The sequence below is a fragment of the Mesorhizobium sp. P2_E10 genome (genome assembly GCF_056404235.1).
Map to the genome: position 1 here is coordinate 276030 of NZ_JBFUEK010000005.1, position 57671 is coordinate 333700.

Annotated in this window: 48 protein-coding genes and 1 pseudogene (2 of these 49 cut by a window edge); 30 read left to right on the forward strand and 19 right to left on the reverse strand. The window is 63.3% G+C overall.

The features are described from left to right. Positions 1-547, reverse strand: partial view of a CoA pyrophosphatase gene (locus AC1D0N_RS16160; protein ID WP_477245525.1) — the 5' portion only. The gene continues 83 nt to the left of window position 1, outside the view; the window shows 547 of its 630 coding nt (coding positions 1-547); its start codon is at positions 545-547; its stop codon lies off the left edge, out of view. Continuing rightward, positions 547-1176 carry a DUF1285 domain-containing protein gene (locus tag AC1D0N_RS16165; protein ID WP_477245905.1) on the reverse strand — a complete coding sequence of 210 codons (630 nt, stop codon included), beginning with the start codon at positions 1174-1176 and terminating at the stop codon, positions 547-549. Before AC1D0N_RS16165 ends, AC1D0N_RS16160 begins: the two co-directional genes overlap by 1 nt. A gap of 146 nt (positions 1177-1322) precedes the next feature. Between AC1D0N_RS16165 and AC1D0N_RS16170 the strand changes: the two genes are divergently transcribed. The 4 genes from AC1D0N_RS16170 to AC1D0N_RS16185 all read left to right on the forward strand — a co-directional run bounded on the left by AC1D0N_RS16170 (position 1323) and on the right by AC1D0N_RS16185 (position 8289). Continuing rightward, on the forward strand, positions 1323-2327 hold the full coding sequence (locus AC1D0N_RS16170; RefSeq protein WP_477245527.1) for an AAA family ATPase: 1005 nt from the start codon (positions 1323-1325) through the stop codon (positions 2325-2327). Further along, on the forward strand, positions 2327-3319 hold the full coding sequence (locus tag AC1D0N_RS16175; protein WP_477245529.1) for a DUF58 domain-containing protein: 993 nt from the start codon (positions 2327-2329) through the stop codon (positions 3317-3319). The genes AC1D0N_RS16170 and AC1D0N_RS16175 overlap by 1 nt, the downstream gene beginning before the upstream one ends. After that, positions 3316-6138: a DUF4159 domain-containing protein gene (locus tag AC1D0N_RS16180; protein ID WP_477245531.1), complete on the forward strand. Its 2823-nt coding sequence runs from the start codon at positions 3316-3318 to the stop codon at positions 6136-6138. Before AC1D0N_RS16175 ends, AC1D0N_RS16180 begins: the two co-directional genes overlap by 4 nt. A gap of 63 nt (positions 6139-6201) precedes the next feature. Beyond that, positions 6202-8289, forward strand: coding sequence for a hypothetical protein (locus AC1D0N_RS16185; protein ID WP_477245533.1), 2088 nt, complete (start codon positions 6202-6204; stop codon positions 8287-8289). A gap of 189 nt (positions 8290-8478) precedes the next feature. Here the strand turns inward: AC1D0N_RS16185 and clpS are convergent, their stop codons facing one another. The 4 genes from clpS to AC1D0N_RS16205 form a co-directional block, all read right to left on the reverse strand. Then, on the reverse strand, positions 8479-8784 hold the full coding sequence (clpS, locus tag AC1D0N_RS16190) for an ATP-dependent Clp protease adapter ClpS (protein WP_477245534.1): 306 nt from the start codon (positions 8782-8784) through the stop codon (positions 8479-8481). A gap of 140 nt (positions 8785-8924) precedes the next feature. Next, positions 8925-9260, reverse strand: coding sequence for a hypothetical protein (locus tag AC1D0N_RS16195; protein WP_477245536.1), 336 nt, complete (start codon positions 9258-9260; stop codon positions 8925-8927). 163 nt (positions 9261-9423) lie between these two features. Beyond that, positions 9424-9681: a hypothetical protein gene (locus AC1D0N_RS16200; RefSeq protein WP_477245538.1), complete on the reverse strand. Its 258-nt coding sequence runs from the start codon at positions 9679-9681 to the stop codon at positions 9424-9426. Between the two features lie 38 nt (positions 9682-9719). Next, positions 9720-10019: a hypothetical protein gene (locus AC1D0N_RS16205; protein WP_477245907.1), complete on the reverse strand. Its 300-nt coding sequence runs from the start codon at positions 10017-10019 to the stop codon at positions 9720-9722. A gap of 237 nt (positions 10020-10256) precedes the next feature. Between AC1D0N_RS16205 and AC1D0N_RS16210 the strand changes: the two genes are divergently transcribed. The 3 genes from AC1D0N_RS16210 (at position 10257) to AC1D0N_RS16220 (ending at position 12898) form a co-directional block, all read left to right on the forward strand. Continuing rightward, positions 10257-10973, forward strand: a complete 717-nt coding sequence (locus AC1D0N_RS16210) for a response regulator (protein WP_477245540.1) — start codon at positions 10257-10259, stop codon at positions 10971-10973. Continuing rightward, entirely contained in the window at positions 10970-12379 is a 1410-nt protein-coding gene (locus tag AC1D0N_RS16215; RefSeq protein WP_477245541.1) for an ATP-binding protein, read from the forward strand. Before AC1D0N_RS16210 ends, AC1D0N_RS16215 begins: the two co-directional genes overlap by 4 nt. Positions 12380-12472: 93 nt before the next feature. After that, positions 12473-12898 carry a YciI family protein gene (locus AC1D0N_RS16220; RefSeq protein WP_477245542.1) on the forward strand — a complete coding sequence of 142 codons (426 nt, stop codon included), beginning with the start codon at positions 12473-12475 and terminating at the stop codon, positions 12896-12898. Between the two features lie 24 nt (positions 12899-12922). On the opposite strand, the gene AC1D0N_RS16225 is transcribed toward AC1D0N_RS16220, so the two are convergent. Both AC1D0N_RS16225 and AC1D0N_RS16230 read right to left on the reverse strand, forming a co-directional pair. After that, entirely contained in the window at positions 12923-14404 is a 1482-nt protein-coding gene (locus tag AC1D0N_RS16225) for a pyridoxal phosphate-dependent decarboxylase family protein (RefSeq protein WP_477245544.1), read from the reverse strand. A gap of 25 nt (positions 14405-14429) precedes the next feature. Beyond that, positions 14430-15515 carry a PLP-dependent cysteine synthase family protein gene (locus AC1D0N_RS16230; RefSeq protein ID WP_477245546.1) on the reverse strand — a complete coding sequence of 362 codons (1086 nt, stop codon included), beginning with the start codon at positions 15513-15515 and terminating at the stop codon, positions 14430-14432. A gap of 211 nt (positions 15516-15726) precedes the next feature. Between AC1D0N_RS16230 and AC1D0N_RS16235 the strand changes: the two are divergent. Then, positions 15727-17758 (forward strand): annotated as a pseudogene (locus tag AC1D0N_RS16235) (transcriptional regulator). A 21-nt stretch (positions 17759-17779) separates the two neighbouring features. Here the strand turns inward: AC1D0N_RS16235 and AC1D0N_RS16240 are convergent. From AC1D0N_RS16240 to choX, 4 genes are all read right to left on the reverse strand, one after another. After that, entirely contained in the window at positions 17780-18817 is a 1038-nt protein-coding gene (locus tag AC1D0N_RS16240) for an MBL fold metallo-hydrolase (protein WP_477245548.1), read from the reverse strand. A gap of 126 nt (positions 18818-18943) precedes the next feature. Further along, a complete protein-coding gene (gene choV / locus AC1D0N_RS16245; RefSeq protein ID WP_477245549.1) occupies positions 18944-20125 on the reverse strand; it encodes a choline ABC transporter ATP-binding protein in 1182 nt (393 codons plus the stop codon). Then, a complete protein-coding gene (choW, locus tag AC1D0N_RS16250) occupies positions 20122-20976 on the reverse strand; it encodes a choline ABC transporter permease subunit (RefSeq protein ID WP_477245551.1) in 855 nt (284 codons plus the stop codon). Before choW ends, choV begins: the two co-directional genes overlap by 4 nt. A 122-nt stretch (positions 20977-21098) precedes the next feature. Further along, positions 21099-22034, reverse strand: coding sequence for a choline ABC transporter substrate-binding protein (gene choX, locus AC1D0N_RS16255; protein ID WP_477245553.1), 936 nt, complete (start codon positions 22032-22034; stop codon positions 21099-21101). A 379-nt stretch (positions 22035-22413) separates the two neighbouring features. Between choX and AC1D0N_RS16260 the strand changes: the two genes are divergently transcribed. The 9 genes from AC1D0N_RS16260 to AC1D0N_RS16300 all read left to right on the forward strand — a co-directional run bounded on the left by AC1D0N_RS16260 (position 22414) and on the right by AC1D0N_RS16300 (position 34212). Then, positions 22414-23025, forward strand: a complete 612-nt coding sequence (locus tag AC1D0N_RS16260) for a thymidine kinase (RefSeq protein ID WP_477245554.1) — start codon at positions 22414-22416, stop codon at positions 23023-23025. A 121-nt stretch (positions 23026-23146) separates the two neighbouring features. Then, positions 23147-23536: a c-type cytochrome gene (locus AC1D0N_RS16265; RefSeq protein WP_477245555.1), complete on the forward strand. Its 390-nt coding sequence runs from the start codon at positions 23147-23149 to the stop codon at positions 23534-23536. Positions 23537-23638: 102 nt separating this feature from the next. Then, positions 23639-24976: a Mur ligase family protein gene (locus tag AC1D0N_RS16270; RefSeq protein WP_477245557.1), complete on the forward strand. Its 1338-nt coding sequence runs from the start codon at positions 23639-23641 to the stop codon at positions 24974-24976. A gap of 267 nt (positions 24977-25243) precedes the next feature. Then, the gene (locus AC1D0N_RS16275) at positions 25244-26332 is read left to right on the forward strand and encodes a hypothetical protein (protein ID WP_477245559.1); all 1089 of its coding nucleotides are present in this window, start codon (positions 25244-25246) and stop codon (positions 26330-26332) included. A 46-nt stretch (positions 26333-26378) separates the two neighbouring features. Continuing rightward, the gene (locus AC1D0N_RS16280; protein ID WP_477245561.1) at positions 26379-27524 is read left to right on the forward strand and encodes a hypothetical protein; all 1146 of its coding nucleotides are present in this window, start codon (positions 26379-26381) and stop codon (positions 27522-27524) included. A gap of 24 nt (positions 27525-27548) precedes the next feature. Then, positions 27549-29459: an AAA family ATPase gene (locus AC1D0N_RS16285; RefSeq protein ID WP_477245563.1), complete on the forward strand. Its 1911-nt coding sequence runs from the start codon at positions 27549-27551 to the stop codon at positions 29457-29459. Between the two features lie 219 nt (positions 29460-29678). After that, the gene (locus AC1D0N_RS16290; protein ID WP_477245565.1) at positions 29679-30986 is read left to right on the forward strand and encodes a DUF6638 family protein; all 1308 of its coding nucleotides are present in this window, start codon (positions 29679-29681) and stop codon (positions 30984-30986) included. A 16-nt stretch (positions 30987-31002) separates the two neighbouring features. Beyond that, positions 31003-32127, forward strand: a complete 1125-nt coding sequence (locus AC1D0N_RS16295; protein ID WP_477245567.1) for a DUF2333 family protein — start codon at positions 31003-31005, stop codon at positions 32125-32127. Between the two features lie 405 nt (positions 32128-32532). Further along, a complete protein-coding gene (locus AC1D0N_RS16300) occupies positions 32533-34212 on the forward strand; it encodes a formate--tetrahydrofolate ligase (protein WP_477245568.1) in 1680 nt (559 codons plus the stop codon). A 69-nt stretch (positions 34213-34281) separates the two neighbouring features. Here AC1D0N_RS16300 and AC1D0N_RS16305 read toward each other — a convergent pair whose 3' ends face one another. After that, positions 34282-35598, reverse strand: coding sequence for a hypothetical protein (locus tag AC1D0N_RS16305; protein WP_477245570.1), 1317 nt, complete (start codon positions 35596-35598; stop codon positions 34282-34284). 529 nt (positions 35599-36127) lie between these two features. Beyond that, entirely contained in the window at positions 36128-36772 is a 645-nt protein-coding gene (locus AC1D0N_RS16310) for a cysteine hydrolase family protein (protein ID WP_477245572.1), read from the reverse strand. 126 nt (positions 36773-36898) lie between these two features. Between AC1D0N_RS16310 and AC1D0N_RS16315 the strand changes: the two genes are divergently transcribed. Further along, the gene (locus tag AC1D0N_RS16315; protein ID WP_477245574.1) at positions 36899-37885 is read left to right on the forward strand and encodes a helix-turn-helix domain-containing protein; all 987 of its coding nucleotides are present in this window, start codon (positions 36899-36901) and stop codon (positions 37883-37885) included. A 13-nt stretch (positions 37886-37898) separates the two neighbouring features. Here the strand turns inward: AC1D0N_RS16315 and AC1D0N_RS16320 are convergent, their stop codons facing one another. After that, positions 37899-38456 (reverse strand): sugar O-acetyltransferase, encoded by a 558-nt coding sequence (locus AC1D0N_RS16320; RefSeq protein ID WP_477245576.1) that lies wholly within the window; start codon positions 38454-38456, stop codon positions 37899-37901. Positions 38457-38611: 155 nt separating this feature from the next. Between AC1D0N_RS16320 and AC1D0N_RS16325 the strand changes: the two genes are divergently transcribed. The 4 genes from AC1D0N_RS16325 to AC1D0N_RS16340 all read left to right on the forward strand — a co-directional run bounded on the left by AC1D0N_RS16325 (position 38612) and on the right by AC1D0N_RS16340 (position 42938). Further along, a complete protein-coding gene (locus AC1D0N_RS16325; protein WP_477245578.1) occupies positions 38612-39073 on the forward strand; it encodes a DUF4126 domain-containing protein in 462 nt (153 codons plus the stop codon). Beyond that, entirely contained in the window at positions 39070-40461 is a 1392-nt protein-coding gene (locus AC1D0N_RS16330) for an FAD-containing oxidoreductase (protein ID WP_477245580.1), read from the forward strand. The genes AC1D0N_RS16325 and AC1D0N_RS16330 overlap by 4 nt, the downstream gene beginning before the upstream one ends. A 157-nt stretch (positions 40462-40618) precedes the next feature. After that, positions 40619-41797: an MFS transporter gene (locus AC1D0N_RS16335; RefSeq protein ID WP_477245582.1), complete on the forward strand. Its 1179-nt coding sequence runs from the start codon at positions 40619-40621 to the stop codon at positions 41795-41797. Positions 41798-41882: 85 nt separating this feature from the next. Then, positions 41883-42938 carry a succinylglutamate desuccinylase/aspartoacylase family protein gene (locus tag AC1D0N_RS16340; RefSeq protein WP_477245584.1) on the forward strand — a complete coding sequence of 352 codons (1056 nt, stop codon included), beginning with the start codon at positions 41883-41885 and terminating at the stop codon, positions 42936-42938. Between the two features lie 267 nt (positions 42939-43205). On the opposite strand, the gene AC1D0N_RS16345 is transcribed toward AC1D0N_RS16340, so the two are convergent. Further along, entirely contained in the window at positions 43206-43976 is a 771-nt protein-coding gene (locus AC1D0N_RS16345) for an isocitrate lyase/PEP mutase family protein (RefSeq protein ID WP_477245586.1), read from the reverse strand. 323 nt (positions 43977-44299) lie between these two features. Between AC1D0N_RS16345 and AC1D0N_RS16350 the strand changes: the two genes are divergently transcribed. Next, on the forward strand, positions 44300-46489 hold the full coding sequence (locus tag AC1D0N_RS16350; RefSeq protein ID WP_477245588.1) for an anthranilate synthase: 2190 nt from the start codon (positions 44300-44302) through the stop codon (positions 46487-46489). Positions 46490-46495: 6 nt separating this feature from the next. Further along, complete coding sequence (locus AC1D0N_RS16355; RefSeq protein WP_477245590.1) at positions 46496-47443, forward strand: cation diffusion facilitator family transporter; 948 nt, start codon at positions 46496-46498, stop codon at positions 47441-47443. A gap of 113 nt (positions 47444-47556) precedes the next feature. Here the strand turns inward: AC1D0N_RS16355 and AC1D0N_RS16360 are convergent, their stop codons facing one another. Beyond that, complete coding sequence (locus AC1D0N_RS16360) at positions 47557-48654, reverse strand: hypothetical protein (protein ID WP_477245592.1); 1098 nt, start codon at positions 48652-48654, stop codon at positions 47557-47559. Between the two features lie 102 nt (positions 48655-48756). On the opposite strand from AC1D0N_RS16360, the gene AC1D0N_RS16365 reads away from it, so the two are divergent. The 4 genes from AC1D0N_RS16365 to AC1D0N_RS16380 all read left to right on the forward strand — a co-directional run bounded on the left by AC1D0N_RS16365 (position 48757) and on the right by AC1D0N_RS16380 (position 51566). Then, positions 48757-49191 (forward strand): DsrE family protein, encoded by a 435-nt coding sequence (locus tag AC1D0N_RS16365; RefSeq protein WP_477245594.1) that lies wholly within the window; start codon positions 48757-48759, stop codon positions 49189-49191. A 62-nt stretch (positions 49192-49253) separates the two neighbouring features. Then, positions 49254-50039, forward strand: a complete 786-nt coding sequence (locus tag AC1D0N_RS16370) for an SDR family NAD(P)-dependent oxidoreductase (protein WP_477245596.1) — start codon at positions 49254-49256, stop codon at positions 50037-50039. 46 nt (positions 50040-50085) lie between these two features. Next, the gene (locus AC1D0N_RS16375; protein ID WP_477245598.1) at positions 50086-50394 is read left to right on the forward strand and encodes a putative quinol monooxygenase; all 309 of its coding nucleotides are present in this window, start codon (positions 50086-50088) and stop codon (positions 50392-50394) included. Between the two features lie 83 nt (positions 50395-50477). Then, a complete protein-coding gene (locus AC1D0N_RS16380; protein WP_477245600.1) occupies positions 50478-51566 on the forward strand; it encodes an AbrB family transcriptional regulator in 1089 nt (362 codons plus the stop codon). Positions 51567-51652: 86 nt separating this feature from the next. On the opposite strand, the gene AC1D0N_RS16385 is transcribed toward AC1D0N_RS16380, so the two are convergent. Together AC1D0N_RS16385 and AC1D0N_RS16390 are read right to left on the reverse strand one after the other, a co-directional pair. Further along, the gene (locus tag AC1D0N_RS16385; RefSeq protein WP_477245602.1) at positions 51653-52429 is read right to left on the reverse strand and encodes an esterase family protein; all 777 of its coding nucleotides are present in this window, start codon (positions 52427-52429) and stop codon (positions 51653-51655) included. A 3-nt stretch (positions 52430-52432) separates the two neighbouring features. Continuing rightward, positions 52433-53599, reverse strand: coding sequence for an ATP-grasp domain-containing protein (locus AC1D0N_RS16390; RefSeq protein ID WP_477245604.1), 1167 nt, complete (start codon positions 53597-53599; stop codon positions 52433-52435). Between the two features lie 405 nt (positions 53600-54004). Here AC1D0N_RS16390 and leuA point away from each other — a divergent pair, with 405 nt between their 5' ends. After that, positions 54005-55765 carry a 2-isopropylmalate synthase gene (gene leuA, locus AC1D0N_RS16395; RefSeq protein ID WP_477245606.1) on the forward strand — a complete coding sequence of 587 codons (1761 nt, stop codon included), beginning with the start codon at positions 54005-54007 and terminating at the stop codon, positions 55763-55765. Positions 55766-56066: 301 nt separating this feature from the next. After that, positions 56067-57671, forward strand: partial view of a tetratricopeptide repeat protein gene (locus AC1D0N_RS16400; protein WP_477245608.1) — the 5' portion only. 171 nt of this gene lie beyond the right edge of the window; only the first 1605 of its 1776 coding nucleotides appear in the window; it begins with the start codon at positions 56067-56069; its stop codon lies beyond the right edge, outside the window.

The following is a 57671-nucleotide window of genomic DNA, read 5'->3' on the forward strand; positions in this document are numbered from 1 at the left end:
AGAAGAACCATTCGAGGTCGTTCCACATCCGGCTGTCCCTGGTGTGGTTGGCCGGGTCCATCAGGAAACGCAAAGGCACTTCGAAGGCGGCATCGACCTCCTCGGAGTTCAACGTCAAGGAAAAACCCGGCTGAACGATTGCGAGCACCGGCGCAATGCGATAGCCGCTGCCGGCGACATAATCGGGCATGCGGCCGATGATCTCGATGTGATCCTGCCCGAGCCCGATCTCCTCGAAGGTTTCGCGCAGCGCCGCGGCCTCCGGGCTCGGATCGGTCGGGTCGATCGTGCCACCCGGGAAGGCCACCTGCCCCGAATGGCTGCGCAGCTTTTCCGCCCGCTTGGTCAAGAGAACCGTCGCTTCGCGCCCGTGATCGACGACCGGAATCAGCACCGCAGCGTCGCGCAGCGGCTTGGCTTGCGTCAGGCGCGGATGGCCGGGGTTGAAGCGATGGTCGCCAAAATCGTCGCCCTCATGCGCATCCGGCTGGGCCGCGACACGTGTGCGAAAATCCTCGGCGGAAAACGGCGGCGTCACTTGATCCATCACGCGCTCAGCCGCTGCAGTTTTTCGGCCGGCATGATCGGATAGACCTCGCCCTTCGAGCGCACGGCAAACATCTTTCTGCCGCCGACGTCGATCTCCTCGCCATGCGCGACCAGTTCATACATCACCGGCCGCGCCACCAGCGCTTCCAGCCGCCCGCGCACCAGCACATAGGGTTTCAAGCCGCCGGTCTCGTCCTCGTCGACGAAGCGCAGCGGATTGCCCGGCCCGGCCTCGACCACATCGCCGACATTGGTGCGGAAAGTGATGACCTGATCATCGCCGCTGCCGGAAACATCCATCTCGACGGCGATGAACGGCGCATCGACGATTCGGATGCCTACCTTTTCCACCGGCGTCACCAGATAGGTCTTGCCATCGGCGTCCTTGCGCAGCACGGTCGAAAACAGCTGCACCAGCGGCATGCGGCCGATCGGCGTGCCCAGATAAAACCAGGTACCGTCCTGTTTGATCTCCATGTCGAGATCGCCGCAAAAGTCGGGATTCCAGCGCTCTACCGGCGCCGCGCCCTTGCCGGCGCGCGTCGCCCGCGAGATCAGCGCCTCGAGGCCCCGCGCTTCGGTGGCGCTCGTAAGGCTTTGTTCGTGATGTTCGGAGCGTTCCGTCATGGTCACGAAATAGTCACTGTTGTTCCGCTTGTCAGCCTAAGTCTGTGATTTAAGTTCAAATGCAGGCGCCAGGCGAGGCCGAATCGCGGCATTCTGCGGCACTGAGGGTGCAAGCCGGTATTTCCAACCACAAGGATCGATACGACATGAGCGTGATGATCAAGGAAAGCCCGATCAGCGAAAAGGACATGATCGCCCAGGCCGAGAAGGCGCTGGCCGATATTTCCAGGGTCCGCGACGGCGTCGGCCGTGTCATTTTCGGTCAGGAAAGCGTCGTCGAGCGCACGCTGGTGGCGCTGCTGGCCGGCGGCCATGCGCTGCTGGTCGGTGTGCCGGGCTTGGCCAAGACCAAGCTGGTCGAGACGCTGGGCATCGTTCTCGGCCTCGATTCCCGTCGCATCCAGTTCACCCCCGACCTGATGCCATCCGACATTCTCGGTTCCGAGGTGATGGAACAGGACGAATTCGGCAAGCGCTCCTTCCGCTTCATCTCGGGGCCTATCTTTGCGCAATTGCTGATGGCCGACGAGATCAACCGCGCCTCGCCGCGCACCCAGTCAGCACTGCTGCAGGCGATGCAGGAGTATCACGTCACAATTGCCGGCGCCCGCCACGACCTGCCGGCGCCCTTCCATGTGCTGGCCACGCAGAACCCGCTGGAGCAGGAAGGCACCTATCCGCTGCCCGAGGCGCAGCTCGACCGCTTCCTGATGCAGGTCGACATCCTCTACCCGGAAATCGAGGCGGAGCGCCGCATCCTTTTGGAAACCACCGGTATAGAGGACGCCAAGGCCGAAAACATACTGCAGCCAGCGCGGCTGAAGGAGATCCAGACCCTGATCCGCCGCATGCCGGTGCCGGAAAGCGTCGTCGAGGCGATCCTCAAGCTGGTGCGCTCGGCGCGCCCCGGCCAGGGCAATGCCGAAACCGACAAGCACGTCGCTTGGGGACCGGGCCCGCGCGCCAGCCAGGCGCTGACGCTCTGCGCCCGCGCCCGTGCGCTTTATGACGGACGGCTGGCGCCGTCTGTCGACGACATCCGTGCGCTGGCCGAGCCGGTGCTGCAGCATCGCATGGCGCTGACCTTCGCCGCCCGCGCCGAGGGCACGAGCGTGCGTGACGTGGTGGCGAAACTGGCAAAAGGCATCTGATGGCTCGTATCGGCGAAGTCCAGACACCGGCAGCGACGCGCGATGCGCTCGCCCGTGGCCGGTTGCGGGCCTCGCTGGTGCCGGACCTGCTGGTCGAGGCACGCCGCCTCGTCAACACTGTGATCGCCGGCTGGCATGGCCGCCGCAAGCGCGGCATCGGCGAGAATTTCTGGCAGTTCCGGCCCTATGTCGAAGGCGATTCCTCGCGCATCGACTGGCGCCGCTCGGCCCGCGACGACCACACCTATGTCCGTGACCGCGAGTGGGAGGCCGCCCATACGGTGTGGCTGTGGGCCGACCCCTCGCCTTCCATGCTCTACAAATCGACCGGCGCCACGGTTTCGAAGGAATCGCGCGCGCTGGTGCTGGCGCTGGCCATGGCCGAGCTTCTGTCGCGCAGCGGCGAGCGCATCGCCTGGCCGGGCCTGACCGATCCGTTCACCGCGCGCAACGGCGCCGAGCGCATCGCGGCCCAACTCACCCACGCTGGCGATCTTCCGGCCAAGCCAGACCTGACCGCCATCCGCCGCTTCTGTGACATCGTCATCGTCAGCGATTTTCTCGACCCGGTCGAAGACACCATGGCCTGGCTCGATGTGCTCGCCCGCCACGGCGTGCGCGCGCATCTGATCGAGGTCGCCGATCCGGCCGAGGAAAGCTTCCCCTATGCCGGCCGCACCGAATTCACCGATCCCGAGACCGGCGACAAGCTGACCGCCGGCCGCGCCGAAATGCTGGGCGATGAGTACCGCCTGCTTTACACTGCCCGCCGCCAGGAACTGGCCGGCTGGTGCAAGCGGCTCGGCTGGAGCTTTACCGTCAATCACACCGACCGCCTCGCCTCCGAGGCGCTGGTGCGCCTGCACATGGCGATGACCGCCGATGGCGGATATGCCGGGCTGACCGCGGGTAGCGGTCATGCCGGCATGGCCGCCGGTAACGGTCAGCCCGGGCCGACCGCTAGCGATCGTGCCGGAAAGGTCAGCGCATGAGCTGGCTGCCGCTTTCCTTCGGTGCGCCCATGGTGCTTTGGGGCCTGCTGGCGCTGCCGGTGATCTGGTGGCTGCTACGGTTGACCCCGCCCAAGCCGCAATCCGAGGTCTTCCCGCCGCTGAAAATCCTGGCTCGCGTGCTGAAGCGCGAGGAGACGCCGCAGCAGAGCCCATGGTGGCTGACGCTGGTCAGGCTGTTGATGGCAGCCCTCATCGTCGCCGCTTTGGCCGAACCTGTCTTCAACCCGCGCGAAAAGCTGCCGGCCGAGGGCGCAGCGCTGGCGCTGGTCGTCGACAATGACTGGGCAAGTGCCGCCGACTGGGGCAAACGCGTCGCCACCGCCCAGCGGCTGATCGCCGATGCCGGCTCGAACGGCGTGCCCGTCATCATCGCCTTCACTGCTGAAAAACCCAATGCCGAGATCGGTCCTTTCGATGCAGCGGCGGCACTTGACCGGCTGCGCGCCGCCAAGCCGCGGCCGATCCCGACCGACCGGCCTGCGGTGTACGCCCGCGTCGCGGCAGCCTTGGACGCCTTGCCCGGCGCCAGCGTCGCCGTCCTTGCCGACGGACTGGCCGCGCAAGGCGACGAAACCGCCTTCAACACGCTGCTGTCGAAGAACGCGGCTCGCGTCGTCTGGGCCGTTTCCGACCGGCTTACGCTGACCGGCTTGACCAGCGCCGACAACCAGGTCGACGGCTTCGCGCTGACCGCCATCCGGGCGCCGGGCGATCCGGCCCCGGCGCAAGTCACCGCCGGCGCCTTCGACGACAAGGGCCGCCGCATCGCCGACGCGACGCTGACCTTCACCCCGGGCGAAGCCACCGCCACCGGCACGATGGCGGTGCCGTTCGAACTGCGCAACGACTTCGCCTCGATCGCCCTCGATGGCGAGCGGCAGGCAGGGGCCGTCCGCGTCCTCGACGAGAGCTCCAAGCGCCGCCGGGTCGGGCTGCTGTCGCAGTCCGAGGCCGACCAGGCGCAGCCGCTGCTGTCGCCGCTCTACTATATCAGGCGCGCGCTGCAGCCCTTCGCCGATCTGGTCGAACCGTCGAGCGCTGACCTCGCCGACGCCATTCCGCAACTCCTCGACCAGAAGCCGGCAATGATCGTCATGGCCGATGTCGGCACCATTCCCGAACAGGTCAGGCAAAGACTGGTCGACTGGGTCGACAAGGGCGGCACGCTGGTGCGCTTTGCTGGATCACGGCTGGCCGCCGCCGGCAATGACGACGACCTGCTGCCGGTCCGCCTGCGCACCGGCGAGCGCTCGCTCGGCGGCGCGCTGTCATGGACGACGCCGCAGCCGGTCACCGAATTTCCCAAGAACGGCCCCTTTGCCGACCTCGCTCCGCCCGCCGAAGTCACCGTCACAAGGCAGGTACTGGCCGAGCCGACGCCCGATATCGTCGAGCGCACCTGGGCCACGCTTGCCGATGGCACGCCGTTGGTGACCGGGCTGAAGAAGGGCAAGGGCACGCTGGTGCTGTTCCATGTCACGCCCGAAGCGACGTGGTCGAACCTGCCGATCTCAGGCAGTTTCGTCGAGATGCTGCGCCGCATCGTGCAGCTGTCACGCAACCAGGGTGCTGCAGTCGCCAACGCCGAAGCCGCCGCCACCTCGCTGGCACCCTATCGGATGATCGCCGCCGACGGTACTTTGGTGCCGCCGACGCCGGATGCTAGGCCGCTGGTGCCCGGCTCCGGCCCGCTGCCGGTAACCTTCGAGAACCCGCCCGGCCTCTACGGCTCCGAGGCCGGCGTCTTCGCCCACAATCTGCTCGATGCCGGCAGCACTTTTGCGCCGTTGGTGCGCCCGCAATTTACGGTGCCGGTCACCACCATCCCGTACGCCTTCGACGAGTCGCGCAATCTGAAGGGCCCGCTGGTCACCGCGGCCCTGGTGCTGATGGTGCTCGACACTCTGGCAGTGTTCTGGATGGGCGGCCTGTTGTCGCGCCGGCCCCGCCGCGCCCGCGCGGCTGCGACCGCGGCCGCCCTTCTGATTGCGATCGGCGCACTATTCGGCCATGCCGACATCGCCCGCGCCGACGATGCCAAGCCCGGCGATGCCGCCGCGATCGATGACATTTCCAAGACCCGCATCGCCTATGTGCTGACCGGCGAGCCCGGTGTCGATTCGATCAGCCGCGCCGGCCTCGAAGGCCTGACCCGCTTCCTCATCGAGAAGACCGCGCTTGAACCGGGAGCGCCCGCCGGAGTCGATATCTCCAAGGACGAACTGTCCTTCTACCCGCTGATCTACTGGCCGATAGACCCCACGGCCCCGATGCCGACCGAAGCGGCCATCGCCCGCATCGACGCCTATATGCAGCAAGGCGGCACGGTTCTGTTCGATACACGCGACCAGTTCGCCAATGGCATCGGCGCCGATTCGACCAGCCCGGCGACGGAGCGGCTGCGCGACATCCTAGGCAATCTCAACGTGCCGCCGCTGGAGCCGGTGCCGTCCGACCACGTGCTGACCAAATCCTTCTTCATCCTGCCGGAATTTCCCGGCCGCTTCAGCGGCAGCCCACTCTGGGTCGAGGCGTCGCTCGAGGCCAGCAACACCGAAAACCGCCCGGTGCGCGTCGGTGACGGCGTCTCGCCGATCATGATCACCGCCAATGATTTCGCCGGCGCCTGGGCGGTCGACGAGAATGGCGACCCGCTGCTGCCGACGGTGCCGTCGGATCCGATGCAGCGCATCTACGCGCTTCGCGCCGGCGTCAACATCATGATGTACATGCTGACCGGCAACTACAAATCCGACCAGGTGCACGTTCCGGTTCTGCTCGAACGGCTGGGGCAGTGAGATGATGCTCTTTATTGCCCACCCGACGCGGACCAATCCTCCCCGCAAGAGGGAGGATCGGGGATGAACTGGTCGCTCTCCTTCGAACCGCTCATCTCCTGGCCGCTGCTCGCCATTGTGCTGGTGCCGTTGATATTGCTGGTGCTGGTCGGCCTGTGGTTTCGCCAGCGCGGCGCTATCTTCCGCTTCGCCGCTCTGCTGGCGTTGGGGGCCGCGTTGCTCAACCCGGTGTTCCTCAGTGAGGAGCGCGAGGCGCTGAAGAGCGTTGTCGCCGTCATCGTCGACCGCAGCCAGAGCCAGGACATTGGCGAGCGCACCAAGCAGACCGACGATGCCCTTGCCGGACTTGTGCAGCGTCTTGGCCGCTTCAAGCAGTTCGACGTCCGCGTCGTCGAGGCCGGCAAGTCCGAAGCCGCCGAGGAGCGCACCGACACCCGGCTTTTCGGCGCCCTCGAAAATGCTTTCCGCGACGTGCCGCCATCGCGCATCGGCGGCGCCATCATGATCACCGATGGCGAGGTGCATGACGCTCCGGCAGGCAGCCCCGATTTCAATGCCCCGCTGCACGCGCTGATCACCGGCAACGACCACGAAAAGGATCGCCGCATACGTTTCGAGAACGCGCCGCGCTTCGGCCTGGTCGGCAAGCCGCTCGATATGACCTACCGCGTCATTGCCACCGACAACGAAACCGGTCCGGTCGATGTCCGCGTCTCGGTCAATGGCGAGCAGGTCGCGGTCGAAGAGGCGACCATAGGCCAGGCGATGCCGTTGCAGGTGACCATTCCGGGCGCCGGCCGCAACATCGTCGAGCTCTCCATCGACCGCGAGCCAGGTGAACTGACCGATGCCAACAACCGCGCCATCGCGCTGATCGACGGCATCCGCGAGAATTTGCGCGTGCTGCTGGTCTCCGGCGAACCGCATGCCGGCGAGCGCACCTGGCGCAACCTGCTGAAATCCGACGCCTCGGTCGATCTTGTCCATTTCACCATTTTGCGGCCGCCGGAAAAGCAGGACGGCACGCCGATCAACGAATTGTCGCTGATCGCCTTCCCGACGCGCGAACTGTTCGTCGAGAAGATCAAGGATTTCGACCTGATCATCTTCGACCGCTACCAGCACCGCGACGTGCTGCCGATCCTCTACTACGACTACATCTCCGAATATGTCGAAAAGGGCGGCGCGCTGCTGATTGCGGCCGGCCCCGAATATGCCGGCGAGAGTTCGATCGCCCGCACGCCGCTGATGTCGGCGCTGCCGGCGATGCCGACCGGTGAAGTCATCGACAAGGCCTTCTACCCGCGCCTCACCGATCTTGGCCAGCGCCATCCGGTGACGCGCGGGCTCGACGGCTCGGCGACCGAACCGCCGCACTGGAGCCGCTGGTTCCGCACCATCGGCGTGCAGAATCCCGAGGGCGAGGTGGTGATGAAGGGCGCCGACAATCGGCCGCTGCTGCTGCTCGACCACAAGGGCGAAGGCCGTGTCGGCATGCTGTTGTCCGACCAGGGTTGGCTGTGGGCGCGCGGTTTCGAGGGTGGCGGCCCGCACGTCCAGCTCTACCGGCGCATCGCCCACTGGCTGATGAAGGAGCCCGAGCTCGAGGAAGAGCGGTTGACCGCCGAAGGCCGCGGCATGGTGTTGGAAGTCCGCCGCCAGACAATGAGCGACGACCCCGGCCCGGCGCAGGTCATCACGCCGTCGGGCAAGGCGCTGATCGTCAGGCTCGAAAAATCCGAACCCGGCGTTTTCCTCGGCAGCATCCAGACCAGCGAGATCGGCCTCTACCAGATCGGCAATGGCGACCTGACCGCGCTTGCCCATGTCGGTCCGGTCAACGCCCCGGAGTTCTCCGATGTCATCTCCACGGAAGGCCGGCTGAAAGCACCGGCCGAGGCCACCGGTGGCAGTGTACGCCGGCTGGCTCAATCCTCCGCTCTTGGCGGCTTTGCCAACGATGTGGCGTTGCCCTCGATCGTGCCGGTTCGCTCCTCGGGTGCTGCCACCGGCAGCGACTGGATCGGGCTGCGCACCACCGACGACAGCGTGCTGAAGGCCGTCTCGCGCGTGCCGCTGTTCGGCGGCTTCCTCGGCCTCGGCCTGCTGCTTCTGGCGATGGGCTCGATGTGGTACCGCGAGGGAAGGTAGCTCCCTTCTCCCCGTCACTATACGGGGAGAAGGTGCCGGCAGGCGGATGAGGGGCAGCGCTGAATTGACGTGATTAGCAATGCTCTACGCATACCCATCCGAACTATTGTCACCCTCCGGCGCCGCCCCTCATTGTCCTGCCGGACATTTCTCTCCGTATAGTGACGGGGAGAAAGACGCTGCCCCTCCCTACTCTTCCGGTTCCGTCGTGAACATCAAGGGATAGCCCTTGGCCTTGCCGGCGTCGGTCGCGCGCGTCGCCTTGGTTTCGGCGACGTCCCTGGTGAAGACGGCGACGACGCAGACGCCGCGCCGGTGCGCGGTGATCATCACCCGATGCGCCTGGTCTTCGCTGAGCTTGAACTCGCCCTTCAGCACCGTCACCACGAATTCGCGCGGCGTGAAATCGTCGTTGACGAGGATGACCTTGTAGAGCTTCGGCCGCTCAGTTTGCGGCTTGACCTGGACACTGGGTTTTGTGGTGATTTCAGGCATGGGAACCGGCAATTTCAGCGAGTTGTGGCTCTCATTTTGACATGAGCCAAAGCGATCGTCCATTTTTGATCCGGTCGCCTACCGGTCTCCGGGCGGCTATTCGCAATCCATAGGTCTATGTGGGAATTGTCGCCAGCCGTTCAACGGCCATGGCGGCCGAACATGCGACGCGGCGGGATTTGCCGGGGTGGTGTTCCAGATGCATCCATCCGGCGCTCCATCCATGCGACGAATGGCCAGGCGACAAAGCAGATCAACACCGTGCCGGTCAGCACGATGAGCACCCAGGTCTGCCACGGTGTGATGTAGTCCCAGTCGCTGGATATTGCCGGCGCGAACAGCGACGGCTCGGTTCGCCCGCTTGCCGGATCCGGCACCGGGCTCGCGGTGAGCAGGATCAAAACCTTGGCCACTCCGCAGACCACAAGCCCGCCGATGACCATTGAACGCAGAATGGACGAAAGCCGCGTCTTCATGCGGATTGTCTTTACCGGGCCGGCATTGCGATCGGGTTAAAGTAACGGCGACCAACAGATCGAAAAAACGTGAAAATCGCTTGTCCGATACAGCAAGGCCGCTCCAGCCGAATCTCGACTGAAGCGACCTTGTTACATCTCAAGTTTGCTACGCAGGCCTGGATCAGATCTTCTTCGGAGCAACCTTCTTGGGGGCCTTCTTGACCGGGCACTTGTGCTTCTCGGTCACCTTGCAGACCTTGACGGGCTTCTTGGCCGTGACCTTCTTCGGAGCAACCTTGGCAGGCGCAGCGGTGGCCGGAGCAGTCGTCGTGGCAGCAGCCGGAGCAGCGGTCGTGGTGGCGGCGGCGTTACCGAGAGCCGGCATTGAGAAGGCGAGAGCGACGGCGAGACCGAGAGTGGAGAGGAGGGACTTGTTCATGGCTTCGTTTCCTTTTTTGTGCGGGTCGGTTTTGAGTGTCACTGAACCGGGTCGATCGGTGTCACTCCAAGCAGCTTCAAAGCGTTGGCGAGCATCCGGATACCCTGTGCCTGTTTCTTGTTGGCGCAGAACCGGTTGCCCTTTCTCTGAAGTGCCTTTGCCGCGGTGACCTGCGTTGCCGTGGCATGGGTTTCGAGGGCTTCATCAAATTGGTGGCTGAGACTGCTGCAACGCTCGCTTCGGGTGATTGCAACCTTTGCGTCCGATTGTTCGACCGCGGCCGTGACGAGCGAAATGCCGAGCAACGCACCCATCAAGCTGATCGAGAACCTTTGCATTGGATTATCCGTAAACCCCGGAGCTAGCGTCGCAGCCGATGACCTGACCGCCACGACACCACTTATGCCCTTGTTTTTTTTCGCGAGTTTTTCCAGACTGTAGAATTTTGTTTCTGGATTGTTTCTGCGAAATCGGCTCTGGAGCCCATGATGGCCGCTGGCCAACATGTGGCCAGAATTCTATCGTGAGGGTGAAGCCGCAACGCAGGCTTGGCCACCAACGATGACAGGATCCCCGTGAAATCCGACGCACACATACTGATCGTCGACGACGATAAGGGTATCCGCGACCTGCTGCAGGAATTCTTCCAGAAGCGGGGACTGCGTACGACGGTCGCCGCCGATGGCGTCGAGATGGAGGCCATCCTGCGGCGGACACAGGTCGACCTCATCGTCCTCGACGTCATGCTGCCCGGCAAGAGCGGTCTGGAATTGTGCCGCGACCTTCGCGCCCAGTATTCGACCCCAATCATCATGCTGACTGCGGTCACCGAGACGACCGACCGCGTGGTTGGCCTGGAGATGGGCGCCGACGACTACGTGCCGAAGCCCTTCGACCCGCGCGAGCTGCTGGCCCGCATCCGCGCCGTGCTGAGGCGCAACGGCGCCGCCGAGCCGCGGCGGTCCAGCACCAGGCAGATCTATCATTTCGCCGGCTGGACGATGGACTGCTCGCGCCGCCGGCTGATCGCGCCCGGCGATGTCCGGGTCGAACTGACGATGGCGGAGTTCAACCTCCTGCAGACCTTCGTCAAGAGCGCGCAACGCGTGTTGACACGCGACCAGCTCATCGAGCTCTCTGGCGGCGACAGCGACTACAGCTTCGACCGCAGCATCGACATTCTGGTCAGCCGTCTCAGGCGCAAGATGGAAGACGATCCGAAGACGCCGAAACTGATCCTCACCGTGCGCAGCGGCGGCTATCAGTTCCTGCCCGAGACGACGTCCGAATGAGACGCTTCCTGCCGCAAACCCTGCCCGTCTGGGTGCTGCTCATCGTCATCGCCGGCCTGCTGATCAGCCAGGTCGCGACCCTCTACATCGTCTCGCGCGACCGTGCCGCCGCCAATGACGAGGTCGATCTCTACCGGCTCAACGATCGCGCCTTCTCGCTGGTGCAATTGATGCATACCGCGACGCCCGAGCAGCGCAAGATCACGGCGTCCGGTCTGTTCAACGCCACCTACGCGCTCACCGTTTCGGACACGCCCGCGGTCACCTCGTCGATTGCCGGCGACGACGAACTGGCCGAATTGGAAGACATACTGGTCGGCCGACTATCGAAATTCGGCATCACCGATGCACGGGTCCGGCGCGATCCGGCTACCCACGAAGCCGACGTCCCAGGACGGACGGTTGCGGGTCCCGACATCGGCCAGGTCGAGCGCGATCTGCTGGTGCTGGCGGCCGATTTCGCCCAGAGCGACAAGCTGACGGCATCGGTCCGTTTCGCCGACGGCCAATGGTTGAACTTCACCGAGCCGAACACCCCTGTAGGGCCGATACTGAGCTTCGACAGTCTGCCGCTCTATTCGCTGATCGCCGGGCTGGTGGTGATCATGTCGATCTGGTCGCTGCGTCGGCTGACCGCGCCCTACCGGATGATGGAAACCGCGGTGAAGCGGATCGGCAACGATCTGAAGAGCCCGCCGATCGCCGAAACCGGCAGTCGCGAAATCCGAGCCGCGGCGAAGGCCATCAATGGCATGCAGGTCCGGCTGCGCGACTATGTCGAGGATCGCGAACACTTGGCCGCAGCACTTGCGCATGATTTGCGCACGCCGCTGACCCGGATGCGGCTGCGCCTCGAACTGCTCAGGAAATCGACGGCGCGCGAGGCGCTGGCGCACGACCTCGCCGACATCGAGAGCATTGCCAGCTCCGTCATCGATTTCGCCAAATTCGAGGTGACCGAGGAGAAGACCGAACGCATCGATTTCTGGTCGCTGGTGGAGTCGGTCGCCGACGGTTTCGACGACGCCTCGTTCGACAATGACGAGACGAGGTCGCGGGACCTGATCTGCATCGCGCGGCCGGTCGCGCTCAGGCGCTGCGTCACCAATCTTGTCCAGAATGCCGTGACCTACGGCAAGAAGGCGCATCTCAGCCTGCGGCAATCGGAAAAGATCATCACGCTGACCATCCGCGACGAGGGGCCGGGCATACCGCAAGCCCAGCTCGACGCGGTGTTCGGCTCCTTCGTGCGCATCGAACAGTCGCGCAACCGCCAGACCGGCGGCCTTGGCCTTGGCTTGACCATCGCCCGCAACATCGCCCGCGGCGCCGGTGGCGAGGTCAGCCTGTCCAACCATCCCGGCGGTGGCCTGCAGACGGAATTGCGCTTGCCGCTGGCAGCTTGAGTCAGCAGACCTCGGCCCAAAAGGGCCTCGGGGCTGGATCGGCCGATCCTTCCTTACGATAGTGCCGTCGGCAATGCAGGAGGAGACCGCCGCATGTTCTATGCAATCCTGGCCTATCACGTCGAACAGACCGTCCAGTCCTGGACGCCGCAGGAGGATGCGGCGCTGATGACCGACCTGCTCAAGGTCAATGACCGGTTGACCCGCGACGGTATCCTCGGGCCGGCCGCCAGGCTCGGCGCCACGGCCGACGCCTTCACGCTGCGCGGCCCGGGAGAAGGCATCGTCATCGACGGCCCGTTTGCCGAGACCAAGGAGCAATTGCTGGGCCTCTACGTCATCGACTGCGCCACGCGCGAGGCGGCGCTAGAAGTCGCGCGTGATCTCAGGCGCGCCAATCCCACCGCCGTCTACGAAATCCGCCCTATCCTGCTTTACCTTCCGGGTGCGTCGCTTCTCGCAGCAGAGGCGCCGGACGACAACGAAGCGCCCGTCAAAGCATCGGCGGCCGGCGGCTGAGGAGCCGCCCGCTGCGGCAAAGGGTCAGTCCACCCCCGCCATGAGCTCCTTGCCAAGGCGGACCGTTTCGCGCACCAAAAGCTCCAGATCCTCAAGCCGGGTGCGGTGGTTGTTGATCGCCACCCTGAGACAATGCTGGCCTTGCACCGTCGTGTCGGAAATCGCGGCGGTCCCCTCTTCCTGCAGCCGCAGCATGATCTCGGTGTTCAGCGCCTTCAATGCCTCTTCGGTCATGCCATCGGGTCGGTAGCGAAAACAGACGATGTTGATGCTGGTCGGCGCCGTCAGTTCCAGCAGCGGTTCGGCCTCGATCAACCCGGCGAGATAGTGCCCCTGCGCAATATTCTGGTCGATCAGCCGGCCGAATTTTTCGACGCCATGCTCCCGCAGCGCCATCCACACTTTGAGCGCACGGAACCCGCGCGTGGTCTGCAGACCGTAATCATGCAGCCATTGCCCCGATGCGAGGCCGCGCGGCGTCGATTCCAGATATTCCGGCGTCACCGCAAAGGTCTTGCGATGCGCCGAGGCGTCCCTGACCAGGGCGCAGCCGGCCTCGAACGGCGCGTGCAGCCATTTGTGCGGATCGAGCGCGACCGAATCGGCCCATTCGATACCCGCGACGCGGTGAGCATTTTCCGGCGCGATGGCGATCAACGCACCGATGCAGCCGTCGACATGAAACCAGGCGTCTTCCTCATGTGCCAGCTTGGCAAGCGCCTGCAGATCGTCGATCGCGCCGGTGTTCACCGTGCCGGCATTGCCGATGATGCAGGCCGGCTTGAAGCCGGCCGCACGATCTTCCGATATCGCCGCCCGCAAGGCGGCGATATCGATCCGCAGCCCGGCATCCGTCGGGATACGGCGCAGCGCCCGATTGCCGAGGCCAAGCGCCTCCATCGCCTTGCGGTGGCAGGAATGCAGCTGGTCGGAGCCATAGTAGCGCAGCGGCTTCTCGATGGCGGCAACGCCGTGCTCGCGCACGTCGATGCCGGCCTTGGTGTTGCGCGCCACGGTCAGCCCGATAATGTTGGCCATCGAACCGCCGCTGACCAGCGTACCGCTGGCCGAAGCCGGCAAGCCCAGCATCTGCTTGCACCAGTCGACCACCTGGCTGTCCATCAGCGCGGCGGCATGGTTGCCGCCGCCGAGATTGGAGCCCTGGATCGCCGCCAGGAAATCGCCAAGCGCCCCGGTGAAATTGCTCGACCCCATATACCAGGACCAGAACCTCGGATGGATGTTGCCCATCGGATAGGGCATCACCTTGTCCACCACATCGCCATAGACGTCCGCGAGCGGCGTTGGCGATTGCGGCAAGGGTGCTGTGAAGAAGTCCGTCACATCTCCAGGCATCTCCCGCCACACCGGCCGCTCTCTGACGTCGCGCAGGTAAGCGACAGCATCGTCAACGATCCGATGCGACAGGACCTGCACATCGGCCCAGTCGCGGGGGTCAAGCGTTTCCTCGCCGGTCGTGGCGGAGAATCCAGACGTCGTATCCATGCCGGTCGCTCCCGATATGCCGCCGTCACGCCGGGAACTGGCAGCCGGGCGTCGACTGCGAAAGCGCAATCTCGTCGGCGTCCATCTCAGCCTCGATGCCATCGAACAGCGGCGTCGTCATGTAGCGCTCGCCGGTGTCGGGGAGCATGCACAGGATGACCGAACCGGCCGGCGATTTTTCGGCGATCTGGCGCGCCACGGCAAAGGTGGAGCCGCCGGAAATGCCGGTGAAAATGCCCTCTTTCTGCGCCAGCGCCTTCGCCCATTTCATGCCCTCGGGCCCGGCGATCGGCATCACCTCATCATAGAGGCTGGCGTCGATCGCCTCCTGCAGCACGTTGGGGATGAAATCCGGAGTCCAGCCCTGGATCGGGTGCGGCTCGAAGGCCGGGTGGCTGGCGCTCGGCGCGCCACCAACGCCGCGCTCCTGCGCCTTGCCGCTGCCGACAAGCTGGGCGTTGGCCGGTTCGGTCAGCACGATGCGGGTCTCCGGCCGCTCGCGGCGCAGCACGCGCGCCACGCCGACGACGGTGCCGCCGGTTCCATAGCCGGTGACGAAGCAGTCGAGCCGCGATCCGGCGAAATCGTTCATGATCTCGCGCGCCGTCGTCGCTTCATGGATGGCGGCATTGGCCTTGGTTTCGAACTGGCGGGCCAGGAACCAGCCATTGGCCTCGGCCAGCTCGACCGCCTTCTTGTACATGCCAAAACCCTTCTGCGCCCGCGGCGTCAGCACCACCTTGGCGCCCAGCATGCGCATCAGCTTGCGGCGTTCGATGGAAAAGCTGTCGGCCATCGTCACCACCAACGGATAGCCCTTTTGCGCGCAGACCATGGCAAGGCCGATGCCGGTGTTGCCGCTGGTCGCCTCGACGATGGTCTGGCCCGGCTTCAGCGTGCCGCTGCGCTCGCCTTCCTCGATGATGTTGAGCGCCAGCCGGTCCTTCACCGATGCTGCCGGGTTGAAGAACTCGGCCTTCACATAGATCGTCGCATGGTCCGGGCCGAGATTGTTGACACGAATCACCGGCGTGTCGCCGACCGTGTCGAGAATGCTGTCGAACAGGCGGCCGCGGCCGGCCGTGGTTCTGATTTTCTGCTGGTGCAACATGGAAGAACTCCTCGTCTGTTATCGTTGTGATCACGGGCCGGTTACAAACCGGCGGGTTGGGCGGCGAGGTTTCGACACCTTGCCGCAGTACAGGTTCTCGACGTGCCACAATGTGGTAAACTCCACATCCGGCGCGCAAGATTGCAGGCCGAGTGCACTTCGTCGTGTTCGGTGATAAAGCAAGGGCCGGCGGGTCAACGTGGGAGCAGGCGTGGAAACGGGCGTGGAATCGAACCTGGCCAACAGTCGTCGAGGCCTTGGCGTGCGCCTGTTTGGGCCGCTGGCGATTGCGCGCGACGGCATCCCGGTGGCTTTGCCGGCATCGCGCAAGCTGCGCGCGCTGCTAGCCTATCTGGCGCTGGCGCCCCACCCGGTCGGACGTGGCAAGCTCTGCGAATTGCTGTGGGATATTCCAAATGACCCCAGAGGCGAGCTTCGCTGGTGCCTCAGCAAGCTGCGAGCCGCTCTCGACCAACCGGACCGCCGCAGGATCGAAACCGCGGGCGACACGATCGCGCTTGATCTGAGCGACGTTTTCGTCGATGCCGCCGAGATCGCCTCGGCAACCGCCGAAGGCATTGAAAAGCTCGATCTGGAGCGGCTGCAAGCCCTGTCCGGATTGTTCGCAGGCGATTTTCTCGACGGGCTGGAGATTGACCGCAGCCCGCTTTTCAACAACTGGCTGACCGCGCAGCGTCGCCGCTTCAGCTCCTGCCACGCCGCCATTCTGGAGCACCTCGTCAACAATCTCCCGGGGGACGGCGACGACGTCTCTGCCCATATCGAAAAATGGCTGGAACTCGCGCCGTTCGACGGCCGCGCCCATATCGCACTTCTGACCAGGCTTGCGCGGCACGGCCAGTTTGGCGCTTGCGAAGACCATCTTGTATCAGCGGCCCAGCTGTTCCGTTCAGAAGAGCTGGATTTCGCGCCTGTGCGCGAGGCATGGCGAACCATCCGCGACAGGCAGCCGGGCACCGCGCTGGCAGCGCATCCGGCCGATCCGGCGTCCGCTCATCAGCCACCGATCCTGCTTGCGAATCTACGCCGCCGCATCGCGAAAGGCGTCGCTCGCCGTGATGCCGTTTGTCGAAGATGCCGGCATTGCTGACGTTCGCGGCGGACTGGCCGACGGCCTGACCCATGACATCATTACCCGCCTGGCAAAGCTCAGGGATTTCTTCGTTATCGCCCGCGGATCGGTCTTTGCGTTGGCCGAGGACAACATCGCGCCGGAAGAGGCCGGGCGCAGGCTGAACGTCGACTATGTTGCCACTGGCACCGTGCGCAGCCAGGCCGACCGCATTGTCGTTACGGTCGAACTCGTCGAGGTGCGTACGGCCAGGATCGTCTGGGCCGAGACGTTCGAGCGCAAGCCGGACGATATTTTTGCCGTCCTCGACGATATCGGCAACAGCATCGTCTCGTCGATCTCGGCCGAGGTCGAGACGGTCGAGCGCAACCGCGCCATGCTGAAAGCGCCCAACTCGCTGAATGCCTGGGAAGCCTATCATCGCGGTCTCTGGCATATGTACCGTTTCACCCGCACGGAAAACGAACAGGCCCGGCATTTCTTCGACATCGCCTTGAAGCTGGACCCGACCTTCGCCCGCGCCTACGCCGGCCTGTCCTTCACCCATTGGCAAAATGCCTTTCAGCGCTGGGGCGACCGCGATCAGGAGAGCGCCATGGCTTTCGAAAGCGCCGGGCAGAGTCTGCTGGTCGACGATCACAATCCGGCCGCCCATTGGGCCATGGGCCGCGCTCTGTGGCTGCGCGGCGAGCATGACGGCTCTTTGATCGAGCTGGAAAGAGCCGTGGATTTGAGCCCCAACTTCGCGCTCGGCCACTACGCGCTATCCTTCGTCCATTCCCAGTCGGGCGACCCGAAGGCCGCGATCGGCTCATCCGACCATTCGCGGCATCTCAGCCCCTTCGACCCGCTGCTGTTCGGCATGCTGGGCGCGCGCGCCATGGCCCATGTCCGCCTCGGCCAGTTCGAGGAGGCGGCTGACTGGGCGTTGAAAGCGGCGGCCCGGCCCAATGCCCATGCCATCATCCTGGCGATCGCCGCCCATTGCCTGGCGCTGGCGGGACGGCTCGACGAGGCGCGCACCTTCGCCGCCACCATCCGCAAGACGCTTCCGGACTATCGTGCCGACGACTTCATCGGCACTTTCCGCTTCGAGCCCGATGCCACGGCCCTGTTCAAGCTGGCCGCCAAACGTATCGGATTGAACTGATCAGCCAAAGAGGCGGTGTCGCTAATGCACCAGCGGGCCGCTTGCTTTTGTCCAGGCGGCAATGCCGCCATGGATGTGGCGGGCGCCGGCAATCCCGGCGTCCTGCGCGGCCTGAACCGCCATCGCCGAGCGTTCGCCGAAGGCGCAATAAAACAGCAGCTGCTTGCTGGTTGATCTCGCGAGTTCATGCAGCATACCGCCCGCCGCAATGTTCTCCTGCAACCTGGTATAGGGCAGATGTATCGCCCCCGGGATGATGCCGTGCCGCTCGCGTTCGGAATGCTCGCGCAGATCGATCAGCGCGATATCAGGCTTTCCCACCAGCGCGAATGCCTGCTCGGCGCTGACCGCCCAGCCGCGCCGCGCAATCTCTTCCTGATGCAGCCCGACCTTCATGTTGGCCGGCACCGCGACATCCATCATCTTTGGGTTCGCCAGCTTCAGGTTGTTCATGATCTCGACGTACTCCTCCATCGACTTCACCTGCAGGCGCGGGTTGAAGGCTTTTTCTTCGCCGATGGTCGAGACGGTCTCGCCCTTGTAGTCATGTGCCGGATAGATCAGCGTCTCGTTGGGAAGCTTGAGCAGGCGGCCGAAGATCGATTCATATTGCTGGCGCGGATCGCCATTCTGGAAATCGGTGCGGCCGGTGCCACGGATCAGCAGTGTATCGCCGGTGAACACCCGATCCGGCAGGATGAAACTGTAGGAATCATCGGTGTGGCCGGGGGTGTAGATGACGTCGAGCGACAATCCCTCAATGCCGAGTTTGTCGCCGTCGGACAACCGCATCGAGACCACGTCGGCCTTGGTCTGCTCGCCCATCACAGTCACGCACTGGGTCTTGTCGCGCAGGGCGCCGAGGCCGGTAATGTGGTCGGCGTGCAGATGCGTATCCACCGCCTTGACCAGCTTGAGGTCGAGTTCGCGCACCAGCTGGAGGTAGCGGTCGACCTTCTCCAGCACCGGATCGATGATCAGCGCTTCGCCACCCAGGCGGCTGGCGAGCAGGTAGGAATAGGTGCCCGAAACGGAATCGAAGAGCTGACGGAAGATCATTCTTGCCACACGCCCCGCTGCATTCTCATGCCCATGGCAGGCGCAACCGCCCACGCGGCTGCGACGCTATCCTAGCGCATCGGCCCGAAAAATCGGAATCGATTTTTGGCAAGCGTGGTCAGCGGTTTACCGCCGCAACACCGCGCTCAGCACGTCCCGGATCCCGATCGCGCCGACGAAGCGCGACTGGTCGTCGAACAGCGCCACCGGCGCTGTCTGCGAACGGTGCATTGCCAGCATCACGGTCTTCAGCGACGTCCCGGGATTGGCCCAGAACACCTGCGCCGTCTCCTCCGGCTGCGCCTCGACATCGGCGCAGGACACCCACACCGCCGGCTTGCCGTCACGCTCGGCCGCCGCCACCAGCCCGTGCTCGTCGATCTTGAAGCGCGTCGTCTTGCGCCGGTCGAGCCACACCCAGCCATCCTTGCCCTCTTCGAGGTCGCGGCGGTCGCGCATCACGTTCCAGGCCGTCAGCACCGACAACGGATTCACATTGGCGATGAAGTCGCGGACATAGTCGTTGGCCGGGCGCAGCACGATGTCTTCCGGCGCGCCGGTCTGCACGATGCGTCCACCCTCCATGATGGTGATGTGGGTGCCGATCTTCAGCGCTTCCTCGAGATCGTGGCTGACGAAGATGATGGTCTTCTTCAGCTCCGCCTGCAGCTGCAAGAGCTCGTCCTGCAGTTTGGTCCGGATCAGCGGATCGAGCGCCGAGAACGGCTCGTCCATCAACAGGATCGGCGCCTCGGTGGCAAAGGCGCGCGCCAGACCGACGCGCTGCTGCATGCCGCCGGAAAGCTCGTGGGCATATTTCTTCGCCCACTGGTCGAGATGGACCAGCTCCAGCTGCTTTTTGACGCGCTGCTTGCGCTCGGCTTCCGGCATGCCGGCGAGTTCGAGGCCGAGGCCGACGTTTTCCTCGACCGTGCGCCACGGCAACAGACCGAACTGCTGGAACACCATGGCGACCTGCTTCTGCCGCAGCCGTCTCAGCGTCACCTCATCGCAGGTGACGACGTCGACCGTGCCGTCGCCGTCCTTGACCAGAACCTGGCCGCGCGAAACGACGTTGAGCCGGTTGACGGCCCTGAGCAGCGTCGACTTGCCCGAACCGGACAGGCCCATCAGGACGGAAATCTCGCCCTCATGCACGGTCAGGCTGGCGCCGGCGCAGCCCAGCACATTGCCGGTCTTTTCGAGGATTTCGGCGCGGGTGGCACCACCGTCGATCAGCGCCAGCGAACCGGCTTGATCCGAGCCGAAGACGATATCGACATTTCTGAAGTCAACGGCGACGGTCATTTCTTGCCTCCAACGCCAATACGCGTCATTCGGTCGAGTACGATGGCGAGTACGACGATGGCGAGGCCGGCCTCAAGCCCGAGGTCGATCCTGCGCGAACCGAGCGCCCGGTTGATCTCGGTGCCAAGGCCGCCGGCGCCGATCAGCGCCGCGAACACCACCATCGACAGCGATAGCATGATCGACTGGGTGAGGCCTGCCATGATGGTCGGCAATGCTGACGGCAACTCGACCTTCCACAGCAATTGCTGCTTGGTGGCGCCGAACGCCTGGCCGGCCTCGACGATCGATTTCGGCACCGAGGTGACGCCAAGATGGGTGAGGCGAACCGAGGTCGGGATGACGAAGATGATGGTGACGATGAGGCCGGGCGCGTTGCCGAGCCCGAACAAGGTCAGCACCGGGATCAGGTAGACGAAGGTCGGCAGCGTCTGCATCAGGTCGAGCACCGGCAGCATGATGCGGTAGACCTTCGGCTTGTGCGCGGCCCAGATGCCGAGCGGCACGCCGATCGCCATCGAGGCGGCGGCGGCGGCAACCACCAGAACCAGCGTCTCCACCGTCTGCTTCCACAGGTTCTGGTTGAGGATGAACAGCAGTCCGATGAAGACGGCAACAGCCAGGCCCCTGGAGCGCTGCAGGAAATAGGCGAGCACCGCAATCAGCGCGATGAGGATGACGGGCGGCACCAGCAGAAGTCCGTCGACAATGCCGTCGAGCAGGAAATTGAGGCCGTTGGAGAAGGCCCTGAAGATGGTGTCGAAATTGTCGGTGAGGAAGCCAAAGAAGGCCTTGCCCCAGGCGCCTATGGGGATCTTGTAGCTGACCAGGAATTTCGAAATCGGATCCATCTTACCCCTCTTTGGCAGTCGCCGTCCTTGCCGGACGGTCATCTTGTCACAGGATATGAAAAAGGGCAGCCCTTTCTACAGTGACTGCCCTTCCTGGTTCGGCCTTGCCGAATTCAGTCGGCTCAGCTCCCGAGCGCCGTCTTGACCGCCGCTGCCGCGTCGCCACCGTCGAAGGTGGTCACGCCGGCGATCCACGGAGCGACCGCGTCCGCGTGCTTCTTCAGCCAGTCGGCTGCGACCGTGTTGGCGTCGCCGCCTTTCAGGATCGCGTCCATCATCTCGCCTTCCATGTCGAGATTGAACTTCAGGTTGGCGATGAACTTGCCGGCATTCGGGCACTCGGTGGTGTAGCCCTTGCGCACATTGGTATAGACGGTGGCCGCGCCGAAGCCACTGTCGCCCATGCCGTCGAGATAGGTGATCTTCATGGCGCCCATCACCGGATGCGGCGTCCAGCCGAGGAAGGCGATCCACTCATTGTTCTTCATCGACTGCTCGGCCTGCGTCAGCATGCCGGCTTCCGAGGACTCGACCAGTTCGAAGCCTTCGAGATTGTCCTTCGGGTTCTTGATCATGTCGAGGATAATGCGGTTGCCGTCATTGCCGGCCTCGATGCCGTAGATCTTGCCGTTGAACTTGTCCTTGAACTTGCCGATATCGGTCAGCGTCTTGACGCCGGCGTCAGCGACATAGGTCGGCACGACGATGCCGTAACCGGCGCCCGTCAGGTTTGTGCTGATCGTCTCGACCGAACCGTCGGCGGTGTAGTCCTTGATGTCGTTGGTCATCGACGGCATCCAGTTGCCGAGGAAGACGTCGAGATCCTTGTTCTTCAGCGACGCCATGGTCACCGGCACCGAAAGCTGGATCGTCTGCGGCTCGTAGCCGAGCGCGGTGAGCAGCACCGAAGCGATGCCGGTCGTCGCCTGGATATCGGTCCAGCCGACATCGGAAAGGCGCACCGCCTTGCAGCTCTCCGGATCGCCGGCAAGGGCAGCGCTTGTGGACAGGAAAGTCGCCAGACCGAGGCCGGCGACGAAGGTGTTCATACGCGACATTGGTAGTCTCCCATTGTGATTCTTTGGCGAAGCGTAGTTACGGTTTCTCTGCCCGCCTTGTTTCGTCAGCCAAACACCATTCTGGTGTGGTTTCAAGCGCCATGGCAATCACGATCAACGGCGCAGACTGGCCAATCAGCGACACGGCTGACGCTTTTGTCGCGCAAGGGGCCTTTTTCGGGGGAATGGCACTGGCGTCCCCTCCCCACGCGGCGACAACTCGGCTTAAGGTCCGTTTAGATTCAGGTCAGGCCGAGCCGAAAATGGCTGATACCGAGAGCCGGAGCGGAGCGTACTTGAAGTACGTGCACCGGAAGCGCAGGTATCAGCCATTTGCAGGCCGGCATCACCTGAATCCAAACAGACCTTGAAGGATGGCATGGCCAAGCTTTACTTCCACTACGCGACGATGAACGCCGGCAAGACGACGATGCTGCTGCAGGCGTCCTACAATTACCGCGAGCGCGGCATGACGACGATGCTGTTCGTCGCCGGCCATTACAGAAAGGGCGATAACGGGCTGATCTCGTCGCGCATCGGCCTCGAGACCGAAGCCGAGATGTTTCGCGATGGCGACGACCTGTTCGCCCGCGTCGCGGAGCATCACGATCACACGACAGTTCATTGCGTCTTCGTCGACGAGGCGCAGTTCCTCGAAGAGGAGCAGGTGTGGCAGCTCGCCCGCATTGCCGACCGGCTGAACATCCCGGTCATGTGCTACGGCCTGCGCACCGATTTCCAGGGCAAGCTGTTTTCCGGTTCGCGCGCGCTGCTGGCCATCGCCGACGACCTGCGCGAAGTGCGCACCATCTGCCGCTGCGGCCGCAAGGCGACGATGGTCGTGCGTCTCGGCCCTGACGGCAAGGTGGCCAGACAAGGCGAGCAGGTGGCGATCGGCAAGGACGTCTATGTCTCGCTCTGCCGCCGCCATTGGGAAGAAGAAATGGGCCGCGCCGCGCCCGACGATTTCATCGGCTTCATCAAGGCCTGATGGCGGCGATCGAAATGGCGATCCGGCAGCAGGCGGAAATGCTGGCGCACCGGCCAGATGCAGCGTTTGTTAAGGCCTCGGTCCTATTTTGCGCTCCAGCCAGAACTCGTCGGGGTCAGCCATGTTTCGAGCCGTTTCGTCTACCGCAGCATTTCTTCTTGGCGGCGTCCTTGCCGCGCATGCGGATGGCGACGCCGCGCTCGGCAAGAAGGTCTTCGTCAGGTGCATGGCCTGCCACGAAGCGGCGACCGACCGCGACAAGGTCGGCCCGCATCTGCTGGGTGTCGTCGGCCGCACCGCAGGCACCGCCGAAAGCTTCCTCGGCCACTACTCGGAAGCGATGAAAAGCGCCGGTGCCGCCGGCCTTGTCTGGGACGAGGCGAATCTCACCGAATATCTAAGGGCTCCCAAGCTCAAGGTGCCCGGCAACAGGATGGCGTTTGGCGGCCTGAGCAACGATGACGACATCGCCAATGTCATCGCCTATCTGAGGGCCGACCCGAAGCCCTGAACCATAGCGGCGGCAGCGCCTCGCACGGGACATGCAAGGGGTTGCATGCGCCGCCGCGCACGCACAGAGTGCCCACGGTGTCGAACCGGAGGGCATCATTTCATGCACATTTTTGCCGAGCGGGCGACGCTGATGCTCGGCCTGGACCGGGCAGGAAGGACGCGAACGGCCGTTCGCGCCATCAGGAAGTACTGTCATGTCGAACTCGCTCGCCGGCGGCGACGGCGCAGCAAGGCCATGGTGATCGGCATTACCGGGAGTTCGGCCAAAACAACGACGGCGGAACTTCTTGCCTTTATCCTCGACTCGCAAGGACGCGTCCATAAGCAGACCCATGGCAACACGTTCAAACCCCTTGTCAAAGGGCTCCGGCACCTGCCACTTGACGCCGACTACGCAGTGGTGGAGGTGGCCGCTGGCGGCAAAAGCCGCGTGGGCGCGATGGCATCACTGCTCAAGCCGCACGTCGCGGTCGTCACCTTGGTTGCCGACGAACACAGATCCATCTTTCGGGGTGCCGATGCCGTCGCTACCGAAAAGCAGGCGCTGGTCCAGTCGCTTCCGCCCGAGGGTTTGGCCATGCTCAACGCCGATGACGCGCGTGTCATGGCGATGGCAGCAGCAAGCGCGGCGCGCGTCGTAACCTTCGGGCGCGGGGACCAGGCCCGTTATCGCGCCACCGACATCCAGGCCGCCTTCCCGCAGCGGCTGACAATGCGTCTGATTTGGCCCGGCGGCTCCCTTTACGTGCATACGCGCTTCGTCGCCGAGCACTTCTGGCTGCCCGTAGCGGCGGCCGTCGCGAGTGCCATCGAACTAGGCCTCGATCCAGAGCGCATCAGCGAACGGGTTGCGCGTTTCGAACCCCTGTTCAACCGCTGCGGCGTGCTCGAGGTCCCGCACGGACCGACCTTCCTGATCGACACGGCAAAGGCGCCGCTCCATTCCCTCGGGTTGGCCTTCGCCGCTCTGGATCGGGCCCAGATGCCCCACAAGCGCGTGGTACTCGGTCATATTGCCGACTATGCCGGCAAGGCCAGCAAAGCCTACCGCAAGGCATACCGGGACGCACAAGCCGTCGCCCAGGAGACCATTTTTGTCGGCGAGCATGCACATCGCGCGGCGCCCTCCGATGATGACCGCAACAGCGGCCGATTCCACGAAATGCACTCGGTGCGCAAAGCCGCCGATCATATCAAGGCGACGCAACGCCCGGATGAGCTGATCCTGATCAAGAGCTCGCGCAACCTTCATCTGGAGCGCATCGGCCTCGCGCTGACCAGGGACGTTCAATGCTGGGAAGACCTCTGCGGCCACGACTTTAGTTGTTTGCACTGCGGCAAATATGGCATTCCCTTTGAGAAACACGGCGAGGTCCGCGCGGCGCAAAAGCGTTCCCGCCGGTGGTGGCGACGGCTTTTCTCGCGCCCGTCACCCTGACGCCCGAAAACGCGGCCGGCTTGAAGTCGGCAATGCAGGCGCAGAGCACGAGCAGGAAACCCCTCGAAGGCCGCCAGATCAGCCGCCCACAGACCAATGGCAGCCTGTCGATCCGCCAGTCATGGCATGATCACGGTTCCATTGTGTTTCAAGAGCGGAGCGAATTCTTTTGTTTTCGTGCCCTCTCTTGTCTTGCGTCTTTCATTCCCCGGATGCCCCACATATATTCGCGCCGACACGAAACTGATGCCGAAGCGGGAGGCCCCAATGGCGACATTGCAGAATTTCGATGCCGAAATTGCCAAGACCAAGCAGGTCGTGCAGGACATGCGCACCAAGATCGAGCAGTCCGGCACCGTGCTTGATACGCTGGCGACCGCCGACAAGAAGATCGGCGACGCCAATTTCGACATCGAAAACGCCCGCATCGAGGATGTACTGAAGCAGCAGAAGGTCATGGAAGGCAACATCGCCGACCTGATTATCGGGCTGGAGGACGCCACCAACGTCTTCGGCGCCGAATTCGAGAGCATGAAGAATTACACCGGCTGGGAAAATCTCGTCGGCATCTTCTCCGACCAGAGCAAGCAGCGCATGCGCACCGATCGCGTGCGCAACATGTCGCTGGCCGGCAATCTGCAGGAACTTCTGGTCAAGTCCGACACCATCGTCGGCATCCTCAAGGCGCAAAAGGAGATCCTCGACCAGCGCTACAAGACCTCCGAAAATAGCCTGTCGCAGGTCATCGAGCGCCGCAAGGTGACCATGGCCAACCTCGAAGCCGTGCAAAAGCGCATCGAGGAGGTCAATCCGCTGCTGCTCGACATCGAGAACAAGATCGCGGCGTCGACCAGCCAGAAGGAGCGCACGCAGCTTGAGGGCGAGCGCTCGAAACTTGCCACCGAATACAACGAAAAGCAGGCCAAGGAGCAGGAACTCCTGGCCGAGAGCCAGACGCTGGAACGCTACACCTCGATGTTCCAGACCTTCGTCGATTCGCTCAACAACCAGATTGCCGCGCAGTCGACGCTGATCAACAAGCTGACCATCGATACCGAGCAGCGCATCGTGCTCTACAAGGCGCTCGAAGATTCGCTTAAGACCGCCGCCCAGCAGGACGTTGCCCACAAGATCAACACGCTGGGCAGCCAGGTCGACAACGCCGCCGAAGAGACCATGGCCGGCATTGGTGCCGCCTCGCAGAAGCACATCGGCGATCTCTTGGAAATGCACGAGAAGAACATGGTCGGCAGCGCCGACATCCAGCGCCGCAAGAAGCTGGCCGACGACGCCTTCGCCCGCCGCTTCGACGAGGTGATGAAGAAGCACAATTCGGCAAACTACGTGCAGTCGTAAGGGTGCACCCACCGCTCGCGTCCATGGCCATCCCAAGAGCACAAGCATGACCCCCGAAAACGAAGCGGCGGCCCGCTATTTTTCGGCGATCACGGCTGCACTCAGCGGCCTTGAAGTGTTCATGCGCGACGACCGCTCGCCGCTCTACCGGCACGGCATCGTCGCCAAGATCGTTGCCGAATACATTGCCAGGCTGGACAAGTCCTTTACCTGCTGGCGCAACCGGCTGGGCTTCATGGACACGTTCCGCATTTCGCGCGCCGAAAGCGGTTTTCCGGTCTTCCAGAACCTGCTTGAACTGGAAAACGACCGCCGCCAGGCCGACAGCCGCCTCGCCAACATCCCGCTGGCCGGCGAGTTGCGCGAGGAAATGGCCGACTTCATCCTGCGCCACAAGGAGTTTCCCGAGGCGCTGCAGAAGTCGATGGCCGAGCGGCTCTATCTCGAGGACGTCAAGAGCGAGCAGACCTTCGGCCCGTTCTCGCTGGCGCAGACGGCAAAAGTCTCGGTCAATCCGAAGACGGGGCGGCCCTATTACCTCGTGCACTGGGCCACTTTCGACGGCAGCGCCAACCTGCCCCTGGTCTACATGGTGACGGTGGAGGATTCCTCCGAAGACATGATCCGCCAGCTTGTCGACAGCAGCGGCAAGCTCAACGACAAGGTCGACATTCCGCTGCCCGTCGACGGCTTGCTCAATCCCGAGCTTGCCCACCGTTTCGACGATTTTACCGAGAAGAATTCCGCCTACGCGCTGTCGCCGGCGACGATCGCGGTCAATCTCGACAAGGATTTCGAGCCGCTGCACCCCAAGCAGTTGCGCCGCGTCGTGCTCGGTCCCTTCTATTCGGCAGGCATTACCGACAACAACTCGACGGTCACGGAAGTGCTGGCCAAGGTGCGCAAGCCGGAAAACGCCTGGCTTTTGACCTGGACTATCCAGGAAGTCTATTCGAAGGGCGAAAAGCCCGGCCGCAAGGGCCTGTTCTCCAGCGAAAAGACGACGCAGGAATTCTTCATCAACACCGACGATCTGGAGGCGGCGCGCCAGGGCGTGTCGAGCTATGAGAACCATGCGCTGATCCCGCATGAAGCCTATCAGGCTCTCTACGCCGCCGGCGAGGCGCAAAAGATCTTTTCGGGCTACAAGGTCCACATCCTGTCCAACGGACAGGTCATCAGCGACGTCTGACCGTCAAACCGCGGAGCATCCTTCATGGACACCGGCCTGACCACCATTCCGGAAGCGGCTATCGAAAAGCACCGCGCCACCGCGCAGAGCTTCATCACACGCGTCGTCGTTCTGGAAGATCCTTCACGCGAATCCGGCACAGCGCTCGCCGGCACAAACCGCCGCTTCGTCTCGACCGTCTCGGTCGGCTCGGTGCGGCGCACGCGCGAGGTCGAACTGACCAAGACCGTCGCCGCCATCCATCCCGACGATCAGCTGATGAGCATCCCGCAGCACACCCTGTTGTTTCGTGCCCGGCGCGGCCTGGCGATTGCGCTCGCCATTTCCGACATCTTCGCCGAGGGCTCTGACCTCGAAAGCCTGCAGGCCAAGAACACCCGCGCGCCGCTCGAAGGCGACGAAGCCACCACCTTCAAAAAGCTTCTGTCAGCCTCGGCTTACATTTCCGCCTTCAGCCTTGCCTCCTACCTGTTCCAGCTGGTCGATAGCGACGGCGAGGCGCCGAACGATATCCCCGAGCCGGACTTTCTTTTCGACACGCCGCAGGACGCCGTGAAGTCGATCGTCGCCGGTCTCGACAAGGCGATTGCCGGCTCGAAGGACGATGGCGATTTGACGACCCGGGCGCGCGCCTTTGCCCGTGTCGCCATCGATGGGCTGTTGGCCCGCAAAGGCCGCTTCGACGGCATCGGCCCATTCGAGAACGCCCATATCCGCATCGACTCCGATGATTTCACCCTGGACGGTTTCGACGTCGCGCCGGGCAAGCGCTCCAAGCCGCTGGTGATGACCTTCAAGACGCCGGAAGAGGTTGTCGGCAACCACATTGCCAAATACCAATCGGTCAAGCTCGCCAAGATGCTGATGGCTTACGATTTCGAGCGCGAGCTGAACCCGTTCGTCGAGCTCGGCGGCTTCCTGTTCACCTTCATTGGTGATGGCGCGCCCGGCACCGGCAAGACGACGCTGATCCAGATGATCGCCGGTCTCGTCAACAATTACTGCCAGGTCGCCGGCTACCCCTTTGCCTACGAGAATTTCGGCGTCGACCAGATCTCCTCCTATCAGGGCAAATCCGGCCAGAACTGCCGCCAGTTCATCAACAATGTCTTGAACCCGCGCGTCATCGGCTTCGGCACCATCGACGACATCGACCAGGTGGCCGCCAGACGCTCCGACGACCGCGCCTCGGCCGGCCAGCAGGAAATCACCGGCGTCTTGATGGACGCCTTTGCCGGCGCCGGCACCGTTGTGCGCGGCAACTGCTCGTTCGGCATGTTCTCCAACTACCCCGAGAACGTCGACGATGCACTGCGCCAACGCGCCGGCGCCCGCTGGCTGGTCGACGGGCCGCAGAGCCGCGACGACTACATCGACATCTTTGTCCTGCTGGCGGGAAAGAACCACAAGATCCCGCTTGGCGACCACAAACTCTATGCCGCCCAGGAAATCCAGCGCGCGGTGACCGAAGCCTATGAGGAGCATGAAAAGCCGCAGGAAGACGGGCTGATCAAGGTCTACGAGTGCTACATGAAGGAAAATGGTGCGCCGAAATCGATGGCCGATATCGGCACCTATCTGCACATGATCAAGGATGCCGAGCCGCGCTTCACCGGCCGCGCCATCAAGAACGTCACCGACGCCATCAAGATGCGCGCCATGGACATCGAACTGCCGGATGAGTGGTTCGAGAAGCCGGAAGCCTTCATGCACAAGGGCTACGACGACAAGAAGGCGATGATCGAGGAACTGCGCGGCCCGTTCTCGATGGACATGGTCATGCAGGAGGTCAACCGCTACGCCGACTCGGAGTTCCGCTATTCCGACAAGTCCGACGACGCCGCGGTCACCAAGATGATCCGCGACACCCGCCTGCGCGACCGCGCCGTGCGCGAGATCGAGGAGATGAAGAAAAAGGGTTTATGGAATGCGTGAAATGCGCCGCCGTCCCCTTCTCCCCTTGTGGGAGAAGGTGTCGCCGAAGGCGACGGATGAGGGGTGTTCCAGCTTGGCACCGACGGAGCTCTGGCCAACACCCCTCATCCGTCTCGGCGCTGCGCGCCGATCCACCTTCTCCCACAAGGGGAGAAGGGAAGTCCGCTCCCCTCATCGGCCCTTCGGGCACCTTCTCCCCGTGAACGGGGAGAAGGGAGGATGACCCATCCTGCCAAGAAACCAGACCTTTTGCGCGACAATGAGCTGATCTACGGCCGGCTGCTGACGGTTGACGAACCGCATCTGATCCAGCGCTACAACAAGGCGATGGTGGCCTTCGGGCTCAAAGCCACCAGGCTGAAGACCTTCCAGATCGATCGCACCGGCTTTTCGCCCGAGGTGGCCGAGGAGTGCGGCGATTATGACTATCTCGATCCCGACGAGGTCAACCGCCGCTTCATCATCCTGACGCCGTCACAGATCGACCTGCCGGTGGTCCACACCGCCTTTTCGAACACCTCGCAGCTGATGTTCGAGTTCATGTCGAAGAACCAGCGCGCCATCGACGCGCTGACCATCAAGGACGTCATATACGGCGAGATCGAGGATTCTGTCCCCAAGGTCAACGACATCGAGGACCTGTTGTCGATCAGCCAGGTCGAGTTCAAGGTGCTGTCGGCGGAGGACGTGCTGGGCAAGGCCGCCGAGCTCGGCAAGCTGGTCGACAGGCTGAAGCAGGAACCCGACGCCTGGCGCGACAGCACCATGCTCACCCGCATGGTGGAGTTGGCCAAGATCTGCGGCGACATCCGCGAGAACGCGCTGGTCCCCGATCAGGTGATCTTTCGCCACAACGCTTACTGGACCAGCCACTTCGGCGGCCTCTATGTCTTCGTCGACCCTGATATGACGACCGTGATCAGCGATCCGGCCGCACCCGGCTTCCGCCGCTCACGGCCATGGCAGGTGAGTTACATCTCGATCAGCGATGCCGACAAGGTGTTCAAGTTCCTCGCCTCGACCGGCCGCATCGAGCTGCCGCGCGCCTCGTGGATCGAAACCTCCGGCTATCTCGAGCACCGCGCCGAAATGGTGGTGCGCGCGCTGATCCGCGACTCCGAGCCCGACCGCAATCTGACCGACGTCGACAAGGTCTGGCTGCAGACCTGGATCCACGGCCATGCCGACTTGATCACCAGGGACGGCAATTTCCCCTTCCTCAACGCCGCCAAGCGCGAGATTTCCCAGCTTGGCCATCTCAAGATCGACGACGTGTTTCCGCAGCAGCGCTTCCTGGTGATCCGGGCCAAGCCCGACCATCCTGATGCCTGGCTGACCAACCAGCTGATCTCGGATTTCGTGCCGCAGGACTTCGTCTCGCGCTACGTCTTCAACAAGCCGGGCTTCTACAGGGACTATGACGGTTACAGCGACGCCTGGCGATCGCATGTTGTGGACGTTCTGAAAACCACATATTTGAAAGACAAGGTGGCGTTTCGCACGCGCCTTTATGGCCTGACTGATTGAGGGGTGAACGAGAGCCATGCTTGATCCGATCGTGAATTTCTTCACCCGCATTTTCCAGTGGATTGGTCGCGGCATCGGCCTGCTGATCGGTGTGATCCTGTGGCCATTCCTATGGGCCGGGCAATGGTACACGCAGCGCGGCTGGATCCTGAAGGCAGTGGTCGGCTTGGCGCTCCTGGTGCTGATCGGTCTCTATGCCAATTTCTTCTACGCCACCCAGTGGTGGAACAAGTTCGACCCCAACTACGTCGACAAATACACCTTCGAGAACCGCAATATTTCCGCTGGCGAGCAGGTTGCAGCAGGCGCCGGCACTGCCACCGCCAAGACCTGCGGAAATTCGGGCATCGCCCAGGTGGCGGCCGACCTCACCGACTTCAACGTCAACCAGAATGCCTGGATCTCGTCGATGATCCTCTACAAGCTCGGCCTGTTCGGCGTCGACTGGGATCACACGCCTTGGATGGACAACAAGGCTTCGTTCCAGCGCGGCGTCAACCAGGCGGTGCGGCGCACGGCAACCGAACTGGCCGACAATCTTGGCCGCGTCCGCACCACCTCGCAGATCGACGCCGATCTGCAGGACGCGCGCGGCAATCTGCAGTTCGACGAGGAAACCTGGTATTTCGGCCTGAACCCTTTCGGCCCGAAGACCCCGACGCCGAGCTACTACCGCGATGCGGTGAACAAGCTGCGCTCTTTCAACGCCCGGCTGGCCACCTGCCAGGCGACATTCGACGCCCGCGCCGACAATCTGAAACAGTATATCGACCGCATCTCATCCGATATCGGCTCAACCTCGGCGATCCTCAAGGAACGCGCCGAAAATCACAACAATGGCTGGTTCGACTTCCGTGCCGACGACCGCTTCTGGTTCGCCTATGGCCAACTCTATGCCTATTACGGGCTGATGAAGGGCGCCCAGGCCGACTTCGAGGACGTGATCAAGGAAAAGCATCTCGGCAATCTGTGGGACACCATGGACTCGCAGTTCGTCTCGGCGCTGCGCATCCAGCCCTTTATCATCGCCAATGGCCGCGAGGACGGCTGGATCATGCCGACGCATCTGACGACGATGGGCTTCTACGTGCTTAGGGTCCGCTCCAATATGGTCGAGATCAGCAACGTACTGACCCAGTAGCGCTATCCGCTCGATGCATGTCGCCCAAAAGCGGTCCCGGTTTTGGGATAACGACATGCATAAGAATAAATCCTAAAGCGCATTTCGCTTTAGGCACGGCGATGGCGAATTTGCGCCGTCGCCTCTGTCGCAATCCGTGCATTGTGCGGCTGTTTTGAGACGGCGGAACAGCGCCCGCTCTGGCTTCTATACGGCGCGGCAACCGGCGCAAAAAGGATCCATGACAGGTCCTGCCGGCAGCTGGAGCATTTTTCTTCATAGGAAACATAGTTGCATGCAAGTTGACGCCACGGCAGCGACAGGGTTAGAACATGCCCGCGCGCCTAACGGCCGTTTCGAATTGCCTGCGACGACCATAGCCACCAAACCCGTCCCCTCCATCGTCCAATCCAGAGGAAAGCCGTCATGGCCGAAGTGAAGTCCGACATCGAGATCGCCCGCGGCGCCAAGAAAAAGCAGATTCAGGAGATCGGCGCCAAGATCGGCATCCCAACCGAGCACCTTCTGCCTTACGGCCACGACAAGGCGAAAATATCAGCCGAGTTCATCAAGTCTGTGAAGGGCAACAAGGACGGCAGGCTGATCCTGGTCACCGCCATCAACCCGACGCCGGCCGGCGAAGGCAAGACAACCACCACGGTCGGCCTCGGCGACGGTCTCAACCGCATCGGCAAGAAGGCGATCGTCTGCATCCGCGAGGCCTCGCTCGGTCCGAATTTCGGCGTCAAGGGCGGTGCCGCCGGCGGCGGCTACGCGCAGGTCGTTCCGATGGAGGACATGAACCTCCACTTCACCGGCGATTTCCACGCCATCACCACCGCGCATAATCTGCTTTCGGCGCTGATCGACAACCACATCTACTGGGGCAACGAGCTCGGCATCGACACCCGCCGCGTCGTCTGGCGCCGCGTCATGGACATGAACGACCGCGCGCTGCGCGAGATGATCTGCTCGCTCGGCGGCGTCGCCAACGGCTTTCCGCGCGAAGGCGGCTTCGACATCACCGTCGCCTCGGAAGTCATGGCCATCCTGTGCCTGTCCACCGACCTCAAGGACCTGGAAAAGCGCCTCGGCGACATCATCGTCGCCTATCGCCGCGACAAGTCGGCGGTCTATGCCCGCGACCTCAAGGCCGACGGCGCCATGGCCGTGCTGCTGAAGGACGCCATGCAGCCCAATTTGGTGCAGACGCTGGAAAACAACCCGGCCTTCGTGCATGGCGGCCCGTTCGCCAACATCGCGCATGGCTGCAACTCGGTCGTCGCCACCACCACGGCGCTGAAGCTCGCCGACTACGTCGTCACCGAAGCCGGCTTCGGCGCCGATCTCGGTGCCGAAAAATTCTTCGATATCAAGTGCCGCAAGGCTGGCCTCAAGCCGGCGGCGGCGGTCATCGTCGCCACCGTGCGCGCCATGAAGATGAATGGCGGCGTCAAGAAGGAAGACCTCGGCAAGGAAAACGTCGAAGCGGTGAAGAAGGGCTGCGCCAACCTCGGCCGCCACATCGAGAACATCCGCCAGTTCGGCGTGCCGGCGGTGGTTGCCATCAACCATTTCTATTCCGACACGGACGCCGAAATCCAGGCGATGAAGGACTATGTCGCTTCGATGGGCGAAGAAGCGATCCTGTGCAAGCACTGGGCCCACGGCTCGGCCGGCATCGAGGAGCTCGCCAACAAGGTGGTGGCGCTGGCCGAATCCGGCGCATCGCAGTTCGCGCCGCTCTATCCTGATGCCATGCCGCTGTTCGAGAAGATCAACACCATCGTCCAGCGCATCTATCGCGGGTCCGAGGCGATCGCCGACAAGTCGGTGCGCGACCAGCTGCATGCCTGGGAGCAGGCCGGCTATGGCCACCTGCCGGTGTGCATGGCCAAGACGCAATATTCCTTCTCGACCGACCCGAACCTGCGCGGGGCGCCAACCGGCCACACCGTGCCGGTGCGTGAGGTCAGGCTGTCGGCAGGTGCGGGCTTCGTCGTCATCATCTGCGGCGAGGTCATGACCATGCCTGGCCTGCCCAAGGCGCCGTCCTCGGAAAAGATCTTCTTGAACGAGATCGGCCAGATCGAGGGGTTGTTCTAAGAGCGCATCCGGACTGCAATGACAAAGGGCGCCGTACTGCCGCGGCGCCCTTTTTGCTTGCCGGGCTTCTCAGGCCACTGTTGAGGACCCGACCTTCTTGATCCCGGCGACCGACATGCTGACGAACTGGTCGAGGATGGTGAAGAAGATGTCGAGGCTGAAACCGAACAGGAAGGCGAAGGTGAACAGGCTAAAGCCAATCCCCGAAACCTCGTCTCCAAGCTTGCTGCCCGGCGTCACGAACCAGGCAAGCACCATGCCGGCCAGCGCTCCCAGCGCGATCCTGTGGATCAACCGCGACAGCGGCGGATTGGGCAGCAGCGGATTGAGGATCATCCGCATGTGAAACATGATGGCTCCGAGCGCGCCGTAGAAGGCCGGGAGTATCCACAAGGCATATGGGCTGAGAACCTCGCCCAGCGTCTTTATCTGCGCGGTCAGCGTGTAGATCGAGTTCGGCGCGATCGTGATCACGCCGTCGCACTGCAGGCTGCGCGTTGCCTCGTCGAAATCGGCATTCACGTCCGTCACTTTTTCAGAAGACGCGCCTTCAGTATTGTTCGGGTTTTTCTTGTCGGTGTTTATCTGCGCGCAATAGGTATCCGGCTGGTTGGGGAGCTCCTTGATCTTGTCTGGACGCGTGGCTTTACTCACCCCCAGCGCCTGGTCACAGAACTGGTTAATCGCACCCTGCTGGGAGAATTGTGCCTGGCCCGCCGCTTCGCTATCGGCCGTGTGTGTCGAATAGAGCTCGCAGTACATCCATTGCATTCCCCAGATCGGGAATTGCGCGTCCTCAGTCATGAACCCTTGCGCTCTTCTCACCAGGGAGGAAAAGTGCTGGTCGAGAGCGTGAAGGTTATCTTCCGAGTTGTAGTAGGCGTCCTTCAGGAGCGTCAGGTCCGTGATCGAAGCCTGCTCGGACGATGCCGAGCTCAGTTGTTTCTTCGTCGCCCAAACCTGCCGAATCGCCTGCCCGAACCGTGCGCTGAAATCATTGTTGTCGATTTCTATGAGTTCGGAGTTTATCGCGGTTCCCTTGTTGTAAATGTACGTCAATCTTCCGGTTACAACCATGAAAAGCACGGAAAGAGCCACGAGAAAGTACGTCGCCAGCGCGGTCTTGCGCGACATGTCCCCAGGCGACCAGCCCGATCGCAGGGCCGCCAGGGTGGCAAATGGCACGGTGCCGGAGCAATCGTTGAACACCGTCTGAAGATTGACGACCTCAGGTTGGCTGGCCGTCGCATCGGGGAGCTTTTCGGCATTGCCAATAGCCGCAAACAGGGAACTGTCCTTGAACACGCCGTAGCGGCCGTAGCTGGCGACCAGCTTGGCATCCGCTATGAGTCCCGAAACGAGAGGGTCGGCCGGTGTCATCGTCATCGTGAAATCCCCCGCCTGACGACTACCCTAGATAGCCCGGCACATAGCCGTATTGCGATGGGCACCCGCACGGATATCCGGGCGGACCGGGCGGCTGTGCCCAGCACCAAAAATTGGGAGTGAAGCAAATCGTCCCCGGCGCGTGCGGAGGGACCTGGGCGAAAGCGGGCCACGGCAAGAGTGCCGCGGCACCGGCCAAGGCGAGAACGACTGCAGTTCTTGCAACTCGCGCTTTCACTTGTTTCTCCCGGGAAAGTCCACCGACCACACTCCCTGATCAAGCATGACCGTTCCGCAGAGAGAGGCTCTCGTCTGTGAAAGACTTCACTCCGTTCTTCAGTTCTCGCCAGGTTCTGAAATAGAGCACGATCCGAATTCTTGCGTTTGGCCGTCCATCATCCCGAAAGCGAATGAGCCCAGCGAAAAAGACTTCCAAACGGGCCACGGCCCCGCCCAAGGTATTCGTGACCAGGAAACGCCAAGGGGCGCCACAGCCCTGCGGCGCCCCTTTTCATTCGCGGCAATTTGCCTACGCAGCGTTGCGCGCCAACGCGCGCTGGTTGGACGCATAGGGCGTGTCGCGTTCGGGCAGCGCGCCGGTCTTCAGGCAATCGATCCATTCGGCTGTCTTGAGCACCGCCGCGAAGCGCGACTGCAGGATGATGGTTACCACGCGGTGGATCTCCTCAGCCGAGGCGTAGCCGGCGCTGTTGGCATAGGGCAGCGAGCCGGTGGCGTCGGACAGGAACTCGACCGCAAAGCCCATATGCACGGCGTGGATGATGGTCGACAGATCGCAATTATGCGTCATGTAGCCGATGACGGTGATCGTATCGATGGCGTTGGCGTGCAGCCAGTCTTCGAGATCGGTGCCGGTGAAGGCGCTGGGCAAGGTCTTTTCGACATAGTGGTCTCGACTGCGTCTGGCGATCTCCGGATGCAGTTCGGCGCCATGGCTGCCCTTGGCGAAAACCGGCGATGTCTCGGGCGCCAGCTGCTTGATGACCACCACCTTCACGCCGGCCGCGGCGGCCGCGTCCATGGCCCGGGCTACGTTGACGACGCTGTCGCGGAACGGCGGATGCTTGATGGCGAGATTGCCGCCGTCATAGTCGTTCTGGACGTCGACGACGATGAGAGCGCGGCGCGGCGCGGTTTTGACTGGGTCAGACATGGTGTTTTCCTTCAGGCTTGAATGCGATGGCCGAAAATAGATGCGTCACCAAACAGTCGAAAGTGTCCCAATTGACATTGTTCGAAAGAATTGGGACATTCCAGTCCGACCCTCAATGGTGCTCCCATGGCCGATCCGATTGTTGCCGCCATCGCCTTCGATGGCATCAGCCCGTTCCACCTCTCCGTGCCCTGCCTGGTATTCGGCGAGGATCGCACCGCGCTCGGCCTGCCGCGCTTCGACTTCCGCATCTGCGCACTCGAGGCGGGACCGGTCAGGACCGAAGCCGGGTTGACCGTGACCGCGCCGCATGGACTGGGCAGCCTCGACGACGCGGACATTGTGATCGTGCCAAGCTGGCGGGATCTGGACGATCCGCCGCCCGCATTTCTGACCGAGGCGCTGCGTCGGGCGCACCAAAACGGCGCGTTGCTTGTCGGGCTGTGCCTCGGCACCTTCGCCATTGCGGCAACCGGACTGCTTTCAGGGCGGCGCGCCGCCACGCACTGGGCCTATACCGAACAATTGCAGGCGCTCTATCCCGACATCGTCGTCAACGCTGACGTGCTCTACATCGACGAGGGCGATGTCATGACCTCCGCCGGTGTCGCCGCCGGGCTCGACTGTTGCCTCCACCTGGTGCGGGCCCGCTACGGAGTGGAGGCGGCACTACGCCTCGCGCGGCAGATCGTCCTGTCTCCGCATCGGCAAGGCGGGCAGGCGCAGTTCATCGAGCGCCCCATCGCCAAGGCCGAAAACGCAGACCGCTTCACACAGACCCTCGATGCGGTGCGCAAGACGCTCGGTGAAACGCACAGCCTGGACGACGTCGCTAATGCCGCAGGCTTGACCCGCCGAACGTTCACACGCCGTTTTCAGAAAACGATCGGCACCAGTTTCGGCGACTGGCTGACCGACCAGCGTGTCGCGCTGGCGCAGCGGCTGCTGGAGGCCACGGAAAAGTCGATGGACACGGTCGCCTTCGAGGCTGGCTTCGGCAGCGCCACATCGCTGCGCCAGCATTTCGCGGCGCGGCTGAGGACCTCGCCAGCGCAGTACCGTCGCGAATTCTCGAAGCGTATCGATCGGGACGAGCACGTCACCTCGCGCTGATCAGGCTGAATGGTCAGTCGCGCTTGAGCGACCGCGCCGGATTGCCGACGACGGTCATGTTCGCGGCCACGTCGCGCGTCACCACGGCACCGGCGCCGACAATGGCGCCCTCGCCTATTCTGACGCCGCCGAGAATGACCGCGCTGCCGCCGATCCAGGCATTGTCACCGATCTCTACCGGTCTGGCGATCTCCAGTCCCGCCTGCCGCCCGGCGGCCTCCTGGTGGTGTTCGGCGCAGTAGATCTGCACATTGGGGCCGAGCAGCGTTCCCTTGCCGATGCGCACGGTCGCCGTATCGAGAATGGTGCAACCGGCATTGAGAAAAGTGCCCTCGCCGAGAAAGATGTTGAAGCCGTAGGCGCAGTGGAACGGCGCTTCGATCCGGGCGCCCTCGCCCGCGCCGCCGAGCAGCGATTTGAGGGCCGGCCCGATGTTGCCGCGTTGGCGAGGCGGCAGTGAATTGTGCTCGAACAGCGCGTCGCGCGCGTTGACGCGCAATGCCTCCAGCTCCGCATCGAGGCACGTGTACCACCCGCCCGCCGCCATCTTCGTGCGTTCGCTTTCGGCCATGACCGCGCCTCCGTCTCTTCCTCGTGCTTGACTGTCTTACCAAAGTACAATGCGCCCTGCGCAAGAAGTGCCAGGGCCGACTCTGTTCAAAGACCGGACCTATGCTAGCTTGCCTTCGCGGACCTGTCCCGGGCCTGCCATCGAAGGGATCAAACATGCTTTACCTTCTTGCACTTCTGATCGGCGTCATCGCCGGCCTGCGCGCCATGACCGCACCCGCCACCGTCGCCTGGGGCGCCTGGCTCGGCTGGCTACCACTCGCCGGCACCTGGGCGAGCTTCATGGGCCACTGGATCGCGGTGGGCATCTTCACCATCCTGGCCATCGTCGAACTGATCACCGACCAGTTGCCCTCGACCCCGAGCAGAAAAGTGCCGCAGCAATTCGGCGCTCGCATCATCACGGGCGCCTTCACTGGCGCGGTAATCGGCGCCACCGGCGGCGCCACCATCGGCGGCCTGATCGCCGGGGTCATCGGCGCGGTGATCGGGACGTATGGCGGCGCCGAAGTGCGCGGCCGGCTGGCAGCAAGCTTCGGCAAGGACCTGCCCGCTGCCCTCATCGAGGACGCCGTGGCGATCATCGGCGGGCTGCTGATCGTGGCTGCGGTGGCATGACGGCCCAAGCCTCAGACGCCAAGACATTCGACGCCATCATCATCGGCGCCGGACAGGCCGGCCCATCGCTCGCCGCCCGGCTGAATGCCGCCGGCATGAGCGTAGCGCTGATCGAGCGCAAGCTGGTCGGCGGCACCTGCGTCAACACCGGCTGCATGCCGACCAAGACCATGGTGGCCAGCGCCTATGCGGCACATCTGGCGCGGCGCGCCGCCGACTATGGCGTGACGATTGGCGGCCCGGTCGGCGTCAATTTCAAGGCGATCAAGGCGCGCAAGGACAAGGTCTCGAACGATGCCCGCATTGGGCTCGAGACCTGGATCGCCGGCATGGACAAATGCACGCTCTATCGCGGCCATGCGCGTTTCGAATCCGCCAACACCGTGCGGGTCGGCGAGGATCTGCTGACCGCCGAGCGCATGTTCCTCAACACCGGAGGCCGCGCCTCGGTGCCCGACCTGCCCGGCATCAATGACATTTCCTATCTGACCAATTCGTCGATGATGGATCTCGATGTACTGCCACGCCATCTCGTCGTCGTCGGCGGCAGCTACATCGCGCTCGAATTCGCGCAGATGTTCCGCCGCTTCGGCTCCGATGTGACCGTCATCGAAAAGAGCCCGCGGCTCACCGGCCGCGAGGACGAGGATGTCTCCGCCGCCATCCTGTCGATCCTCGAAAACGAAGGCATTGCGGTCCATGTCGGCGCCGACGACATCGGCTTTGCCAAGCAGGGCGACGATATCGCCGTGACTTTCTCCGCCGGCAAGCCACCGGCGGTCGGCTCGCATGTGCTGCTGGCGCTGGGCCGAATGCCCAACACCGACGATCTCGGCCTGGACAAGGCCGGCGTCGAGGTCGACCGGCGCGGCTTCGTCACCGTCGACGACCAGTTGCGCACCACAGCGCCCGGCATCTGGGCGATGGGCGATTGCAACGGCAAAGGCGCCTTCACCCACACCTCCTACAATGACTACGAGATCGTCGCCGCCAATCTGCTCGACAATGACCCGCGCAAGGTAAGCGACCGCATCGAAGCCTATGCGCTCTACATCGACCCGCCGCTCGGCCGCTGCGGCATGACCGAGGCCGCGGTGAAGAAATCCGGCCGCCGCGCCTTGGTCGGCCAGCGGCCGATGACCCGGGTCGGCCGCGCCGTCGAAAAGGGCGAGACGCAAGGCTTCATGAAGATCCTGGTCGATGCCGACACCAGGGAAATCCTCGGCTGTTCGGTGCTTGGCCCCGGCGGCGACGAGGCGGTGCACTGCGTGCTCGACCTGATGTACGCCAAGGCGCCAATCGACACGCTGGCGCGGGCAACCCACATCCACCCCAATGTTTCGGAGCTTCTGCCCACCATCGCCCAGGACTTGAAGCCGCTCGCATAGAACGGTTTTGAAACCGCCGGGGTTTGACGGACGTTTCGACACTCGGCCTTCGACAAGCTCACTGCTTTCTGCAATGCTGCATTGCAACAATGACGATTGCGCGTGGCATGCATATCCAGACAGTCTCGTCTTTGAACCGATTCATTCTGGACGCTCCATGCCCTTGCCGATCCTAGCGCTTGCCATTGCGTCCTTCTGCATCGGCACCACCGAATTCGTCATCATGGGGCTTCTGCCCGAGGTCGCCGCCGATCTCGGAGTCTCGATCCCCTCGGCCGGCCTTTTGGTCACCGGTTACGCGCTCGGCGTCGTCTTCGGCGCTCCCATCGTCGCGGTGGCCACCGCGCGCCTGCGGCGCAAGCCGGTGCTGATCGGTCTGACGACGATGTTTGTCGTCGGCAATCTTTTCTGCGCCATCGCACCCGGCTACTGGACGCTGATGGCGGCGCGCGTCTTCACCGCCCTCGGCCATGGCGCCTTCTTTGGCATCGGCTCGGTCGTCGCCGCCAGCCTGGTGCCGCGCAACAAGCGGGCCAGCGCCATGGCGCTCATGTTTGCCGGACTGACGCTTTCCAACATTCTGGGCGTGCCGGCCGGCACCGCGCTTGGCGAAGCCTTCGGCTGGCGTGCCACCTTCCTCGCCGTGGTCGGCATCGGCCTCATTTCGGTCGCGGCAATCGCCTGGCTGGTGCCATCCGATGTCACTGAACCAAGCAGCGGCGGCCTGCTCGGTGAAGTCAGGGTGCTGGGCAAGCTGCAGGTCTGGCTCGCCATGCTGATCTCGGCAACGGCATCGGCCAGCCTGTTCGCCGTCTTCACCTACATAAAGCCCTATCTCATCGACGTATCCGGCCTGTCGACATCTGCCGTAACCTGGGTGCTGCTTCTGTTCGGCGGCGGCATGACCATCGGCAACATCATCGGCGGCAGGCTGGCCGACTGGAAGCTGATGCCGACGGTGATCGGCACGCTCTCGATGCTGGCGCTGCTGTTGCTCGGCTTCGCCCAATTCGGCACAATTGCCGTGGTCGCCATCGCCATTGTCTTCCTGTGGGGCCTACTCGTCTTCGTCGTCGTGCCGCCGCTGCAGATCCGCGTCGTCGAAGCCGCATCCGAGGCGCCGAACCTTGCAGCCACGCTGAACCAGGGCGCCTTCAATGTCGGCAATGCCAGCGGCGCCTGGATCGGCGGCATCGCGCTGTCCTGGGGCGTGTCCTATGCCAATCTGCCCTTTGTCGGCTCGGCACTCGCTTTGCTGGCGGTCGCTATCGCCGTGCTGTCGCAGGCGCTCGACCGGGCGGCGCCCGCAGCAGCCCTTCAGGCCCCGGCCGAGTAGCTTGCGCCCATCGCGCCCGACGCTGGACCAATCGACAGCGTAACGACAAAGATGCATGTCTTCGGCTCATTTTCGGAGACATCCCATGCAGAAATCGATCGAGCGCATCACCGGCGACACCGAAGGTGTTTCCTACGAATTTCCGGTGTTGCGCTTCGCGGGCGCGGATAAGGCTGCCCCTTCGGCCTATCTGCAGGCAGCACTTCATGCCGGCGAACTGCCGGGTGTGGTCGCCATCGACGCGCTGATGCCGATGCTGGCCAAAGCCGAGGCGGAGGGACGCATCAAGGGTTCGATCACCATTGTGCCCTGGGCCAACCCGATCGGCCGCGCCCAGTATCATTTCGGCGAGCACCAGGGCCGTTTTCACCTGGGCACCCGAACCAACTTCAACCGTGGCTTTCCGCTGCTGGCCGCGCCCGACTCCTCGCTCTTGCCGGACACCACACACGGCACGGCCGACCAGCAGCTGAAGACGCGGCTACTGCAGCTTTCGCTCGGCCACGACATCGTGCTCGACCTGCATTGCGACGACGAGGGCCTGGCCTATCTCTACGTCCACACCAGCCTATGGCCGGCGATGGCCGATTGTGCCGCCGCCATGGGCGTCGATGCGGTCATGCTGTGGCACGAAGATACCGACGGCACCTTCGAGGGTGCCTCGATCATGCCCTATCAGAACGTCCCCGCCGATGTGGCGCGCTTCGACCGGCGCGTCGCCACCACCGTGGAATATCGTGGCATGCTCGATGTCGATGGCGCTTTGGCTAGCGCCGATGCCGAAGGGCTCTATCGCCTGCTGGCGGCGCGCGGCGTGATCGTCGATACGGCCCTACCCGCGCCCAGTCCATTCACCGGCATAGCTGCACCACTCGAAAACATCGACATGATGCCGGCGCCGCGCGCCGGCGCTATCCTCTACGACGTGAAGCCCGGCGACCGCGTCACCAAGGGCGCGCGGCTGGCCACCATCGTCCATACGCCAGGTGAAGCCGGTGGCCGCACCGAGGTGTTCGCACCGCAGGCCGGCATCATCCTGACGCGGCGGTCCCGGCGCATCATCCGCGCCGGTGAAGACCTGCTGAAGCTGGTCGGCGACAAGAAGAGCGCCGACGCGAGGTCGGGAACGCTGGAGGATTAAGAAAGCATTTGCTTGGTAGTTGCCGAAGCACCGATAGCTTCGTCATTCTAGGGCGGAGCAAGGAGCGAAGCGACGCAGCGCAGACCCTGGAATCCATGCCGTTACATCTGAGCGGCGCACCGATCGAGAATTCTGCTCCGCTGCACCTACGGTAAAGGTCGCGGCATGGATCCTCGGGTCTGCGCGTCCGCTTCGCTTCCGCTCGCCCGTGGATGACGAAGGCCGGGGCTTCCGCCCTTTCCCAACCGGCTCTCCAATGCAGGACTGCTAACCTGAGATCGCCTGTCGCGCCTTCGCCTCCAGCCATTCGGCCATCTGCCGGTAAGGCACGGGGCCGTGGCTGACGCGCGCTACGCCGAGTTCCGCCAGGCGCTGACGCTGCGGCACATGCGCCAGCGCAATGATGTTGACCGGCAGATTGATCGACTTGCAGAGCGTCTCGATCAGGCTCTCGTCGCCGAGACCCGCTGCGAAGAAACCGTGCGCTCCGGCCTTCTCATAAGCGTGCGCCCGCTCGATGGCCTGCTCGACCAAAGCCTTGTCGTGCGTGTCCGGCTTCGCCTTAAGGAAAAGGTCGGTTCGTGCGTTGATGAACGCCGGTATGCCGGAGGCTTTCACAGCGGCGGCTGCCGCATCGATGCGTTTCACCTGCACCGCGACGTCGTGCAGGCCGCTGCCGCCGACGATCTGATCCTCGAAATTGAAGCCGATGGCGCCGGCCTGCAAGGCGAGCGTCACGGTGCGGGCGACGGTTTCCGGAGCGACGCCATAGCCGCCCTCGAGATCCATGGTCACCGGCAGGTCGACGGCGGCAACGATGCGTTTGATGTTTTCGAGCGCCAATTCCCTAGGGATTTTCTCGCCGTCGGCAAATCCGAAGGCGGCCGCGACCGGCCAGCTTCCCGTTGCGATGGCCTTGGCTCCCGCTTTCTCGACGATCTTGGCACTGCCCGGATCCCACGCGTTGTAGAGAACGATCGGATTTCCCTTGACGTGGAGGGCGTGGAACGCCCGCGCGTGGTCGATTTGCTCGGTCATCGGTGTCTCTCGCGTGTTCTTGCTTGTTGGATGTCCAGAGTAGGCGGGGCTGCCGGCCTTGGCGATGTGCCATGAGCTGTAGAAGCGGCAGCCACCGGATAGGCTTTTCAAACCTGTTGCGCATCCGGTCTTTCGCGGCTATGGATTTCGCCATGAACATGCGCTCGATCAAGACCATTTGGTGGTGGGCTCGCTGACAGCGGCCTGTTCGAACGCGTGCGCGTGAAAATAGAAGGTGGCCGCAACGGAATGTCCGGGCGGCCATTTGTTTTTTTCAAGCCATTCCCGGGTCCGTTGCCCCAAAGACGCTAATGGAGACGGCAATGACGATGAAAATTCTGGAGAACGGGGCGGAAAGCTTCGTCACCGCGGGTGGCGTCACCATCACCCGCGAACGCCACGACCGGCCTTATGAGGGCGCGATCGACGCCTATGTCGACGGATTGAATTCGCGCCGCGGCGCGGTGTTCTCCTCGAACTACGAATATCCCGGCCGCTACACGCGCTGGGACACCGCCATCATCGATCCGCCGCTGGTGATCTCGGCGCGTGGCCGCGCCATGCGCATCGAGGCGCTGAACAGCCGTGGCGAGGTGCTGTTGCCGGTGATCGGCAAGGCACTTGCCGGCCTCGCCGAGGTGACGATCGCCGAGACGTCGAAAAGGCTGATCCGCCTCGATGTCGCCAAGCCCGGCCGCGTCTTCACCGAGGAAGAGCGCAGCCGCGTCCCTTCTGTCTTCACCGTGTTGCGCGCCATCACCGCTTTGTTCAAGACGGCGGAAGACGCCAATCTCGGCCTTTACGGCGCCTTCGGCTACGACCTCGCCTTCCAGTTCGACCCGGTCGACTACAAGCTCGAGCGCAAGCAGAGCCAGCGCGACCTGGTGCTGTTCCTGCCTGACGAGATCCTGGTCGTCGACCACTATTCGACCAAGGCCTGGACCGATCGCTACGACTATTCCGGCGACGGATTCTCGACCGAAAACCTGCCGCGCGACGAAATCGTCGAGCCGTTCCAGACCGCCGACCGCATCCCGCCGCGCGGCGACCACGAACCCGGCGAATATGCCAATCTGGTGCGCAAGGCGATGGACAGTTTCAAGCGCGGCGACCTGTTCGAGGTGGTGCCCGGCCAGATGTTCTATGAGCGCTGCGAGACGCAGCCGTCAGAGATTTCGCGCAAGCTGAAGACCATCAACCCCTCGCCCTATTCGTTCCTCATCAACCTCGGCGAAGGCGAGTACCTGATCGGCGCTTCGCCTGAAATGTTCGTGCGCGTCAACGGCCGCCGCGTCGAGACCTGCCCCATTTCAGGCACCATCAAGCGCGGCGACGACGCCATTTCCGACTCTGAGCAGATCCTGAAGCTGCTCAACTCGAAGAAGGACGAATCCGAGCTCACCATGTGTTCGGACGTCGACCGCAACGACAAGTCACGCGTCTGCGAGCCAGGCTCGGTGCGCGTCATCGGCCGCCGCCAGATCGAGATGTATTCGCGCCTGATCCACACCGTCGATCACATCGAAGGACGGTTGCGCGAAGGCATGGACGCGTTCGATGCGTTCCTGTCGCACGCCTGGGCGGTCACCGTCACGGGCGCGCCGAAATTATGGGCCATGCGTTTCATCGAACAGAACGAGAAGAGCCCGCGCGCCTGGTATGGCGGGGCGATCGGCATGGTCAATTTCAACGGCGACATGAACACCGGCCTGACCTTGCGCACCATCCGCATCAAGGACGGCATCGCCGAGGTGCGCGCCGGCGCCACGCTGCTCTTCGACAGCATCCCCGAGGAAGAAGAAGCCGAAACCGAATTGAAGGCATCCGCCATGCTCTCCGCCATCCGCGACGCAAAGACCGGCAATGCCGCCGGGACCGAACGCACCACCGCGCGCGTCGGCGACGGCGTCAACATCCTGCTGGTCGATCATGAGGACTCCTTCGTCCACACGCTCGCCAACTACTTCCGTCAGACCGGCGCAAATGTCTCGACGGTGCGCACGCCAGTGCCGGAGGAGGTCTTCGACCGGCTGAAGCCCGATCTTGTCGTGCTGTCGCCCGGCCCGGGCACGCCGAAAGACTTCGACTGCGCCGCCACCATCAAGAAGGCGCGTGCCCGCGACCTGCCGATCTTCGGCGTCTGCCTCGGCCTGCAGGCGCTGGCGGAGGCCTATGGCGGCGAACTCCGGCAGCTGCACGTGCCGATGCACGGCAAGCCGTCGCGCATCCGCGTGTCGAAGCCCGGCATCATCTTCTCCGGCCTGCCCAAGGAAGTCACCGTCGGCCGCTATCACTCGATCTTCGCCGATCCGGTGCGGCTGCCCGACGATTTCATCGTCACCGCCGAGACCGAGGACGGTGTCATCATGGCCTTCGAGCATCGCAAGGAGCCGATCGCCGCCGTGCAGTTCCACCCCGAGTCGATCATGACGCTCGGCCACAATGCCGGCATGCGCATCATCGAGAACATCGTTGCGCACCTGCCGCGCAAGGCCAAGGAAAAGGCAGCCTAGGGCGAGATGGCCGAAACGGAGAACATGACGGCGATCGCGGCCAAAGCCGCCGCCAAGCGCAAGGTCGCCAGCCTCGCCTTTTGGTCGATCGTCGTCGCCTTTGTCGTGCTCGGCCTCAAGCTCGCCGCCTGGTACGTCACGGGTTCCGTCGCGCTCTATTCGGACGCGCTGGAGTCGATCGTCAACGTGATCAGCGCTGCCGCGGCGCTATGGGCGATCCAGATCTCCCACAAGCCTGCCGACCAGGATCACCCCTTCGGTCATCACAAGGCCGAATATTTTTCGGCCGTGCTCGAGGGCGTGCTGATCGTGGTGGCAGCGCTGCTGATCATTGCCAAGGTGTGGCAATCATTACCCCATCCGACAGCGCTCGAGCAGCCGTGGCAAGGCTTGGCGATCAACGGCGGTGCAGCCGTCATCAACGCGATATGGGCATGGATCCTGATCCGCAACGGCCGCGCCGAGAGATCGCCGGCACTGGAGGCCGACGGCCATCACATTATGACCGACGTCGTCACTTCGGTCGGTGTGATCGTCGGTCTTGTCGCAGCTGTTGTGACGGGCTGGCATGTGCTCGATCCACTGCTTGCAGGGTTGGTTGCACTCAACATCCTCTACCAGGGCTGGAAGCTTACCGGCGATTCGCTCAATGGCTTGATGGACCGCGCCGTCGACACCCAGGAGCACATGCACATCCGCGACATCATCTCGGCCAATTCGAAGGGCGCGCTGGAGGTCCATGACCTGAAGACCCGCATCGCCGGCCGCGCCACCTTCATCGAATTCCACATGGTCGTCGATGCCGACATGACGGTTGGCGAAAGTCACGTCATCTGCGACCGCATCGAGGACGCGCTCAAGGTCGAAATCCCGTCGGTGCGCGTCATCATCCATGTCGAGCCGGAGGAAGAGGCAAAGCTGCCCAAGGGCACGACGGCCGTGCCGTTCGCGTGAGGCGGTTGGCACGGCGTTGGAGATTGGCCGAGGCCTCTCAACTTCGTCATCCTATGGTCTGCGCCGCGTCGCTTCGCTCCTTGCTCCGCCATAGGATGACGAAGCGTCGGACCTCATGGAGAACAAGCCGACTGCGGCATCGGCTCCAGCCGATAGACCTTGTCGTCGGATACGGTCTTGCCCTCAGCCGCCTTCGAACACAGATCGACAATGGCCAGGCTGCTGTTGGGGTTGGCCAGCATCATCGTGCCGTTGGCGCCGCGCTTGAGGAAGATCTCCTTCTGCGTGATGTCGCAGGAAAAGTTGCTCATCTTAGCGCTCGCTGCGCAGCGCCACTGGTCCGCTTCACCCTGGCAGGAGTAGGTCTGCGTGACCTTGGCTCCGTTCTTCCTGGTGGTGACCGAAACGGCGATGTCGGCGCCATCAGGCCAATTGGCGGCATCGCCGCCGGCCGCGAAGGACGCCAGTTCGACCGGGCCACGGAAAACCCGGATGGATTGCGTCACCTGGTCGGGATGCGAGCTCAGATGCGCGGCATCATAGTCACGCCCGTAGCAAAAAGCCTGGCCCGGCTTCAGCCGCTCGCGCAATGGCGGACCCAACGCCGGATCAATCGGGTCGATGCGCGCGAACTCGGCCTGGCAGGTTGCCGCCGGCATCGGGTCGAGGCGGAAATTGTCGTCCTCCGAGCCAAGCGCCTGCCTGTCGTACTCAGCCTCGCCGAGTTCGTCTTCCGATCCCGCGTCGAGATAGAGATCCTGGGAAACATCAGTAACGATTAGACGGCCTTTGTCGTCGAGCTTCAGCGAGGCCATCGTGCGGTCGCAGTCCATGCCGCAACGGATCGGCCCGGTCTTGCCGTCCTCGGACTCGTGGCTGCACCAGCCGCTGGCCCATTCCGGCGCCTTGGCGCCGCGCACGGTGGTGGCGATAAAACCATTGTAGGACGAGTCGGAATTTGTGGCCGGCTCCTCGTTCGGACGGCTCACCGGGTCATGGCCATAGAGGAAGAATATCCTGGCTACCTTCTGCTTCGGATGCGCCTTGAGGTGTGCGGCATCGTAGACCCGGCCGAAGCAGGCATCCTTGCCGTCCGGGCTCAGTTCGGTGAGCTTGAGGGCCTCGTCGGCAAGGGCCGAGCCGGCAAGCGCGCCGAGCAGCGCGGCGCCAAATCCGGCGCCGGCAACGATCTTCCATCTCCCGAACGCCATGTGACCCTCTCCCTCGCATCGACAGGACGTAACGTCGTTTTATGCTAGTATCATGGCCGCAGCCACGCAATTTGCAGTGAGCGTCAAGCCGAGGAGGATGCGATGCGCCGACGCGATATGTTCCGCGCAGTTCTTGCCGGGACTGGAACGTTTTTTGGCTTGCGGGTGGTGCAGGCAGCAAGCGCTGGGGAAAGGCAAAAGGTCGCCTATCATCTCAGCGATATCGACAAGGTCAATTTCGTGCTCGGCAACATCAAGAACCACTATGAAGGCACCGGCGGCAATGTCGACATCGCGCTGGTCGTGCATGGTCCGGCGCTTGCCGCCTTCAAGTCGAAGGCCATATCGGCGGCGATTTCCGGGCGTTTCGCCGGCCTTGTCCAGGACGGGCTTGAACCGCACGCCTGCGGCAACACCATGAAAGGCATGGAGATCACACTTGCCGACCTGCTCGACGGCTTCCACGCTGCCGACAAGGGCGGCGTCGTCAAGCTCGCCGAACTGCAGGGTCAAGGCTATGTCTATCTCAGGCCCTGAGGCTTGAACATAAGGGGGGCAAGGGCCTACGAAGGACCGACAGAATTCCTGGAGGAACAGCAGTGCCAGCCACCCCGACCACCCTCTCCATACCCGATCTCGCCGGCAAGGCGGTGCTGGTCACCGGTGCCTCCACCGGCATCGGGGCCGCACTTGCGCTGGCCTATGCCGCACAGAAAAGCCGGGTGGCGCTGCACTACAATTCAAGCCGCGAAGCCGCCGAGAAACTGGCCGCGACCATTCGCGATGGCGGTGGCGAGGTGTTCCTGACCCAGGGCGATTTCTCTGTGCCTGCCGACGTCGAGCGCGTCGTCGAGGAGAGCGCTGAAAAATTCGGCCGGCTCGATGGGCTGGTCAACAATGCCGGCGGCATGCTTGGCCGCGTGCCCTATGCCGAGCAGACCGAGGCGCATTACGACGCGGTGATGGACCTCAACGCCCGTTCCGTGCTGACCGCCTCGCGCAAGGCGATCCCATGGCTGAAGAAGCAGGGCGGCTTCATCGTCAACACCTCGTCGATCGCCGCGCGCAACGGCGCCGGCGGCGGCGCCGGCCTCTACGGCTCGGCCAAGGCCTTCGTCTCCAATGTGACGCGCGGCATGGCCAAGGAGCTGATCGGCTTCGGCATCCGCGTCAACGCGGTGGCGCCGGGCACCATCGCCACACCGTTCCACGAGCGCTATTCCACCGATGAGCAGATGAAGGGCATGATCGCCACCATTCCTCAAGGCCGTGCCGGCACGGCGCAAGACTGCGTCGGCGCCTATCTGTTCCTGTCCTCGGATTTGCTGAGCGGCTACATCACCGGCCAGGTGATCGAGGTGAATGGCGGCCAGTTGATGCCGTGACCGGCGAATTGCATACTCTTGTCGCGCAACCCACGGAGGCAAAGGAATGTATGGACTGATCGGCAAGATGCGGGCGACGCGCGGCCAGCGCGACGCGATCATGGACGTGCTGCTGGCCTCGACCGGCGCCATGCCCGGCTGCCTGAGTTATGTCATCGCCCGCGATCCGGCGGATGCCGATGCGATCTGGGTGACCGAGGTGTGGACCGACCAGGCGAGCCACAAGGCCTCGCTGCAATTGCCCGAAGTGCAGGCGGCGATCGCCAAGGCGCGGCCGATCATTGCCGGCTTCGAATTCCAGGTCGAGACCCATCCCGCCGGCGGCTTCGGCCTGCCCAGCGTCAAATCCGGCTGACGCCTGCCGGCTTCAAAAGACCACGCGCATTTTTCAGCGCCTCGGGGCTCGCATTTTTCGCCTGCGGGTCTAAGACCAAAAACATGGACTCCTCGCCTGGCCAACCGACCATAGAGCGCATGGCGCGCATGCGCCCGGTCTGGCAGTGGCTGGTGCTGCTGTTTTTCTCGATCCTGTTCGCCGGCGCGCTGGAATTCGCCGCCTTGCCCGCGGCACTGCTGATCGGCCCGATGCTGGCCGCCATCCTCGCAGGCACCAACGGCGCGACGGTGCGGGTGTCGCGCCCTCTTTTCGGCGTCGCCCAGGCCGTTGTCGGCTGCCTTGTCGCCAGTTCGATCTCGGCCGACATCTTTTCGGTCTTCTACAGGGAATGGCCGCTTTTCCTGGCCGTGGTGGTGGCAACCGTTGCCGCATCCAGCCTGCTCGGCTGGCTCATCAGCCGCTGGCGCATCCTGCCCGGCACCACCGCGGTCTGGGGCTCGTCGCCCGGTGCGGCGACCGCCATGGTGCTGATGGCCGGCGCTTTTGGCGCCGACCAGCGCCTCGTCGCCTTCATGCAATATCTGCGCGTCATCTTCGTTTCGATGACGGCAGCCCTTGTCGCAAAGATGTGGGTAGACACCTCAGGCATCGAGATCCCCTCAATCGTCTGGTTTCCGCCGATCGAACCGGCCGCCTTTGCAGCGACACTCGGCGTCGCGGTCATAGGCGGCCTGCTCGGCAAGCTGCTCAAACTGCCGTCGCCCTTCTTCCTCGGCACGTTCATTTTCGGCGCCATCGTCCATCTCGGTTTTGGGGTGACGATGCAATTGCCGCCATGGCTACTGGCGGTCAGCTACGCCATGGTCGGCTGGTCGATCGGGCTGAACTTCACCCGACCGATCCTGCGCCATGCGACGCGGGCGCTGCCGCAGATCGTCGGTTCGATCATCATCCTCATCGCCTTCTGCGGTGGCCTCGGCTTCATGATCAGCCACCTGCTCGGCATCGACCCGCTGACCGCCTATCTGGCGACCAGCCCCGGCGGCATGGACAGCGTCGCCATCATCGCCGCCGCCGCGCAACACGTCGACATCTCCTTCGTCATGGCGCTGCAGTCGGCGCGCTTCCTCGTCGTGCTGCTGGTCGGACCGAGCGTGGCGCGACTGGTGGCGAGGGCGGTCAAGGAATAGGCGGCGACGGGCGGTCGTTCCGCCGCACTTGCCTCGACGGATCGTCAGCCATTTGCAGCCCGGCATCACCTGAATATCAATGCACCTTAGTCGAGCCGGTGCATCAGATCGTCATCCAGCCAGCGGGCGAAGAAATAGACCAGCTGCTTGTGCCACCACGGCCAGTCATGGGCGACATCGCCACCCCAATAGTCGACCCAGGCGGGTATGGATTTGTCGCGCAATATCTGTTCCAGCGCATGCGTCTCGACCAGCATTCGCTCTTCCCAGGCGCCCTGCCCGCAGCAGAAGATCAGCCGCAGCGCCTTCAGCCGGGCAAGCAGTTTCTGGTCGACGATGCCGGGCAGATAGTCGAGCGGCGAGTTGTAGAAAATGTCGCCGTCCAGCGCCTTGCCGAAAAAGTCGCGAGCCGAATAGACGCCCGACAGCGCGATGACGCCGCTGGCGAGTTCGGGAAAGCGGAAGACGAAGTTCGACGAGTGGTAGCCGCCCATCGAGCAGCCTGAGAACAGCGGCCTCAGCTCGCGCCCGCCATTGGCGCCAGCGGCCGTGGACAAAAGTTCCGGCAGCGCCTCTTCGCGCACATAGCGGAAATAGGCCTCATGACGGGCGATGCGGTGGGCGGCGTCGACATGCTTGTTGAAGAAGGATTCCGAATCGATGCCGTCAAGCGTGAACAGCTGGATGCGGCCGGTGTCGATGAACTCGGCAAGCGCGCCGACCCCCCCGGAATCCTCGAACTGATAGAATCGCCCCTGCGAGGTCGGGAAAACCACAACCGGCCGGCCGGCATGACCGTAGCGCTTGTATTCCATGTCGCGGCCGAGGTTGCGGCTAGGCCCCTTGTGATAGGAGATGTCCATCGCTCACGCCTCTTCCGCGTGGATGTAGTCGACCGCCTGGCGCAGCGCCTTCGGATCCTTCGAGCGCATCTGATAGGCGTAATTTCCCATGGCGCGGCTGAAAACCTCTTCGATTGGCTGATGGTGGACGATCTTGTCGCCGTGCGCGGCTAGCACGTCCGCATGGCTGTGCAAATAGTGGAGGTGGCGCTTGCGGCTGGCATAGGCGGTGAAATATTTGCCTTTGTAGGGGCCGCCGGCGGCGTCCTTGACCACCATCTCGGCCCATGCCGCATAGACGTCGATGTCGAACGTGTAGTTGATGGCGTCGGTCATCCAGGCGCCGGGCGGGCGCATGTTGACCTCGAGCGCGATGATGCGATTGTCCTTGGTCTCGAACAGCTCGATATGGAAGAAGCGCTCGCGTACGTCGAACGCTTTCAGGATTTTGCGGCCCGCTTCCTCGACCCCCGGGCTGATCTCCGGAAAGCAGGTGTAGCTCATGTGCCGGTCGTTGTTGACCGCGTCCATTATGCTCTGATCATAGCGGTGGCTGGCCGCCAGCACCACCTCGCCGTCGCGATTGACCAGCCCGTCGAAGGTCACCACCAGCCCCTCGATGAACTGCTCCATGACGAAGGTTACGCCTTCGGGCTTGTCCCGGAAGAACTGGTCGAGCTCCTTGGCGTTGGAAATCTTGTAGGTGTTCGAGGCGCCGGAGCCGGAATCCGGCTTCACCACCACCGGATAGCCGACGCGGCGGATGAAGGTCATGGCCCCGGTGCGGTCAGAGCATTTGCGCTGCGGGATGGTTTCGACGCCGCTCTTGCGAAAAAAGGCGCGCATGCGGCTCTTGCGCTTCAAATTCTTCACGAAGTCGAGCTTGGTGCCATAGATGTTGAAGTCGGTGCGGATGTTGGCTTCCAGCTCCAGCCAGTGCTCGTTGAGCGATTCAAAACGGTCGATGCGGCCCCATTTGTGGATGAAATGGCCCATTGCCCGAAACACCGGGTCGTAGTCCTCCATGTCGGCGATGCGGTAATATTCCGAAAGCGCTGCCTTGAGCTTGCCGTCGAGCGCGTCAAAGGGCGCATCGCCGATGCCGAGCACAGTCGCGCCGGCTTTTTTCAGCCGGTCGCAGAAATCGGCGCCGTTGGCAGGAAAATGCGGCGAGAAGAACACGAAATTCATAGGCGACGACCCCTCCGGCAATGAGGCAATACGGCCCCGTCGACTGCCAAGTTTGGCGCATTTGCCGCCCATGGGGAAGAGCACTCCGGACAAGCGGCGGTGCAGCCCACTTGCCTCTGCACGGCCGCTCCTGTATGAGAACCGCCATGAACACGCGCCACACCTCCGTCGCTTCCCGTCAGACCGGCATTGCCGGCCAGACCGTGCGCGCGCTTGCTTCGACCCTGCTTCTTCTCGGCCTTATCGGCGATCGCCGGGTTCGCTGAAGGAGCGCCCGGCGGTCGAACCGCCGCTTACGCGCACGCTCCTTGGCAAGTCATAGTCAGCGAATGAAATCTGGTAAAAGGCGCCGCTCGCCAACAATCCGCCTGAAGGCGGACCCGCGAGCCGCCGGGAGAAATGACGATGAACGCACGAGAAGACATCCGTCCGAATGACGGCAATGCGGTAAAGGGCATGGCAGAGCCAGCCCGAGGCATGCCTGAGGCAGCCCGAGGCATGCCGGACGCCGCCCGCAAATATCAGCCCTATCCAACCGTCGGCCTCACCGATCGCACATGGCCCAACAAGATCATCGACAAAGCGCCGATCTGGTGCTCGGTCGACCTGCGCGACGGCAATCAGGCGCTGATCGACCCGATGGGCCATGAGCGCAAGGCGCGCATGTTCGCGCTGCTGCTCGACATGGGCTTCAAGGAGATCGAGATCGGTTTCCCCTCGGCCTCGCAGACCGATTTCGATTTCGCCCGCTGGTGCATCGAGGAAGGCAATGTGCCCGCCGACGTCTCGCTGCAGGTGCTGGTGCAGTGTCGGCCCGAGCTGATCACCCGCACCTTCGAGGCGCTCAAGGGGGCCACCAACCCGATCGTCCATTTCTACAATTCGACCAGCGAATTGCAGCGCCGCGTCGTCTTCGACAAGGACGTCGCCGGCATCAAGCGGATCGCCACCGACGCCGCCAAGATGATCACCGACATGGCGGCCCAGGCCGGCGGCGGCTTTCGCTTCGAATATTCGCCGGAGAGCTTCACAGGCACCGAACTCGAAGTCGCACTCGAAATCTGCAACGCCGTCACCGAGATCGTGAAGCCGACGGCGGACAACAAGCTGATCATCAATCTGCCGTCGACGGTCGAGATGTCGACGCCCAACATCTATGCCGACCGCATCGAATGGATGTGCCGCAACCTCGACAACCGCGACAAGCTGTTGATTTCATTGCATCCACACAATGATCGCGGCACCGGCATCGCCACCACCGAACTCGGCCTGATGGCGGGTGCCGACCGCGTCGAAGGCACGCTGTTCGGCAATGGCGAGCGCACCGGCAATGTCGACATCGTCACGCTGGCGCTCAACATGTACACGCAAGGCGTCGATCCGGAACTCGATTGCTCCGATATCAACCGGATGAAGGACGTCTACGAATATTCGAACCAGTTGAAGATCCCCGAGCGCCACCCCTATGTCGGCGAGCTCGTCTACACCGCCTTTTCCGGTTCGCACCAGGACGCCATCAACAAGGGCATGAAGGCGCTGCGCAAGGCCAACACGCCGCACTGGGAAGTGCCCTATCTGCCGATCGACCCGGCCGATGTCGGCCGCAATTACGAGGCGATCATCCGCATCAACTCGCAGTCCGGCAAGGGCGGCATCGCCTATGTGCTGCAGGCCGACTACGGCCTCAACCTGCCGCGCAACCTGCAGATCGAATTCAGCCAGCATATCCAGGCGATCACCGACGCCGAAGGCAAGGAAGTTCCGGCCAAGCGCATCTACGAGCACTTTCTCGAAACCTATGTCGACCAGCCCGGCGCGCGGCTGAAGTTCCTCGATCACCACACCTATCCAGACACCGCGGCCAAGGGCCGGCGTGTCGTCGAAGCGGTGATCCTCGACAAGGGCAAGGAGGTGACCATCACTGGCACCGGCACCGGCCCGATCGACGGCTTCGTCGATGCGCTATCGCGCCATGTCGGCGTGGATATGTCCGTACTCGACTATTCCGAGCACTCGATGCAGCGCGGCTCGAATGCGTCCGCCATCTCCTATGTCGAGATGGAATATCCCGGCGGCAAGCTGTTCGGCGCCGGCATCAACACCAACATCGTCGCCGCCTCGCTGGAAGCCGTGGTTTCGGCAGCCAACCGCATCGTCGGCCGCTAATGCATGTCGCGCAAAAGTGCGCAGCGGTTTTGCGATAACGACATGCATGAAGACAAGAACTTAAAGCGCGTCGCATGAATCCGTTCAAACGCGACGCGCTTTTAGGCCGGCTGATCTTTCGCGTCTGGCAACTCCAGTCTGCGCATGGCCCGGACACCTGATCCCGGTTCCGGGTCATGCGTTAACCCATCGGGAAATATCCGGTGGGGTACGCGATCGCATAATACGCGCACGCTTGTGCAGCGGCGCAGGCTCTATATGATCGCGCCCTAACCTGTGCCGACTTCGAGAGGATCGACACTTGCAGCATGCCACGCCTGCCGCCCCCGCAGTGCGCGAGACGTTGGAGCGATTGCTCGCCAGCGAAACGTTCGGGAGATCCGAACGCGCGCGGAAACTGTTGCGTTATCTGGTCGAGCGCGAGCAGGCCGGTGAAGCCGACAGGCTCAAGGGCTTTTCCATTGCCATGGACGTTTTCGGCAAGGACGGCGATTTCGATTCGTCGACCGATGCCGTGGTCAGGGTGCAGGCGGGCAGGCTGCGCGAGCTTCTGCAGCAGTACTTCGCCAATGAAGGCGTTGCCGAGCCGGTCCGTATCGCCATTCCGCGCGGCGGCTATGTTCCATCCTATGAGCTCAACGCCATTCGCTTGCCGGCCGGGCAAGAGCCGGTGGAACAGGCAGCGGTAGCAGCCGCCCTGTCCGGATTGCCTGAAGAGCCCGGTAGCAGCGCGCATCCTGCTTCATTGATGTCGTCGGCAGTTGCCGAGCCGGGACCCGCGTTGGCGCGCCATCTCCAGTTCTTCTGGGTGGCGATGGCTCTGGTCATCGCCATGCTGGGTGTGCTGATCCTTCGCCAGGGCAGCGGTGAGCTGCTCGCCAACGGTGACGCAGGCTCGGCGGTCGAGACCGCGGTGGCCACCGGCAGCATCGCATCGCCTCCGGTGGAGACCTTGCCCCTGGTCTATATCGCCGTGAAGGACAACGGCGCCGAAGCTGCCCGTGTGGCTGCATCGCTGCGCGCCGGCCTTGCCGGTTTCGACACCATCGACTTCATCGGGCGCGACGCCGACGGCACGCCAGACCCTGTCACCGACGCCACCAGCTTCGTGTTCGAGATTTCGCCGGGGCCAGCGGCGGGCGATGTCACGCTCGAACTTCAGAGCGTTGCCACCGGTCGCGTATTGCTGTCCCGCAATTTGACAGCCGCCAACAGCGCCCCTGCCGCCGTCGAGGACAGCATCGCCAACATCTTGAGTTCGACCATTCCTGCCTCCGGTACGATCTACGCCTATATCGAGCAGAGCGGCATTGAGACCGGTCTCACCGAATGCCTGGTGCTCAACGACAAATACTATCTCGACCAGAGCGCCAAAACCCATGAGGCTGCCTATCGCTGCCTCGAAAACCTGGCCAACCGGGATGCGAAGTCGTCGCTGGTCTATTCGGAACTCGCATCCCTGCATCTCGAGGCAGTCACCGATCACTACGCCTATCCGTCCGGCGCGACAGTGGAACAGGCGATGTCTTTCGCCCACCGCGCCGTGCAGATGGGACCGATGAGCCCCTATGCGCACCGCGCCTATGGCTACCTTTATTCGCGCCTCGGCAATTCTGAGGAATCGATCCGCTGGATGCACAAGGCCTACGACCTCAACCCTTACGACCTCGGCATGGCCGCGGCCTACGGCTATGGACTGATTTTCGCCGGCAAATACGCCGAGGGAACACCAATCCTTGCCCACGCCGTCGACATCTCCAGCGGCCATCCGACATGGTGGGATTTTGGGCTGTTTGTCGGCGAGTTCATGGTCGGCGACATGAACAAGGCCGCGCTGGCCAGCGAGGCATTGCGGACGACGGCGACGAAATCGCATTATCTGGCAGCGCGCCTGATCGGCGCCAAA

Bases quoted from the DNA above. Each gene is read 5' to 3' on its own strand.
- AC1D0N_RS16165 (WP_477245905.1), bottom strand. From the start codon at position 1,176: ATGACGGAACGCTCCGAACATCACGAACAAAGCCTTACGAGCGCCACC.
- AC1D0N_RS16170 (WP_477245527.1), top strand. From the start codon at position 1,323: ATGAGCGTGATGATCAAGGAAAGCCCGATCAGCGAAAAGGACATGATC.
- AC1D0N_RS16175 (WP_477245529.1), top strand. From the start codon at position 2,327: ATGGCTCGTATCGGCGAAGTCCAGACACCGGCAGCGACGCGCGATGCG.
- AC1D0N_RS16180 (WP_477245531.1), top strand. From the start codon at position 3,316: ATGAGCTGGCTGCCGCTTTCCTTCGGTGCGCCCATGGTGCTTTGGGGC.
- AC1D0N_RS16185 (WP_477245533.1), top strand. From the start codon at position 6,202: ATGAACTGGTCGCTCTCCTTCGAACCGCTCATCTCCTGGCCGCTGCTC.
- clpS (WP_477245534.1), bottom strand. From the start codon at position 8,784: ATGCCTGAAATCACCACAAAACCCAGTGTCCAGGTCAAGCCGCAAACT.
- AC1D0N_RS16195 (WP_477245536.1), bottom strand. From the start codon at position 9,260: ATGAAGACGCGGCTTTCGTCCATTCTGCGTTCAATGGTCATCGGCGGG.
- AC1D0N_RS16200 (WP_477245538.1), bottom strand. From the start codon at position 9,681: ATGAACAAGTCCCTCCTCTCCACTCTCGGTCTCGCCGTCGCTCTCGCC.
- AC1D0N_RS16205 (WP_477245907.1), bottom strand. From the start codon at position 10,019: ATGCAAAGGTTCTCGATCAGCTTGATGGGTGCGTTGCTCGGCATTTCG.
- AC1D0N_RS16215 (WP_477245541.1), top strand. From the start codon at position 10,970: ATGAGACGCTTCCTGCCGCAAACCCTGCCCGTCTGGGTGCTGCTCATC.
- AC1D0N_RS16220 (WP_477245542.1), top strand. From the start codon at position 12,473: ATGTTCTATGCAATCCTGGCCTATCACGTCGAACAGACCGTCCAGTCC.
- AC1D0N_RS16225 (WP_477245544.1), bottom strand. From the start codon at position 14,404: ATGGATACGACGTCTGGATTCTCCGCCACGACCGGCGAGGAAACGCTT.
- AC1D0N_RS16230 (WP_477245546.1), bottom strand. From the start codon at position 15,515: ATGTTGCACCAGCAGAAAATCAGAACCACGGCCGGCCGCGGCCGCCTG.
- AC1D0N_RS16240 (WP_477245548.1), bottom strand. From the start codon at position 18,817: ATGATCTTCCGTCAGCTCTTCGATTCCGTTTCGGGCACCTATTCCTAC.
- choV (WP_477245549.1), bottom strand. From the start codon at position 20,125: ATGACCGTCGCCGTTGACTTCAGAAATGTCGATATCGTCTTCGGCTCG.
- choW (WP_477245551.1), bottom strand. From the start codon at position 20,976: ATGGATCCGATTTCGAAATTCCTGGTCAGCTACAAGATCCCCATAGGC.
- choX (WP_477245553.1), bottom strand. From the start codon at position 22,034: ATGTCGCGTATGAACACCTTCGTCGCCGGCCTCGGTCTGGCGACTTTC.
- AC1D0N_RS16260 (WP_477245554.1), top strand. From the start codon at position 22,414: ATGGCCAAGCTTTACTTCCACTACGCGACGATGAACGCCGGCAAGACG.
- AC1D0N_RS16265 (WP_477245555.1), top strand. From the start codon at position 23,147: ATGTTTCGAGCCGTTTCGTCTACCGCAGCATTTCTTCTTGGCGGCGTC.
- AC1D0N_RS16270 (WP_477245557.1), top strand. From the start codon at position 23,639: ATGCACATTTTTGCCGAGCGGGCGACGCTGATGCTCGGCCTGGACCGG.
- AC1D0N_RS16275 (WP_477245559.1), top strand. From the start codon at position 25,244: ATGGCGACATTGCAGAATTTCGATGCCGAAATTGCCAAGACCAAGCAG.
- AC1D0N_RS16280 (WP_477245561.1), top strand. From the start codon at position 26,379: ATGACCCCCGAAAACGAAGCGGCGGCCCGCTATTTTTCGGCGATCACG.
- AC1D0N_RS16285 (WP_477245563.1), top strand. From the start codon at position 27,549: ATGGACACCGGCCTGACCACCATTCCGGAAGCGGCTATCGAAAAGCAC.
- AC1D0N_RS16290 (WP_477245565.1), top strand. From the start codon at position 29,679: ATGACCCATCCTGCCAAGAAACCAGACCTTTTGCGCGACAATGAGCTG.
- AC1D0N_RS16295 (WP_477245567.1), top strand. From the start codon at position 31,003: ATGCTTGATCCGATCGTGAATTTCTTCACCCGCATTTTCCAGTGGATT.
- AC1D0N_RS16300 (WP_477245568.1), top strand. From the start codon at position 32,533: ATGGCCGAAGTGAAGTCCGACATCGAGATCGCCCGCGGCGCCAAGAAA.
- AC1D0N_RS16305 (WP_477245570.1), bottom strand. From the start codon at position 35,598: ATGACGATGACACCGGCCGACCCTCTCGTTTCGGGACTCATAGCGGAT.
- AC1D0N_RS16310 (WP_477245572.1), bottom strand. From the start codon at position 36,772: ATGTCTGACCCAGTCAAAACCGCGCCGCGCCGCGCTCTCATCGTCGTC.
- AC1D0N_RS16315 (WP_477245574.1), top strand. From the start codon at position 36,899: ATGGCCGATCCGATTGTTGCCGCCATCGCCTTCGATGGCATCAGCCCG.
- AC1D0N_RS16320 (WP_477245576.1), bottom strand. From the start codon at position 38,456: ATGGCCGAAAGCGAACGCACGAAGATGGCGGCGGGCGGGTGGTACACG.
- AC1D0N_RS16325 (WP_477245578.1), top strand. From the start codon at position 38,612: ATGCTTTACCTTCTTGCACTTCTGATCGGCGTCATCGCCGGCCTGCGC.
- AC1D0N_RS16330 (WP_477245580.1), top strand. From the start codon at position 39,070: ATGACGGCCCAAGCCTCAGACGCCAAGACATTCGACGCCATCATCATC.
- AC1D0N_RS16335 (WP_477245582.1), top strand. From the start codon at position 40,619: ATGCCCTTGCCGATCCTAGCGCTTGCCATTGCGTCCTTCTGCATCGGC.
- AC1D0N_RS16340 (WP_477245584.1), top strand. From the start codon at position 41,883: ATGCAGAAATCGATCGAGCGCATCACCGGCGACACCGAAGGTGTTTCC.
- AC1D0N_RS16345 (WP_477245586.1), bottom strand. From the start codon at position 43,976: ATGACCGAGCAAATCGACCACGCGCGGGCGTTCCACGCCCTCCACGTC.
- AC1D0N_RS16350 (WP_477245588.1), top strand. From the start codon at position 44,300: ATGACGATGAAAATTCTGGAGAACGGGGCGGAAAGCTTCGTCACCGCG.
- AC1D0N_RS16355 (WP_477245590.1), top strand. From the start codon at position 46,496: ATGGCCGAAACGGAGAACATGACGGCGATCGCGGCCAAAGCCGCCGCC.
- AC1D0N_RS16360 (WP_477245592.1), bottom strand. From the start codon at position 48,654: ATGGCGTTCGGGAGATGGAAGATCGTTGCCGGCGCCGGATTTGGCGCC.
- AC1D0N_RS16365 (WP_477245594.1), top strand. From the start codon at position 48,757: ATGCGCCGACGCGATATGTTCCGCGCAGTTCTTGCCGGGACTGGAACG.
- AC1D0N_RS16375 (WP_477245598.1), top strand. From the start codon at position 50,086: ATGTATGGACTGATCGGCAAGATGCGGGCGACGCGCGGCCAGCGCGAC.
- AC1D0N_RS16380 (WP_477245600.1), top strand. From the start codon at position 50,478: ATGGACTCCTCGCCTGGCCAACCGACCATAGAGCGCATGGCGCGCATG.
- AC1D0N_RS16385 (WP_477245602.1), bottom strand. From the start codon at position 52,429: ATGGACATCTCCTATCACAAGGGGCCTAGCCGCAACCTCGGCCGCGAC.
- AC1D0N_RS16390 (WP_477245604.1), bottom strand. From the start codon at position 53,599: ATGAATTTCGTGTTCTTCTCGCCGCATTTTCCTGCCAACGGCGCCGAT.
- leuA (WP_477245606.1), top strand. From the start codon at position 54,005: ATGAACGCACGAGAAGACATCCGTCCGAATGACGGCAATGCGGTAAAG.